This window comes from Nocardia sp. NPDC058633 (assembly GCF_042717045.1).
GTDB lineage: Bacteria > Actinomycetota > Actinomycetes > Mycobacteriales > Mycobacteriaceae > Nocardia.
Genome location: NZ_JBHXRA010000017.1, coordinates 57672 through 113624 on the forward strand (window position 1 = coordinate 57672; position 55953 = coordinate 113624).

The 55953-nt window shown below is 68.2% G+C and carries 53 protein-coding genes and 2 tRNA genes (2 of these 55 running past the window's edge); 21 read left to right on the forward strand and 34 right to left on the reverse strand.

Annotation, left to right across the window (positions count from 1 at the left end; genetic code table 11):
• From obgE to ACFWUR_RS22450, 8 genes are all read right to left on the reverse strand, one after another.
• A protein-coding gene (gene obgE, locus ACFWUR_RS22415; RefSeq protein ID WP_378909308.1) for a GTPase ObgE crosses the window boundary here: on the reverse strand, nucleotides 1–1009 show its 5' portion. 455 nt of this gene lie to the left of the window's left edge; the window shows 1009 of its 1464 coding nt (coding positions 1–1009); its start codon is at nucleotides 1007–1009; the stop codon falls past the left edge of the window.
• A gap of 121 nt (nucleotides 1010–1130) precedes the next feature.
• Nucleotides 1131–1397 carry a 50S ribosomal protein L27 gene (gene rpmA / locus ACFWUR_RS22420; RefSeq protein ID WP_056821498.1) on the reverse strand — a complete coding sequence of 89 codons (267 nt, stop codon included), beginning with the start codon at nucleotides 1395–1397 and terminating at the stop codon, nucleotides 1131–1133.
• Nucleotides 1398–1421: 24 nt separating this feature from the next.
• On the reverse strand, nucleotides 1422–1733 hold the full coding sequence (gene rplU / locus ACFWUR_RS22425; protein WP_067456085.1) for a 50S ribosomal protein L21: 312 nt from the start codon (nucleotides 1731–1733) through the stop codon (nucleotides 1422–1424).
• A 261-nt stretch (nucleotides 1734–1994) separates the two neighbouring features.
• Nucleotides 1995–5207, reverse strand: a complete 3213-nt coding sequence (locus ACFWUR_RS22430) for a translation initiation factor IF-2 N-terminal domain-containing protein (protein ID WP_378909309.1) — start codon at nucleotides 5205–5207, stop codon at nucleotides 1995–1997.
• A 530-nt stretch (nucleotides 5208–5737) separates the two neighbouring features.
• Nucleotides 5738–6154, reverse strand: a complete 417-nt coding sequence (ndk, locus tag ACFWUR_RS22435) for a nucleoside-diphosphate kinase (protein ID WP_266298471.1) — start codon at nucleotides 6152–6154, stop codon at nucleotides 5738–5740.
• 108 nt (nucleotides 6155–6262) lie between these two features.
• On the reverse strand, nucleotides 6263–6724 hold the full coding sequence (locus ACFWUR_RS22440) for a DUF4233 domain-containing protein (protein WP_378909310.1): 462 nt from the start codon (nucleotides 6722–6724) through the stop codon (nucleotides 6263–6265).
• Nucleotides 6721–8091 carry a bifunctional folylpolyglutamate synthase/dihydrofolate synthase gene (locus ACFWUR_RS22445; protein ID WP_378909448.1) on the reverse strand — a complete coding sequence of 457 codons (1371 nt, stop codon included), beginning with the start codon at nucleotides 8089–8091 and terminating at the stop codon, nucleotides 6721–6723. Before ACFWUR_RS22445 ends, ACFWUR_RS22440 begins: the two co-directional genes overlap by 4 nt.
• 116 nt (nucleotides 8092–8207) lie before the next feature.
• Nucleotides 8208–10886: a valine--tRNA ligase gene (locus ACFWUR_RS22450; RefSeq protein ID WP_378909312.1), complete on the reverse strand. Its 2679-nt coding sequence runs from the start codon at nucleotides 10884–10886 to the stop codon at nucleotides 8208–8210.
• Between the two features lie 329 nt (nucleotides 10887–11215).
• Between ACFWUR_RS22450 and ACFWUR_RS22455 the strand changes: the two genes are divergently transcribed.
• Nucleotides 11216–11878: an AAA family ATPase gene (locus ACFWUR_RS22455; RefSeq protein ID WP_378909313.1), complete on the forward strand. Its 663-nt coding sequence runs from the start codon at nucleotides 11216–11218 to the stop codon at nucleotides 11876–11878.
• A gap of 11 nt (nucleotides 11879–11889) precedes the next feature.
• On the opposite strand, the gene ACFWUR_RS22460 is transcribed toward ACFWUR_RS22455, so the two are convergent.
• On the reverse strand, nucleotides 11890–12837 hold the full coding sequence (locus ACFWUR_RS22460) for a diacylglycerol kinase family protein (protein ID WP_378909314.1): 948 nt from the start codon (nucleotides 12835–12837) through the stop codon (nucleotides 11890–11892).
• Nucleotides 12834–14462, reverse strand: coding sequence for an FAD-binding oxidoreductase (locus ACFWUR_RS22465; RefSeq protein WP_378909316.1), 1629 nt, complete (start codon nucleotides 14460–14462; stop codon nucleotides 12834–12836). Before ACFWUR_RS22465 ends, ACFWUR_RS22460 begins: the two co-directional genes overlap by 4 nt.
• Before the next feature lie 193 nt (nucleotides 14463–14655).
• On the opposite strand from ACFWUR_RS22465, the gene ACFWUR_RS22470 reads away from it, so the two are divergent.
• Together ACFWUR_RS22470 and ACFWUR_RS22475 are read left to right on the forward strand one after the other, a co-directional pair.
• Nucleotides 14656–15273: a TetR/AcrR family transcriptional regulator gene (locus tag ACFWUR_RS22470; protein ID WP_378909317.1), complete on the forward strand. Its 618-nt coding sequence runs from the start codon at nucleotides 14656–14658 to the stop codon at nucleotides 15271–15273.
• Nucleotides 15263–16816, forward strand: a complete 1554-nt coding sequence (locus ACFWUR_RS22475; protein WP_378909319.1) for a glycerol-3-phosphate dehydrogenase/oxidase — start codon at nucleotides 15263–15265, stop codon at nucleotides 16814–16816. The genes ACFWUR_RS22470 and ACFWUR_RS22475 overlap by 11 nt, the downstream gene beginning before the upstream one ends.
• A gap of 55 nt (nucleotides 16817–16871) precedes the next feature.
• Here the strand turns inward: ACFWUR_RS22475 and ACFWUR_RS22480 are convergent, their stop codons facing one another.
• Both ACFWUR_RS22480 and ACFWUR_RS22485 read right to left on the reverse strand, forming a co-directional pair.
• Nucleotides 16872–17537 carry a GNAT family N-acetyltransferase gene (locus tag ACFWUR_RS22480; protein WP_378909320.1) on the reverse strand — a complete coding sequence of 222 codons (666 nt, stop codon included), beginning with the start codon at nucleotides 17535–17537 and terminating at the stop codon, nucleotides 16872–16874.
• The gene (locus ACFWUR_RS22485; protein ID WP_378909321.1) at nucleotides 17534–18190 is read right to left on the reverse strand and encodes a TetR/AcrR family transcriptional regulator; all 657 of its coding nucleotides are present in this window, start codon (nucleotides 18188–18190) and stop codon (nucleotides 17534–17536) included. Before ACFWUR_RS22485 ends, ACFWUR_RS22480 begins: the two co-directional genes overlap by 4 nt.
• A 180-nt stretch (nucleotides 18191–18370) precedes the next feature.
• Between ACFWUR_RS22485 and ACFWUR_RS22490 the strand changes: the two genes are divergently transcribed.
• Nucleotides 18371–19555, forward strand: coding sequence for an FHA domain-containing protein (locus tag ACFWUR_RS22490; protein ID WP_378909322.1), 1185 nt, complete (start codon nucleotides 18371–18373; stop codon nucleotides 19553–19555).
• 79 nt (nucleotides 19556–19634) lie between these two features.
• On the opposite strand, the gene mihF is transcribed toward ACFWUR_RS22490, so the two are convergent.
• On the reverse strand, nucleotides 19635–19949 hold the full coding sequence (gene mihF / locus ACFWUR_RS22495; RefSeq protein WP_019045768.1) for an integration host factor, actinobacterial type: 315 nt from the start codon (nucleotides 19947–19949) through the stop codon (nucleotides 19635–19637).
• Between the two features lie 477 nt (nucleotides 19950–20426).
• Between mihF and ACFWUR_RS22500 the strand changes: the two genes are divergently transcribed.
• Entirely contained in the window at nucleotides 20427–21242 is an 816-nt protein-coding gene (locus ACFWUR_RS22500) for a hypothetical protein (protein ID WP_378909323.1), read from the forward strand.
• Nucleotides 21243–21322: 80 nt separating this feature from the next.
• On the opposite strand, the gene clpX is transcribed toward ACFWUR_RS22500, so the two are convergent.
• From clpX to ACFWUR_RS22525, 5 genes are all read right to left on the reverse strand, one after another.
• The gene (clpX, locus tag ACFWUR_RS22505) at nucleotides 21323–22603 is read right to left on the reverse strand and encodes an ATP-dependent Clp protease ATP-binding subunit ClpX (RefSeq protein WP_378909324.1); all 1281 of its coding nucleotides are present in this window, start codon (nucleotides 22601–22603) and stop codon (nucleotides 21323–21325) included.
• A 242-nt stretch (nucleotides 22604–22845) separates the two neighbouring features.
• Nucleotides 22846–23511, reverse strand: coding sequence for an ATP-dependent Clp protease proteolytic subunit (locus ACFWUR_RS22510; protein ID WP_358072840.1), 666 nt, complete (start codon nucleotides 23509–23511; stop codon nucleotides 22846–22848).
• 43 nt (nucleotides 23512–23554) lie between these two features.
• Nucleotides 23555–24130: an ATP-dependent Clp protease proteolytic subunit gene (locus ACFWUR_RS22515; protein WP_056821854.1), complete on the reverse strand. Its 576-nt coding sequence runs from the start codon at nucleotides 24128–24130 to the stop codon at nucleotides 23555–23557.
• 245 nt (nucleotides 24131–24375) lie between these two features.
• The gene (gene tig / locus ACFWUR_RS22520; RefSeq protein WP_378909325.1) at nucleotides 24376–25740 is read right to left on the reverse strand and encodes a trigger factor; all 1365 of its coding nucleotides are present in this window, start codon (nucleotides 25738–25740) and stop codon (nucleotides 24376–24378) included.
• 160 nt (nucleotides 25741–25900) lie between these two features.
• A complete protein-coding gene (locus tag ACFWUR_RS22525; protein ID WP_378909326.1) occupies nucleotides 25901–26449 on the reverse strand; it encodes an FKBP-type peptidyl-prolyl cis-trans isomerase in 549 nt (182 codons plus the stop codon).
• A gap of 164 nt (nucleotides 26450–26613) precedes the next feature.
• Between ACFWUR_RS22525 and ACFWUR_RS22530 the strand changes: the two genes are divergently transcribed.
• Nucleotides 26614–29082, forward strand: coding sequence for a phosphoketolase (locus ACFWUR_RS22530; protein WP_378909328.1), 2469 nt, complete (start codon nucleotides 26614–26616; stop codon nucleotides 29080–29082).
• A 44-nt stretch (nucleotides 29083–29126) separates the two neighbouring features.
• Nucleotides 29127–29927: a metallophosphoesterase gene (locus tag ACFWUR_RS22535; RefSeq protein ID WP_378909329.1), complete on the forward strand. Its 801-nt coding sequence runs from the start codon at nucleotides 29127–29129 to the stop codon at nucleotides 29925–29927.
• Here the strand turns inward: ACFWUR_RS22535 and ACFWUR_RS22540 are convergent.
• Nucleotides 29924–30328, reverse strand: a complete 405-nt coding sequence (locus ACFWUR_RS22540) for a DUF1801 domain-containing protein (RefSeq protein ID WP_378909331.1) — start codon at nucleotides 30326–30328, stop codon at nucleotides 29924–29926. The two genes, ACFWUR_RS22535 and ACFWUR_RS22540, sit on opposite strands and share 4 nt — an antisense overlap.
• A 226-nt stretch (nucleotides 30329–30554) precedes the next feature.
• Between ACFWUR_RS22540 and ACFWUR_RS22545 the strand changes: the two genes are divergently transcribed.
• Entirely contained in the window at nucleotides 30555–30914 is a 360-nt protein-coding gene (locus ACFWUR_RS22545) for a hypothetical protein (protein WP_378909333.1), read from the forward strand.
• A 6-nt stretch (nucleotides 30915–30920) separates the two neighbouring features.
• On the opposite strand, the gene fabG is transcribed toward ACFWUR_RS22545, so the two are convergent.
• The 3 genes from fabG to ACFWUR_RS22560 form a co-directional block, all read right to left on the reverse strand.
• Nucleotides 30921–31679, reverse strand: coding sequence for a 3-oxoacyl-ACP reductase FabG (gene fabG / locus ACFWUR_RS22550; RefSeq protein ID WP_378909334.1), 759 nt, complete (start codon nucleotides 31677–31679; stop codon nucleotides 30921–30923).
• Nucleotides 31680–31714: 35 nt separating this feature from the next.
• Nucleotides 31715–31791, reverse strand: a tRNA-Pro gene (locus ACFWUR_RS22555).
• 42 nt (nucleotides 31792–31833) lie between these two features.
• Nucleotides 31834–31904: transfer RNA gene (locus tag ACFWUR_RS22560), tRNA-Gly, on the reverse strand.
• Between the two features lie 683 nt (nucleotides 31905–32587).
• On the opposite strand from ACFWUR_RS22560, the gene ACFWUR_RS22565 reads away from it, so the two are divergent.
• Nucleotides 32588–33544 carry a diguanylate cyclase domain-containing protein gene (locus ACFWUR_RS22565; protein ID WP_378909335.1) on the forward strand — a complete coding sequence of 319 codons (957 nt, stop codon included), beginning with the start codon at nucleotides 32588–32590 and terminating at the stop codon, nucleotides 33542–33544.
• Nucleotides 33545–33589: 45 nt separating this feature from the next.
• Here ACFWUR_RS22565 and ACFWUR_RS22570 read toward each other — a convergent pair whose 3' ends face one another.
• The gene (locus ACFWUR_RS22570; protein ID WP_378909337.1) at nucleotides 33590–34393 is read right to left on the reverse strand and encodes an Fpg/Nei family DNA glycosylase; all 804 of its coding nucleotides are present in this window, start codon (nucleotides 34391–34393) and stop codon (nucleotides 33590–33592) included.
• Nucleotides 34394–34397: 4 nt separating this feature from the next.
• A complete protein-coding gene (locus tag ACFWUR_RS22575) occupies nucleotides 34398–34871 on the reverse strand; it encodes a ribose-5-phosphate isomerase (RefSeq protein ID WP_378909338.1) in 474 nt (157 codons plus the stop codon).
• 36 nt (nucleotides 34872–34907) lie between these two features.
• On the opposite strand from ACFWUR_RS22575, the gene ACFWUR_RS22580 reads away from it, so the two are divergent.
• Nucleotides 34908–36110 (forward strand): M48 family metallopeptidase, encoded by a 1203-nt coding sequence (locus tag ACFWUR_RS22580; RefSeq protein ID WP_378909340.1) that lies wholly within the window; start codon nucleotides 34908–34910, stop codon nucleotides 36108–36110.
• Nucleotides 36111–36149: 39 nt separating this feature from the next.
• On the opposite strand, the gene ACFWUR_RS22585 is transcribed toward ACFWUR_RS22580, so the two are convergent.
• Nucleotides 36150–36794 (reverse strand): DsbA family protein, encoded by a 645-nt coding sequence (locus tag ACFWUR_RS22585; RefSeq protein ID WP_378909341.1) that lies wholly within the window; start codon nucleotides 36792–36794, stop codon nucleotides 36150–36152.
• A gap of 150 nt (nucleotides 36795–36944) precedes the next feature.
• Here ACFWUR_RS22585 and ACFWUR_RS22590 point away from each other — a divergent pair, with 150 nt between their 5' ends.
• From ACFWUR_RS22590 to ACFWUR_RS22610, 5 genes are all read left to right on the forward strand, one after another.
• Nucleotides 36945–38165, forward strand: coding sequence for an NAD(P)/FAD-dependent oxidoreductase (locus tag ACFWUR_RS22590; protein ID WP_378909343.1), 1221 nt, complete (start codon nucleotides 36945–36947; stop codon nucleotides 38163–38165).
• 94 nt (nucleotides 38166–38259) lie between these two features.
• Nucleotides 38260–38658 carry a YciI family protein gene (locus ACFWUR_RS22595; protein ID WP_378909344.1) on the forward strand — a complete coding sequence of 133 codons (399 nt, stop codon included), beginning with the start codon at nucleotides 38260–38262 and terminating at the stop codon, nucleotides 38656–38658.
• Nucleotides 38655–39875 (forward strand): RNA polymerase sigma factor, encoded by a 1221-nt coding sequence (locus ACFWUR_RS22600; protein WP_378909346.1) that lies wholly within the window; start codon nucleotides 38655–38657, stop codon nucleotides 39873–39875. Before ACFWUR_RS22595 ends, ACFWUR_RS22600 begins: the two co-directional genes overlap by 4 nt.
• 97 nt (nucleotides 39876–39972) lie before the next feature.
• On the forward strand, nucleotides 39973–40449 hold the full coding sequence (locus tag ACFWUR_RS22605; protein ID WP_378909348.1) for an NUDIX domain-containing protein: 477 nt from the start codon (nucleotides 39973–39975) through the stop codon (nucleotides 40447–40449).
• A 20-nt stretch (nucleotides 40450–40469) separates the two neighbouring features.
• Nucleotides 40470–40901 (forward strand): nitroreductase family deazaflavin-dependent oxidoreductase, encoded by a 432-nt coding sequence (locus ACFWUR_RS22610; RefSeq protein ID WP_378909349.1) that lies wholly within the window; start codon nucleotides 40470–40472, stop codon nucleotides 40899–40901.
• A 14-nt stretch (nucleotides 40902–40915) separates the two neighbouring features.
• Here ACFWUR_RS22610 and ACFWUR_RS22615 read toward each other — a convergent pair whose 3' ends face one another.
• Nucleotides 40916–41863, reverse strand: coding sequence for an AraC family transcriptional regulator (locus tag ACFWUR_RS22615; protein WP_378909351.1), 948 nt, complete (start codon nucleotides 41861–41863; stop codon nucleotides 40916–40918).
• Nucleotides 41864–41986: 123 nt separating this feature from the next.
• Between ACFWUR_RS22615 and ACFWUR_RS22620 the strand changes: the two genes are divergently transcribed.
• Nucleotides 41987–42727, forward strand: coding sequence for an NAD(P)H oxidoreductase (locus tag ACFWUR_RS22620; RefSeq protein ID WP_378909353.1), 741 nt, complete (start codon nucleotides 41987–41989; stop codon nucleotides 42725–42727).
• Between the two features lie 93 nt (nucleotides 42728–42820).
• Here the strand turns inward: ACFWUR_RS22620 and ACFWUR_RS22625 are convergent, their stop codons facing one another.
• Nucleotides 42821–43639: an NAD(P)-dependent oxidoreductase gene (locus ACFWUR_RS22625; RefSeq protein WP_378909354.1), complete on the reverse strand. Its 819-nt coding sequence runs from the start codon at nucleotides 43637–43639 to the stop codon at nucleotides 42821–42823.
• A 126-nt stretch (nucleotides 43640–43765) separates the two neighbouring features.
• Here ACFWUR_RS22625 and ACFWUR_RS22630 point away from each other — a divergent pair, with 126 nt between their 5' ends.
• Nucleotides 43766–44122 carry a winged helix-turn-helix transcriptional regulator gene (locus tag ACFWUR_RS22630; protein ID WP_378909356.1) on the forward strand — a complete coding sequence of 119 codons (357 nt, stop codon included), beginning with the start codon at nucleotides 43766–43768 and terminating at the stop codon, nucleotides 44120–44122.
• Between the two features lie 228 nt (nucleotides 44123–44350).
• On the opposite strand, the gene ACFWUR_RS22635 is transcribed toward ACFWUR_RS22630, so the two are convergent.
• Nucleotides 44351–45214: a phosphoribosylaminoimidazolesuccinocarboxamide synthase gene (locus ACFWUR_RS22635; protein ID WP_378909358.1), complete on the reverse strand. Its 864-nt coding sequence runs from the start codon at nucleotides 45212–45214 to the stop codon at nucleotides 44351–44353.
• Nucleotides 45215–45448: 234 nt separating this feature from the next.
• On the opposite strand from ACFWUR_RS22635, the gene pepN reads away from it, so the two are divergent.
• The 3 genes from pepN (at nucleotide 45449) to ACFWUR_RS22650 (ending at nucleotide 49463) form a co-directional block, all read left to right on the forward strand.
• Nucleotides 45449–48040, forward strand: coding sequence for an aminopeptidase N (gene pepN / locus ACFWUR_RS22640; RefSeq protein ID WP_378909359.1), 2592 nt, complete (start codon nucleotides 45449–45451; stop codon nucleotides 48038–48040).
• A 110-nt stretch (nucleotides 48041–48150) separates the two neighbouring features.
• Nucleotides 48151–48756, forward strand: a complete 606-nt coding sequence (locus tag ACFWUR_RS22645; protein WP_378909361.1) for a ClpP family protease — start codon at nucleotides 48151–48153, stop codon at nucleotides 48754–48756.
• A gap of 116 nt (nucleotides 48757–48872) precedes the next feature.
• Nucleotides 48873–49463 carry an ATP-dependent Clp protease proteolytic subunit gene (locus ACFWUR_RS22650; protein WP_358068770.1) on the forward strand — a complete coding sequence of 197 codons (591 nt, stop codon included), beginning with the start codon at nucleotides 48873–48875 and terminating at the stop codon, nucleotides 49461–49463.
• Between the two features lie 89 nt (nucleotides 49464–49552).
• Here the strand turns inward: ACFWUR_RS22650 and ACFWUR_RS22655 are convergent, their stop codons facing one another.
• The 3 genes from ACFWUR_RS22655 to ACFWUR_RS22665 form a co-directional block, all read right to left on the reverse strand.
• Complete coding sequence (locus ACFWUR_RS22655; RefSeq protein WP_378909362.1) at nucleotides 49553–50386, reverse strand: SDR family oxidoreductase; 834 nt, start codon at nucleotides 50384–50386, stop codon at nucleotides 49553–49555.
• 34 nt (nucleotides 50387–50420) lie between these two features.
• The gene (locus ACFWUR_RS22660; RefSeq protein ID WP_378909364.1) at nucleotides 50421–51896 is read right to left on the reverse strand and encodes a flavin-containing monooxygenase; all 1476 of its coding nucleotides are present in this window, start codon (nucleotides 51894–51896) and stop codon (nucleotides 50421–50423) included.
• 187 nt (nucleotides 51897–52083) lie between these two features.
• Entirely contained in the window at nucleotides 52084–53052 is a 969-nt protein-coding gene (locus tag ACFWUR_RS22665) for a patatin-like phospholipase family protein (RefSeq protein ID WP_378909366.1), read from the reverse strand.
• Between the two features lie 60 nt (nucleotides 53053–53112).
• Between ACFWUR_RS22665 and ACFWUR_RS22670 the strand changes: the two genes are divergently transcribed.
• Nucleotides 53113–53727 carry a TetR/AcrR family transcriptional regulator gene (locus ACFWUR_RS22670; RefSeq protein ID WP_378909368.1) on the forward strand — a complete coding sequence of 205 codons (615 nt, stop codon included), beginning with the start codon at nucleotides 53113–53115 and terminating at the stop codon, nucleotides 53725–53727.
• A gap of 67 nt (nucleotides 53728–53794) precedes the next feature.
• Here ACFWUR_RS22670 and ACFWUR_RS22675 read toward each other — a convergent pair whose 3' ends face one another.
• From ACFWUR_RS22675 to ACFWUR_RS22685, 3 genes are all read right to left on the reverse strand, one after another.
• Nucleotides 53795–54196 carry a helix-turn-helix domain-containing protein gene (locus ACFWUR_RS22675; RefSeq protein ID WP_378909369.1) on the reverse strand — a complete coding sequence of 134 codons (402 nt, stop codon included), beginning with the start codon at nucleotides 54194–54196 and terminating at the stop codon, nucleotides 53795–53797.
• Between the two features lie 108 nt (nucleotides 54197–54304).
• A complete protein-coding gene (locus ACFWUR_RS22680) occupies nucleotides 54305–55504 on the reverse strand; it encodes an alpha/beta hydrolase family protein (RefSeq protein ID WP_378909371.1) in 1200 nt (399 codons plus the stop codon).
• Between the two features lie 241 nt (nucleotides 55505–55745).
• A protein-coding gene (locus ACFWUR_RS22685) for a DUF5130 domain-containing protein (RefSeq protein WP_378909373.1) crosses the window boundary here: on the reverse strand, nucleotides 55746–55953 show its final stretch. It continues 257 nt past the right edge of the window; 208 of the gene's 465 nt are visible here — the last part of the coding sequence; its start codon lies beyond the right edge, outside the window; it ends in the stop codon at nucleotides 55746–55748.

Here is a 55953-nt window from a genome sequence, read left to right on the forward strand (position 1 = left end):
CGGCCAGCGCGAAGGTCAAGGGACGCAGGCCCGCACGGCTCACCGCGGAGATCTCGAACACCGGCCAGCCGCGTTCGGCGAACTCCGCCGACACCATCTCGGCCAGTTCGGCCGCGTCGGGCACGTCGGTCTTGTTGAGGATCACCACGCGCGGCCGGTCGGCCAGGTCACCCAGGCTGGCGTCACCCGACAGGGCCGGCTTGTAGGCGGCGAGTTCGGCTTCGAGGGCATCGACGTCGGACACCGGGTCGCGGCCGGGTTCCAGGGTCGCGCAGTCGACGACATGGGCGAGCACCGCACAGCGTTCCAGGTGGCGCAGGAAGTCCAGGCCGAGACCACGGCCTTCGCTGGCACCGGGAATCAGGCCGGGCACATCGGCGACGGTGAACGTGGTGTCACCGGAGAGCACGACGCCGAGGTTCGGGACGAGCGTGGTGAACGGGTAGTCGGCGATCTTCGGCTTGGCGGCCGAGAGCACCGAGACCAGCGACGACTTACCCGCCGAGGGGAATCCGACCAGGCCGACATCGGCGACCGACTTCAGTTCGAGAACGAGATCGAGCTCTTCGCCCTCTTCGCCGAGCAGCGCGAAACCGGGCGCTTTGCGCGCCTTCGATGCCAGCGAGGCATTGCCGAGACCACCACGACCACCGCGGGCGATGATGAACCGGTTGCCCACGCCGACGAGGTCGACGACGACCTTGCCGTCGCCGTCGACGACAACCGTGCCGTCGGGCACCGAGAGCACCAGATCGGCGCCGTTCTTGCCTTCGCGATTACTCCCCTCGCCCGGCTTGCCGTTGCCCGCCTTGGCGTTGGGGTGGAAATGGAAATCGAGCAGGGTGTGGACGTTGGCGTCGACCTCGAGGATCACGTCGCCGCCGTTGCCGCCGTTGCCACCGTCGGGGCCACCGAGCGGCTTGAACTTCTCACGATGCACCGAGGCGCAACCGTGTCCACCTCTACCGGCACGAACATGCAGCACGACGCGGTCGATGAATTTGGACATGGGTTGATCCTCCTCCTTCTGACTTGTCGTTTGCGGTAAGGGTGGGACGAACACGACAGAGCGGGCCAGGGAATCAACCCTGACCCGCTCTGGTGTCTGTGGGGAGCGTAGCTCCAGGCGGTCAGGCCTGGACCGGCTCCGGTACGACGATGTTGACGGTCTTGCGGCCACGCTTGGTGCCGAACTCGACCGCGCCCGCCTCGAGGGCGAACAGCGTGTCGTCGCCACCACGGCCGACGTTCACGCCCGGGTGGAAGTGAGTGCCACGCTGGCGGACCAGGATCTCGCCCGCGCTGACCTTCTGGCCGCCGAAACGCTTCACGCCGAGGCGCTGGGCGTTCGAATCGCGGCCGTTCCGGGAGCTGGATGCGCCCTTCTTATGTGCCATTGCTTCGTCTCCTCGGGAAAATTCTTACTTGATGCCGGTGACCTTGATGACCGTCAGCGGCTGACGGTGACCCTGGCGCTTGTGGTAGCCGGTCTTGTTCTTGAACTTGTGGATCCGAATCTTCGGGCCCTTGGTCTGGTCGATGACCTCAGCGGCCACGGAGATCTTGGCCAGCTTGTCGGCGTCGGTGGTCAGATCGGTGCCGTCGACGACGAGAACCGGGGTCAGCGCCACGGCGGTGCCGACCGCGCCCTCGATCTTCTCGACCTTCACCAGGTCACCGACCGCGACCTTGTACTGCTTTCCGCCGGTCTTGACGATTGCGTACGCTGCCATCGGTCGGCTTCCTCCACTCACATTGGTCCTGCACATGTCCACGCCGCAGCTGCGACGCGTATTCCTGGGCTCATCCCCGCACGAGCGGGGGAAGAACGTTTGCTGCCTGCGGAATCACCCGGCCTGTTCGGCCAGATGCTCAATCACTGGGCAGCGACCGACCTAGGTTACCAGAGCACTATCCACTCCCCCAATTCGGCCGGTCAGGGCCCGAATCGAGGGCTTGCGTGCGCGGAGTGATCCGCGCACGCAAGCGTCGAGCTACTGCGATTCGGCAGCCGGGGCGCCCGCGGGACGACCCACAGCGCGACGGCGCGGCTTGCGTTCCGGGACCACGACGGGCTCGGCGGCGAAGTCCACGACCGCCGCGGCGGGCGGCTGTTCGTTCGCCGACAGGACGAACACGGCTCCCGCGCTGTCGGGTGCGGGCGCGGCCGTCGACCGGGCGACGCGACGCCTGCGAGGTGCCCGCGGTGCGGGTTCCTCGGCGACCGGAGCCGATTCGGGCTGTGGCGTCTCGACGACCGCGGCCGGTTCGGGCTGTGCCGTCTCGACGACCACGGCCGGTTCGGGCTGCGGGGTCTCGACGACCGGGGTCTCGGCGGCGGCGTCGGCGGGCGCCGAGATCACCGCTTCCTCCTCGACCTCGGCGGCCTCGGGTTCCGCCTCGCCGGGGATGACCCCGGTGAGCGGACCCTCGGTGCTCTGCTCGGTATTCGCGGCAGCGGCACCGCGACCGGACCGACGCGACCGCGAACGCGAGCGCGACCTGGTCGGCTCGGCGGGCGCCTCCTCGACGGCCTCGGTGGGCTCGTCGCCGTGCTCGTCGTCGTGATGACCTGCCATCGCGAGCACGACCGGGTGGGCCCGCTTGACCGCGATGTCCTCCTCGGCGGGTTCGGCGGTCGGTGCGGTGCCGTTGGTCGCCGGTGCGGCGGGGGCGGCGGCCGGCTTGTCGCGATCCTTGCCGCGACGACGGCGCGAACCGCTCTCCTTGGCACGCGGCTCCTCGACCCCCGACCCGGAATCCACCGGGTAGTTGTGCACGAGGATGCCTCGACCGTGGCAGTGCTCACAGGTGGTGGAGAACGCCTCGACCAGGCCGGTGCCCAGCTTCTTGCGGGTCATCTGGACCAGGCCCAGTGAGGTGACTTCCGATACCTGGTGCCGGGTCCGGTCGCGTCCGAGCGCTTCGGTGAGGCGGCGCAGCACCAAGTCACGGTTGGATTCGAGGACCATGTCGATGAAGTCGACGACGATCATGCCGCCGATGTCGCGCAGCCGCATCTGGCGCACGATCTCCTCGGCCGCTTCCAGGTTGTTCTTGGTAACGGTCTCTTCGAGGTTCGACGAGCCCGAGCCGGTGAACTTGCCGGTGTTGACGTCGACGACGGTCATCGCCTCGGTGCGGTCGATCACCAGGGTGCCGCCCGAGGGCAACCACACCTTGCGATCGAGGGCCTTGGCCAGCTGCTCGTCGATGCGGTAGGCGTCGAACACGTCGACGCCGTTGTTCTCGTGCCGGTCGACCCGAGGGAGCAGGTCGGGCGCGACGGTGCGGACGTAGGTCTCGACGGTGCTCCACGCGCGGTCACCTTCGATGACCAGCTTGGCGAAGTCCTCGTTGAACAGGTCACGGATGACCTTGACCAGCATGTCGGGCTCTTCGTAGAGCGCCTTCGGTGCGTTGGTCTCCTTGGCGGCGGCCTCTTCGATGGTGCGCCAGGCAGCCTGCAGCCGCTCGACGTCACGAGCCAGTTCGGGCTCGCTCACACCTTCGGACGCGGTCCGGATGATCACGCCCGCGTCGGACGGGACGATCTCGCGCAGGATCTCCTTGAGCCGCTTGCGCTCGGTATCGGGCAGCTTGCGGCTGATCCCGGTGGAGGTGCCACCCGGCACGTACACCAGGAAGCGACCGGCCAGGGAGATCTGGGTGGTCAGGCGGGCGCCCTTGTGACCCACCGGGTCCTTGGACACCTGCACCAGCACCTGGTCGCCGGGCTTGAGCGCCTGCTCGATCTTGCGCTCGCGGCCACCGAGACCGGCGGCTTCCCAGTTCACCTCACCGGCGTAGAGCACACCGTTGCGGCCGCGGCCGATGTCGATGAACGCCGCTTCCATGCTGGGCAGCACGTTCTGGACCTTGCCGAGGTAGACATTGCCCACCATCGACGCCTGACCGGAGCTGGTCACGAAGTGCTCGACGAGGATGTTGTCCTCCAGCACCGCAACCTGGGTGGTGGTCTGGTGACCCGGCGCGTGTTCGGCGGGGTCGAACGCCTTCTCGCGCACGACCATCACCCGGTCGACCGCCTCGCGGCGGGCCAGGAACTCCGACTCGGTCAGGATCGGCGGGCGGCGACGCCCGGCCTCCCGACCGTCACGGCGACGCTGGCGCTTGGCTTCCAGGCGGGTGGAGCCGGAGATGCCCTGCACTTCGTCGGGGTTGTTCGCGCTGGACCGTTCGCGACGCTTGTTGCGGGGTTCGCGCTCGTGCACGACGGTGTTCGGCGGATCGTCTTCGGTCGCTGCCTCGGCATCGGCGGACTCACCGCCCACCTTGCGACGACGGCGACGACGACGGCGACGGCTCGCGCCGTCGGAGGATCCGTCCTCGTCGTCGGTCTCGGCGTCGGTGTCTTCGGCCTGCTCGGCCTCGGCGGCGACCTGCTCGGCCGGCTGCTCGGCCTCGTCGGTGTCGTCCTCGTCGGCGTCGGCGTCGTTGTCCTCGCCGTCGGCGGACTGCTCGCCACGGCCACGACCACGGCCACGGCGGCCACGGCGGCGGCGGCGCGGCTGGCCGTCGGCGTCGTTGTCACCGGACTGATCGCCCGACTCGTCCTCGACCTCGGCGTCGGGCTCCTCGGCCTTCGGCGCGACGGGCTCCTCGACCGGAGGTGCGACGGGCTCCTCGGTCCGCTTGGGGGTCCGCTCGGCGCGACGGCGCTTACGGGCTTCCTCCGCGGCGGTGGCGTCGGGCGGGAGGAACAGCGGCATGCCCACCGAGGCGGGCGCCTCGAAAGTCACCGGCTCCGCCTGCGCGGGGGTTTCGGACACCCGGTGGGTGAACAGATCGGTGTGCGCGTCCTCGCGCATCGCGGCGAACACCTCGTCGGTGCGCGCGACGTGGGGCGCGGAGAACAGCGACGCGGGCGCCGCTGCGGTGTCGGCCGGCTGCTCGGCGACAGGGGTGGATGCGGCGCGTTTCTTCGCGCGCGTGGGGGCGGGTGCGGGCGGCGCGGGTTCGCCGGGTTCGGCGTCAGCGGCGGCGATCGCGTCGCGCACCGTTTCGGCGACCGCGCGATCGACGTTGGACTGAACGCTGCGCGCCTCGGCGCCCAATTCGGCCAGTTTGGCCAGGATGCGTTTGCTGGTCACTCCCAACCGTTTGGCCAGTGCATGAACTCGAATTCGCTCCGGCAATTGATCGGCATCCTGTTGTGTTGTGTCCAGCGGCTCTTTTTCGGCCACGAAGTCTCCTCGGGCCCCCGGGCGCGTCCTTCCCCGGTACGGGAGTGACGCGGCCGACGCGGGGGCATCGTCCGTGCACCTCGTACCCGATGGTACGAGGGTCATCTGGTCTCGCCCCGCGTGTCCGGTCGCACCTTGATCGTTCATCTGGCGGGCCCGGTCACACGGCGCCTGGCTGTACGGCGTGGCACCGCGCTTTCGAGCGCTCATCCAGCGTGCCGGTGCGGGCGACCCCAGCAACAGGGCCGTCCGTGGCAGCGATGATCGGCATCAACCGCGGTGTCATCCGGTCATGTTCGCCGCCGCGTCGCGTACCTGCGCGACAGGTCGGCGTCGAACACATCCGTAATCAGTATCCCATACGGTTCGCGCGGGGATCGCCATCGGAGCGACTCACGCGAAATCCACCCCGCTCGCGGGCGTCGTATTCGCCGGCGGATCCGACGAACGAGGGTGACCCGGCCGGGCGGGGTTCGATACCGCCTGACCGGGTGTCCTTCTACCGTTACCGCGCTGAGAACCTGGGCGGGTCAGGCGGGAAATTCGGGGAACCAGAGGGCGATCTCGCGCTTGGCGGACTCGGGCGAGTCGGATCCGTGGACCAGGTTGAACTGGGTCTCCAGGCCGAAGTCGCCGCGGATGGTGCCGGGCACGGCCTTCTCCACCGGGTCGGTGCCACCGGCGAGCTGACGGAACGCCGCGATCGCGCGCGGGCCCTCGAGCACGGCCGCGACGACCGGGCCGGAGGTGATGAATTCGATGAGCGAACCGAAGAAAGGTCGCTCGGCGTGTTCGGCGTAGTGCTCGGCCGCGAGTTCCGCGGACACGTTCTTCAGCTCCAGCGCCTGGAAGGTGAGGCCCTTGCGCTCGATACGCGCGAGGATCTCGCCGGTGAGGCCTCGGGAGACACCGTCCGGCTTGATGAGTACCAACGTCTGCTCAGTCACGGGGTAACCCTAGCGTCGGCCGTGTCGGCACGCCGATCGGGCCCTCGAGCTGTTCGGGCTTCGAACGCATTCTTCGGAGGGGAGGAGACCTGCGTCCCCCGGCAACCGTCAGGACTTCGAACGTATCCGCTGGCTGGGGAGTAGACCCGCATCCATGCGGCGCTGGACGTCCGAGCGCAGGACGAGGATGAACGCCCACACCGCGATGAAGACCACGGCGATGATACCGATCGACAGGTGGATGAACGTGCCGGCGAGCAACAGCACCTGAAGGCCCAGGTTGAACGGGATCGCCCACGGCTTACGCTGCACGCCCGCGCCCAGGATCATCAGCACCGAGAGCACCACGAGATAGGTGCCGGAGAACCACGTGACACCGCCGCCGACATCGGCGACCACCGGCAGCGCCAGCAGCACCACGATCGCCTCAAGCACCAACGTGCCGGCCATGACCCCGCGCAGACCCTTCCACGGGTCGGTGGCAGGAGGCGGAACCTCGCTCGTGCTGGAACCATCCGGCGTGCCCGGGCGATCTGCGTGATCACTCTCGTCCGGTCGCTGACCGCTCATGCCGGGCCCTTTCCGAACAGTGCGCGCGCGGCGCCCGCGGTGACGACCGACCCGGTGACGATCACGCCGGCGCCGGAGATCACGTCGCCTTCGTCGCCGGCCTGCTCGGCCAGCGCGATCGCCGACTCCAGCGCGTCGGGCAGCGTTTCGGCGGTGATCACTCGCTCGTCGCCGAACCGCTGCACAGCCAGGTCGGCGAGTGCGTCGACGTCCATGGCCCGGGGTGAGCCGTTGCTGGTGACGACGATTTCGTCGAAGACCGGTTCTAGCGCGTCGAGAATCCCGGCCGCGTCCTTGTCGGCGAGCACCGCGACCACGCCGACCAGCTTGCGGAAGTCGAACTCGCCGGTGAGCGTCTTGGCCAGCGCCTGCGCGCCCGCCGGATTGTGGGCAGCGTCGACGAAGATGGTGGGCGCGTTGCGCATCCGTTCCATCCGCCCCGGACTGGCGACGCTCGCGAAACCGGTGCGTACGGCCTCGATATCGAGCTGACGATCCGCTCCGGCACCGAAGAACGCCTCGACCGCGGCCAGCGCCAGCGACGCGTTGCGGGCCTGGTGCTCACCGTGCAACGGCAGGAAGATCTCGCCGTAGACACCGCCGAGCCCCTGCAGCGTGAGCAGCTGTCCGCCGACGGCGACGGCCCGTTCCAGCAGCCGGAACTCCGCGCCCTCGCGGGCCACCGCGGCGTCCTCGGCGACGGCCCGGCGCAGCAGCACGTCCATCACCTCGGGCTCCTGTTGGGCGATCACGGCGACGGTGTCGGTCGGGATCAGCGCCTCGGGGGCGCGCTTGATGATTCCGGCCTTCTCCTTGGCGATCGACTCGAGGTCGGGGCCGAGGTATTCGGTGTGGTCGAGGCCGATCGGGGTGATCACCGCGACCTGTGCGTGGATCACATTGGTGGCGTCCCAGGTGCCGCCCATCCCGGTTTCCACCACGGCCACGTCGACCGGCGCTTCGGCGAACGCGGCGTAGGCCATGCCGGTGAGCACCTCGAACTTGCTCATCGCCGGGCCCTCGGTCTCGGCGGAGCGCTGATCGATCATGCCGATATAGGGCGCGAGCTCGTGATAGGTCGCCACGTAGTCGGCGGGGCTGATCGGCGCGTTGTCGATGCTGATCCGCTCGGTCGCCAGCTGCAGGTGCGGGCTGGTGATCCGGCCGGTGCGCCGGTGCAGCGCGGTGAGCAGCGCGTCGATCATCCTGGTCACCGAGGTCTTGCCGTTGGTGCCCGCCACGTGGATCGCCGGATAGTTGTTCTGCGGGTTGCCCAGCAGATCCATCAGGGTGGCGATCCTGGTGAGCGAGGGTTCGATCTTGGTTTCGGGCCAACGCTTGTCGAGTTCGGCCTCCACCAGCGCCATTTCGGCGAGGTCGACCGGCGAGGGCCCGGTGTCGAGTCGGGCCTCCTGATAGCCGGTACCGCCGAAGTCGCCGCTTTCGGCATCGTCGGGGTCGACATCGCCGGGGCCCAGATCGCTCATTTGGCGCTCAGCTCCGCCAGTCGCGCGCCGATGCGCGTGACTTCGGCCGTGGCCACATCCCGACGAGCAGTGATCTTGTCGACGACCGGCTGCGGCGCCTTGGCGAGGAAGGCCTCGTTGCCGAGCTTGGCCGTGGTGGTGTCGAGGTCCTTCTGCGCGGCCGCGAGATCCTTCTCCAGCCTGCGACGCTCGGCATCGAGGTCGATCGCGCCGGAGGTGTCGAGCTGCACGGTAACGGTGCCGCCGGACAGGCGCACCTCCACCTCGGCGGTGGTGGCGAAGTCCGCGCCCGGTTCGGTGAGACGGGCCAGGTTGGCCACCGAGTCGGCGAATCCACCGAGCCCGGCCTCGTCGATCCCGACGAGCGTGGCCTTCACCTTCTGCTTGTCGGCCAGCCCCTGATCGCCGCGGAAGCGGCGGATCTCGGTGATCAACCGCTGCGTATCGGCCACGCGCTGGGCGGCGAGCTCGTCGGTGGCGATGCCGCTGGCCTGCGGCCACGGGGCGATCACCACCGATTCGCCGCCGGTGAGCGCCTTCCACAGGGTCTCGGTGACGAACGGGATCACCGGGTGCAGCAGGCGAAGCACCGCGTCGAGCACGCTGCCGAGCACCACCGCGGTGCTCTCGGCGCGCGCGTCGGACTCGGCGAACTGTACCTTGGACAGCTCCAGGTACCAGTCGCAGAGTTCGTCCCACGCGAAGTGGTAGAGCGCCTCGCAGGCCTTGCCGAACTCGTAGGCGTCGAACGCGGTGTCGACCTCGGCGCGGACCGCGTCGAGCCGGTCGACGATCCAGCGGTCGGCGTCGGTGAGGGTCTCGCGCGGGGGCAGCTCGCCGGTACGGGCGCCGTTCATCAGCGCGAACTTGGTGGCGTTGAACAACTTGGTGACGAAGCTGCGCGAGGCCAGCGCGTGCGCGTCGCCGACGGACAGGTCGCCGCCGGGCTGGGCGCCGCGGGCCAGGGTGAAGCGCAGCGCGTCGGCGCCGTAGGAGTTGATCCAGTCGAGGGGATCGATGCCGTTGCCGCGCGACTTCGACATCTTCTTGCCGTGCTGGTCGCGGATCAGGCCGTGCAGGAACACGTCTTCGAACGGGACCTGCTTCTGGGCGCCCTTACCGGCCGTGAGCGCCGGATCGTCGCTGACGTACATGCCGAACATCATCATCCGGGCCACCCAGAAGAACAGGATGTCGTAACCGGTGACGAGCACGCTGGTCGGATAGAACTTCGACAGCTCAGGGGTGGAGTCGGGCCAGCCCATCGTGGAGAACGGCCACAGACCCGAGGAGAACCAGGTGTCGAGCACGTCGGGGTCCTGCACCCAGCCTTCGGGCGCTTCCTCGCCGGGGCCGAGGCACACGATCTCGCCTTCGGGGCCGTACCAGATCGGGATGCGGTGGCCCCACCACAGCTGACGCGAGATGCACCAGTCGTGCATGTTGTCGACCCAGTCGAACCAGCGCGGTTCCTGGCTGGCCGGGTGGATCTTCACGTCGCCTTCGCGCACCGCGTCGCCCGCGGCCTTGGCGAGGGTGTCGACCTTGACCCACCACTGCATCGACAGGCGCGGCTCGATCGGCTCGCCGGAGCGCTCCGAGTGACCGACCTGGTGCTTGTAGGGGAACTTGCGCCCGACGATACGGCCCTCGGACTCGAGGCGTTCGCGGATCTTGACGCGGGCTTCGAACCGGTCCATGCCGTCGAATTCGGTGCCGCTGTCGGCGATCCGGCCCGCCTTGTCCATGATCGTCGGCATCGGCAGGCCGTGGCGCAGGCCGAGCTCGAAGTCGTTGGGGTCGTGCGCGGGGGTGATCTTCACTGCGCCGGAACCGAATTCGGGGTCGACGTAGTCGTCGGCGACGATCGGGATCTGGCGGCCGGTGATCGGGTGGTAGAGCGTGGTGCCGATCAGGGCCTTGTAGCGCTCGTCATCGGGGTGGACCGCGACGGCGGTGTCACCGAGCATCGTCTCCACGCGGGTGGTGGCCACGATGACGTGTGGTTCGTCGTCGTCCAGCGAGCCGAACCGCATGCTCACGAGCTCGCCGTCGACCTCCTTGTGGTCCACCTCGAGGTCGGAGATACCGGTCTGCAGCACCGGCGACCAGTTCACCAGGCGCTCGGCGCGGTAGATCAGCCCCGTGTCGTAGAGCCGCTTGAAGATCGTCTGCACCGCACGCGAGAGGCCCTCGTCCATGGTGAAGCGGTCGCGGCTCCAGTCGACGCCGTCACCGAGGCGACGCATCTGCCCCTGGATCTGCCCGCCGGACTCGCGCTTCCAGTCCCACACCTTGTCGATGAACAGCTCGCGACCGAACTCTTCCTTGGTCTTGCCGTCGGCGGCCAGCTGCTTCTCCACGACCGTCTGCGTGGCGATACCGGCGTGGTCCATGCCCGGCAGCCACAGCACCTCGTAGCCCTGCATCCGCTTGCGGCGGGTGAGCAGGTCCATGATCGTGTGGTCGAGCGCGTGGCCCATGTGCAGGGTGCCGGTGACGTTCGGCGGCGGCAACACGATCGAGTACGGCGGCTTGCCCGAGGCGGCGTCGGCGCGGAAGTACCCGGCGTTTACCCAGCCCTCGTACAGGTCGGCCTCTACCTCGCCGGGGTTCCAGCTCTTGGGCAGGGCATCGGCACGATTACGCGAGTTGTCAGGGGCTGCGCTGGTCACGTCCCAATCCTAAGGGGAGGCGCCAACCAGCTTTTTCCCGCCTACCCCAGCACAAAAAAAGACGGAATCTTCGGTGGATGAGGGACACCGAAGACTCCGTCTACACCAGTGATCCTACCGGCGATCGATCCCACTCAGCAGAATCCATATGGAATTCTCAGCTTCGCCCCTGTGCTGGTCGGCAATGCCTGTGACGCGCCACGACGACACGCGGAAACCCTTGTCCCCCAAGCCTCGAACGTGAATATCCGGGCGACCCCCGATTGCCGTTTTGTCCGCTTTACCGGACCCTGGAGAGGGTGACGCCCCCGCTCGATACCTTATCCCCCGTGCCGCCATCGGCTCCGAAGATCATCACCCCGATCGCCCTGGTGGACCTACGCGCGAGCGAGGTCGAAGAACTGCGCTATCCGAGCACCACGGTGCTGGTCTTCGCCGGTGTCCCCGGCGCGGGAAAGTCCACCGCGCTGCACCGCTTCTTCGGCGCGGGCCCCGACGCCGAACATCCGGTGCGGACCGCCTCCGGTGCCCTGATACTCGACTCCAACCACACGCGCAATCGGCTGCGCCACCGCTTGGGCTGGGCGCCGTACTGCCTGTGGCGCCCCCTGGTCCACGTCGCGCACTACCGCGCGATCCGCGACGCGCTCCGCGACAACAACGGCCCGGTGGCCGTCCACGACTGCGCGACGATGCGCTGGAGTCGGCGCCTGATCAGCCGCTGGGCCGCGCGGTGGCACCGCGAACTGCACATGGTGCTCATCGATGTGCCCGCGGAGCAGGCCAGATCCGGTCAGATCAGCCGTGGCAGGAGGGTCAACAGCCTCGCCTTCACCGCGCACTGCCGCCGCTGGGAGGCGATGATGGACTCCCTCGGAGCCCGCGACACCACCCAGTCGCCGAACCCAGAGCCGTTGTCATCGACCTCGGTGGTGATCATCGACCGTCCGACGCTGCACGCGGTGTCGCGCATCGCCTTCGACGCGGCCTGATCGACGGGCGCTCACGGCACGAGCACGCTCAACGCGCCCGGCATCGCCTGCACCGTCACCGGCAACATCCCCGCGGGCTCACCATCGGCGGTCGCGTACCCACCCTCGGCGCTCACGGTGATCCGCCGGGCCCGATATCGCTTCGTGGCGGGATGATCGATCCGCTTGCCCGACGACAACGCGGGCAACAGCCGCGCCATCTCCAGCCGCGACACCGCACCGACCACCGTGATGTCGAGATACCCGTCGTCGGCGAGCGCCTCGGGGCACACCAGCATCCCGCCGCCGTAGGTACGGGTGTTGCCGATCGGCGCCATCACCGCGTCGGTCAGGATCACCACGTGCGAGTCGGGCGGATTGTCGAGCACACCCGGCGCGAGTCCGGACAGTTCGATCCGGAACGGCAGGGTGTAGCCCCGCATGAGCTCCACGACCGCGGCCGCGGTGTAGCGCAGGGGCCCGCGCGGATATCGCATCTTGTTGGCGCGCAGGGTCACTCGCGCGTCGAAACCGGTACCGACCACGGTCGCGAACCAGATGGGCCCGGCGTCGGGCGATTCGATACGCCCCAGATCGATGGTGCGGGTTCGTCCGCCCAGCACGATCTCGACCGCGGCCCGCGCGTCACCGGTCGGTATGCCGAATTCACGCGCCAGGTCGTTGCCGGTACCCGCGGGCACCAGCCCGAGCGGGACCCCGCTGTGCGCGACAGCCGCCAAGAGCACGTTCATCAGCCCGTCGCCGCCGACGCAGATCACCGCGTCCGGAGCATCGGCGCCCGCGAGGGCCGTCCTGACCCGCGTCACCGACTCGTCCGCACTCGGCGCCCGCACCTCGACCACGTCGACCCCACGGGAGCGCAGTTCCGTCAGTACCGTCTCGGCGACACCGTCGCCGCGGCCCGACCCGGAATGCGGGTTCGTGACAACCACTACCCGCCGCACCGAATGTTCGTTCACGGCACCAGCTTCCCAGGGTTGAGCACCCCGGTGGGGTCGAGTTCGCGCTTCACCGCACGCAATACCCGAACCCCCAGGTCACCGATCTCGGCATCCATCCACCGACGATGGTCGGCGCCGACGGCGTGGTGGTGGGTGATGGTCGCACCGGCGGCGACCATCGCCTCGCTCGCGGCGGATTTGGCGATGCGCCACTGCTTGATCGGATCGTCGAGCTGTTTGGCGACGACGGTGAAGTACAGCGACGCCCCGGTCGGATAGGTGTGCGAGATGTGGCACATGACCAGCGCGGGGGTGCCCTGCGCGGCGAGCGCCTCCATCAACGCGCCGGTGACCTTCTCTTTGAGATTCGCCAGATTCGCCCAGCTGGTGGCGGTTTCGAGCGTCTCGCACAGCACTCCGACATCGAGCAGCGCGTCTCGCAGGTAGGGCGCGGCGAACCGGCCGTGCTCCCACTGCCGCGCGGGCGCCTCGCCGAGCGCGGTGCCGCCCGCGGCGAGCAGCAGCGCACTCGCCTCGCCCGATCGCGCGGCGACATGCGCCGCGCTGCCCTCGAAGGTGGTGATGGCCAGACAGCCCGACACCGGGTTGCCACCGATATCGGCGGAGCGGGCCAGGTTCAACCCTGTTTCGGCCTCGTCGGACAACCGCATCACCGTCGGCGCCGCCCCGGCCTGCACCACACTGCGCAGCGCGGCGGCACCGGTGGCGAAATCGGGGAACGACCAGGCTTGGTAGCCCACGGTTTCCGGCACGGGATGCACCCGCACCGTGACCGAGGTGATGACACCGAACGCGCCTTCCGACCCGACGAACAATTCGCGCAGGTCGGGTCCGGCCGCCGACGCGGGCGCTCGACCGAGGTCGAGGGTGCCCTGCGGGGTGGCGACCACCAGGCGTTCGACCATGTCGTCGAACCTGCCGTAGCCGGCCGATGCCTGACCCGACGACCTGGTCGCGGCGAAGCCGCCGATGCTGGCGAATTCGAAACTCTGCGGAAAGTGCCCGAGCGAGAGCCCGTGCGCGCCGAGCAGTTCCTCGGCCTGCGGGCCGGTGAGTCCGGCGCCGAGGGTGGCGGTGCCGCTGGCCGGATCGACCGCGGTGAGGGTGTCGAGCCTGCGCAGGTCGAGCGCGATCACGGTGTCGAATTGCCCACGCACCGGCTCGACGCCACCGACCACGCTGGTTCCGCCACCGAACGGGACGACCGCGATGCTGTGCGCGGCGCAGTACTCCAGCATCGCGAGGACCTGCGGATGGTCGGCGGGGAACACGACGGCGTCCGGGGCGTTCTGCGGGGTGGTCGCGCGGCGGCGCAGCAGGTCGGGGGTGCTCTTGCCGCCCGCGTGTCGGAGCCGGTCGACATCGGCGGTCGTGAGATGTTCGTCACCGACGATCTCGGCCAGGCCGGTCCGATCGGCGGCCGTGAGGGTGGTGGGGACCAGCGGCACATCGCTCTCGTCGCGGCGCATGGCCGGCTCGCCCGAGATCCCGAACACCTGCGTGAGCAGGCCACGGATGTGTGCCGACAGCGGCTGATGACCGGCGGCGACGCCCCAGGCGTCCCACACCATGCTCGGCGCCACGGTGGCAGACCCGGATTGTTCGCGTTGCGTCTCGACCATGCGTTACATAATGACATATAATGTCAAGCAGTAACCCACGACATGTCCCAGAGTCGACATCCCCCCGCTGTCGGATGTCACTACCGGTCGTTCGCGGCGGCAACCCCGCTGGTCCGCTCGATACCCTTGGGCGGTTCCAGCTCGACCGTGGCGCCGTGACCCGGCGCCACCGACACACCGGCGGTGAAGCACGATGATCGACCTAGCGACCCACGCTGACCAGCTTTCGCCCACCGACGTGGCGATTCTCGATGCCACGCGGGCCTGCGTCGTCGATTTCGGTGTTCGCCGAACCACGCTCACCGAGGTGGCGCGGCGGGCCGGGGTGAGTAGGCCGACGGTCTATCGCCGCTGGCCCGACACCGGGTCGCTGATCGCCGAGCTACTGGTCCGTGAACTGCGCACGATCGTCGCCTCGACCATGCCCGACACCGGCCTCGGCCGGGATCGGCTGGTCCACGGCATCGTGGCGGGGGCGGCGGCGATTCGGGCGAACGCGGTGTTCGCCAAGATCTTCCGCACCGACACCGACCTGATGCTCACCTATGTGTTCGGCCGGTTGGGCCGCAATCAGCGCACGCTGATCGCACTGTTCGCGTCCATGATCCGGCTCGGCCACCAAGACGGGTCGATCCGGGCGGGCGAGGCCGAGCACATGGCCACCATGCTGCTGCTCATCACCCAGTCGGCGGTGCAGTCGGCGGGCACGGTGGAGTCTTTGCTGGCCGGTGCGGAGTTCGACGCCGAATTGTCCAGGGCTGTCGAGGGTTACCTACTCCCGCTACCCGACAAGGACTGTGATGACTCCTGATTCCCCCTCCGCCGCACTCGACGCCGCGCGACGCACCGCCGACCTCCTCGCGCTGGGTGAGAACCCCCAGGTCGACCTGGTGGTGATCGGCGGCGGCGTGACCGGAACCGGCGTCGCCCTCGACGCGGCCGCGCGCGGTCTGCGCACACTCCTGGTGGAGCGCAACGACTTCGCGTTCGGTACCAGTCGCTGGAGTTCGAAACTGGTACACGGTGGCCTGCGGTATCTGGCGAGTGGGCGGGTCGGGATCGCGCACGAGAGCGCGGTCGAACGCGGCATCCTGTTGCGCACCACCGCACCGCACCTGGTACGCCCGTTGCCCCAGCTCGTTCCGTTGCTGCCCGGCATCAGACCGGGCCAGAGTTCGCTCATCCGTGCGGGTTTCGCCGCCGGCGACGCGCTGCGCATCGCGGCCCGTACCGCCGCCGACACGTTGCCCCGCTCACGCCGGGTCACCGCCGCCGAGGCATTGCGCGCGGCGCCGACCGTGCGACGAGACGGGCTACGCGGCGGATTGCAGGCATGGGACGGTCAGCTGGTCGACGACGCGCGCTTGGTCGTCGCGCTGGCTCGCACGGCGGCCCGGGCAGGCGCGACGATTCTCACCCGAACCGAAGCCGTGGCGGCGACCGGCGATTCGGTCCACCTGCGCGACACCCTGTCCGGCGAGACCCTGACGATCCGGGCGCGCGCGGTCGTGAACGCCACCGGTGTGTGGGCGGGCGAGGTCGACCACAGCATCGAGCTGCGGCCCAGTCGCGGCACCCACCTCGTCTTCGACGCCGCGGCGTTCGGTGGCCTCAGCGCCGCGCTGACGGTGCCGGTGCCGGGCAGCATCAGCCGGTTCGTCTTCGCGATGCCCGCCGCCCACGGTCGCGTTTACCTGGGCCTCACCGACGAGGACGCACCGGGCCCGATCCCCGACGAGCCCCAGCCCACCGAGGCCGAGATCGACTTCCTGCTCGACACCATCAACACCGCCCTGCGGGAACCGTTGACACGCGCCGACATCCGCGGCAAGTTCGCCGGCCTGCGCCCGCTGCTCAAAACCGCCGACGACAGCACCGCCGACATCTCCCGCGAACACGCGGTCCTCACCTCCCCTGACGGCCTGATCACCGTCGTCGGCGGCAAGCTCACCACGTATCGCCGGATGGCCGAGGACGCCGTCGACGCGGCGCTCACCCGGGCAGCGCTCACAGCCGCCCCGTGCCGCACCACCCGCCTGCCCCTCGTCGGCGCGGTCGCCGGCGCGGCCCGCGACCGCATCGACGCCCCACCGGTGCTCATCGAGCGCTACGGCAGCGAGGCAGGCCGGATCGTCTCCGCCTGGCTCGCCGACCCCGCCCTCGCGGAACCGGTCGCCCCGGGAATCGACGTCACCGCAGCCGAGTTCGACTTCGCCATCACCCACGAGGCCGCCCTCACCATCGACGACCTCCTCGACCGCCGCACCCGCATCGGCCTGGTCGACACCGACCGCGAAGCCGCCACTCCCGCCGCCGAAGCCGCCTTCGCCAGGCACGCCGCGATCATCAACTGAGCCAAGCTGCTCCGAGCGCCCGCAAGGCCTGCTCGGCGCAGGCCCCTCGCCGCCGTTACTCGAATCTCCACCTCGCGAGCTCGGCGCGCATGGACGCGCGTGGCCATGCGTCGAGGCCGTTGGCCTGTTCGGTGGCGCGGATCGCGCGCAGGCCCGGCGGTTCGTCGGCCGCGGGAAGGTAGGCGAATCCGAGGCGTTCGTAGTACGGGCCGTTCCACGCGACCTGGGTGAACGTGGTGAGCGTGATCTCGTGGTAGCCGAGGTCCTTCGCCCAACGCACCGCGTGGTCGATCAGCCGCTTGCCGATCCGCGCGCCCGCGTAGGCCGGGTCGACCGAGACCTGGTCGACGTGGGGCTGGCCGTCGACCAGGCCCAGAACCAGGTAGCCGACCGGATGATCGTCGTCGTCGGGCCACACCCACGCACGCCCCTCGACGACGAAGGCCCGCAGGACCTCTCGCGGCGGCGGATCGTCCTCGGCGACGGCGGTCATGCCCACCTCGGCGAACGGCGCACCCGCGCGCCGCTCGATCTCCTGCAGCGCCGCGATCTCGTCCTCGCGCGCGAGGCGGACAGGTCCACCGACCACCGGCCGTCGGATGGGCGGCTGTGCGGTCTGCGCGCCCGCGGCACCACTGTCGGTGGTCGTGCGCGGAGCTGTCGGCTCCGCGCCGGCGGACAGTACCGGGCTGAGATCACCCGGCTGGTCGCGGCCGGTCATCGCGCATCCACCGGGGTGGCGACGATTCCGTTGAGCAGCGCGCGCAGGGCCCACCGGGCGCGGGCGTCACCGTCGCTGCGGTGGGTCTGCCGGTCGAGTGGTATCGGGAAGCGATGGATGGGCGGCTCGGCCGAGCGCCGGGAGATATCGGCGCGGTGGGCCGAGTCCGGGGCGCCGGAATTCTCGGCGGCCTCGGCGGCGATGTGCAGGTAGATCAGGTCGGCGGCCCAGGTGGCGGTCGAGGGGTCGAGGCCGCCTTCGCGCAGGAGGGTCACAAGCTCTTCGATCAGGGTGAGGGCGTGTTCGGTGGTCGGGTACCGCCCGAAGGCGACGAGCGCCAGACCGTCGTGGCGGCCGAGGGCCTCGATCGCGGTCTCGACCAACCGGGTCACCCGGGCGCGCCAGTCGCCCTCGGTGGGCACCGGGACCTGGGACAAAACGTGGTCGAGCATGCCGGTCAGCAGGTCGTCGCGATTGGCGACGTAGACGTACAGCGACGCGGCGCCGGTATCGAGTTCCTTGGCGACCCGGCGCATGGTGAGCGCGGTCGAGCCGTCGGTGTCGAGGATTCGCAGGCCGGTCTCGATGACGAGGTCCCGACTCAAGGGGACTTTCGCCGGTCGGGCCCGGCGACTGACGGGTGCGGCGTTCATGCGCCGATTCTACGCGGGCGACGAACGTCGTTTGGCACGAACGTCGTTCGAAGTTCGCGGTCGGACCTTATCCCGAAGCGCCGGGCCATCTATGCTGACGGCGGAGACCTCGGTCGCGGTCTGCCGCACCGGGGGGTCGGCCGAGGCTGCGGTGAAAGCCAGTCCGACAAGGAGGCGTTGATGCACGCGCATTCGTCCACCGTGGCCATCGTGCCGGGGACCGGGATCGTCGCCAGATTCGGCGATGTCGTCGTCTATCTGGCCGGGGAGACGCCGTCGACCGACCGGTTACTCGGCGCGGTGGAAACCGTCGCCAACAACACGGCAGCGAGCGCACCCGGCGCGGCACTGGCACAGCGGCTGGCGGGCGTGGTCTTCGGCGGCGCTTCCGCCCCACCGCCTTTCGGCGTGCTCGCCCCGACCGCCGACGGCATGTTGATCCTGTTGCGCGGCGCGGTGATCGCCGAGATCTCCGGCGCGGAGGGCAATCGCCGCCTCGCCGGCGACCGGGCCTTCACCTGGGTCGACGAGATCATCCGCGAACCGGTCCGCCGGATCGCGGTCGGCGCCGAGATGGCCGACCCCACCAGTGCCAACCCCCGCACCGACCTCCGCGCGGGCATCGTCACCGGCAACGGCTTCGTGCTCAACATGGGCCGACGCCGCAATCCCCAGCCCCGCCGGGTCGAGTCCATCGACGAACCCGCACCGACCGAGGCCACCGGCTTCCAAGCCCTGCGCGCCCCGACCGCGCAACCCACCGACACCGGCGACGCGCTTCCGGCCACCGCGGGATTCCCGGCACCGGCACCCGACCAACCCGCGACCTCGGGTTTCCAGCCCGACGCGGGCAAACCCGACAGCGAAACGGTGAGCACGGGCTCGCGGCCGTCGACCGGCGACGGTGTCACCGTAAGCACCGGCCCCCGCAACTCCCCCGCCGCCAACGCACCCCGCGCCTGGTCCCAAGCCCTCGATGCCGCACCCCGTGCCGAACCGGTGGCGTTGAACAAAGGCACAGCGCCCCACAGCAGTTCGCGCGGCGCTCTGGTCACAGAAGACGGGCTCAGCTACCCACTGGACCGGCCTTACGTCCTCGGCCGCAACCCCTCGGGGGAAGAATCGGTCCGCGCCTCCGCGGCGACGCCGATACTGATCGAACGCGATCGGCTCGTCTCACGGGTCCATGCCTTCGTCGCCCCCGACCGTGGCAAGGTGTTCGTCCGCGAGGCCCCCGCGACCTCCGGAACCTTCTTCGCCGCCCCCGACAGCGAACGCTGGTCACGCGTGGGCACCCTCCCGATCGAACTGCAACCGGGATGGCGCCTGCGGATCAACGACTTCCTGCTGACCTACTGCGTGTAAATCACCCTACTGCCCAGCACTTCCGGACCATCCCGACGCCCGTGCGTCCCTCTCCACGGGCGTCGGATCGCGAATCGGCTCAGGCCTCGAGGGCGTCGAGCAGTGCCGCGCGCTGCCGAGCACCGAGGCCGCCGATGCGGCGATCCTCGGGAATCTCGGCCTGATCCATCAGCTTGGCAGCCTTGACCGGGCCAACGCCCGGTAGTGCCTTGATCACGGCAGCGACCTTGGTCTTTTTCACCAGGTCGTCGCTGTCGGCTTTCTTGAGCAGATCGGCGACGGTGACCTTGCCCTCCTTCACCTTGCCGATCAGTTCCGAGCGCGCCTTGCGCACGGCAGCCGCTTTGGCCAACGCCTCGGTGCGCTGTTCGGCGGTCATCGTAGGCAGTGCCATGTCTCCTCCGCTTCCACTCGTCACTCGAACATCTGATTGACCGGACCGAGTAAACAGCACGAAATCGGCAGCACCAGTCCGACACACCGCGAGGATACGCCGATGAGTTTTGCGCGCCGAACCCGTCGTTATCTGTGAAGGGCCTCCCGAGACGGACCAAACGGACGAAAGGACACCCATTTCCCGGCCCCGTAACACCACGTTGACCAGCAACGAAACACCATCAGAAGCACTTTTACGGGATCAAGGTTCAACGGCGAACCACGGAGGATCAACGACGCTCCTCGACCCCGGGCGCGACCGCCTCCCGAGTGGTCGTCACCGTCTCCCGTCCTGGCGCACCGACAGCTACACAGTTGTGCGACAGACATTTTCAGCGCCTCCGAGTCGAGTAATTCGGGCCCGCGGGTGTGCTACCCCCGCTCGATGCGCAACAATGACGCGACCCGGCGAACCCTTTTGCTACCTGGAGTTGCGATGCGCGAGGAACACCCGCTCGATCACGAGGTCACCGCACTGCCCGTGCGCGTGGAACGGGCCAGGCGTCGCATCGCCTATCAGTCCGATCCCGCACTGACCGACGCGCTGTCCGAGGACGAGTTGCGCGCCGAGCGCGAACTCGCCGAGAAGATCCGCACCTACGAGCGTGATCAGCGCTGGAAGCAGATCAAGGCCGCCTCCTCGCACGCCGACCGCCTGCGTGACACCACCGCGGAGCTCGAGCGAGCCGAGATGTCGGACCTGATGCTGGCCCGCAAGGCGATCGCCGCGCAGCGCCGCGAGTCCAACCCGCGGGCCCGCCTCGCCTCGCTGTACCAGCACCGCACCTGGTCGCTGCGCGGGTTGGCCGGCGTGGTGATCGTGGGCATGCTGTGGTCGGCGGTGAACGTCCAGCACAACATCGCGCCCGGCGGCCCCAGCGACCCGCTCTACTGGGCCAGCTTCGGCCTGGAGGCGATGATCAGCGTGTGTCTGATCATCATCATGATCGGCACCACCCGGGTGGCCGAGTGGGGCGTGATGGGCAACCGCAACCAGGTGCTGATCGCCGAGCTGTTCCTGCTGACACTGACCATCGCCCTCAACACCTACCCGCACCTGAGTGCGCAGCACTGGTACGACGCCGCTGTGCACGCGGTGGCCCCGGTGATGATCGGTGTGGCACTGCTCATCCACAACGCCGCCAGCGCCCGCTACAGCACCGCGATCGCCCGTGCCAGCGCGGACATCCCCGCCGACGACGGCGACGATCCGCTGGCAGCGCCGAGCCTGGGCGATCTGGCCACCAAGTAGTCGCTCCCTACCCCCCCCAGCACAGCACAGCGAAGGGCCCCTTCGGATCAGATCCGAAGGGGCCCTTTGCCGTTGGTTTGTTACGCCGACTTCTCGCGACGCTCGGGACGCTGCGCCTTGCGCGGCACGATCGTCGGGAGGACGTTGTCGATGACGGTGTCGGCGTTCACGACCACCTTGGCGACGTCGTCGCGGCCCGGGATGTCGTACATCACCGGCAGCAGGACCTCTTCCATGATGGCGCGCAGGCCACGAGCGCCGGTGCCACGCAGGATGGCCTGATCGGCGATCGCTTCCAGGGCATCGGTGGTGAACTCGAGGTCGACGCCGTCCATCTCGAACAGCCGCACGTACTGCTTGACCAGCGCGTTCTTCGGCTCGGAGAGGATGGTGACCAGCGATTCCTTGTCCAGGTTCGTCACCGAGGCGACGACGGGCAAACGGCCGATGAACTCGGGGATCAGGCCGAACTTGATCAGATCCTCGGGCATCACGTCGGCGAAGTGGTCATCGGTGTCGACCTCGGCCTTGGAGCGCACCTCGGCGCCGAAGCCGATGCCGCGGTGGCCGGTGCGGTCGGAGATGATCTTCTCCAGGCCCGCGAAGGCACCCGCCACGATGAACAGCACGTTGGTGGTGTCGATCTGGATGAACTCCTGGTGCGGGTGCTTGCGACCGCCCTGCGGCGGCACACTCGCCTGCGTGCCCTCCAGGATCTTCAGCAGCGCCTGCTGCACACCCTCGCCGGAGACATCGCGGGTGATCGACGGGTTCTCGCTCTTGCGGGCGATCTTGTCGACCTCGTCGATGTAGATGATGCCGGTCTCGGCGCGCTTGACGTCGTAGTCGGCGGCCTGGATCAGCTTCAGCAGGATGTTCTCGACGTCCTCGCCGACATAGCCCGCCTCGGTGAGCGCGGTGGCGTCGGCGATGGCGAAGGGCACGTTCAGCATCTTGGCCAGCGTCTGGGCCAGGTAGGTCTTGCCGCAACCGGTGGGGCCGAGCATCAAGATGTTCGACTTGGCCAGCTCCACGGTCTCACCGCGGCTGTCGCGACCCTTGTCGCCCGCCTGGATGCGCTTGTAGTGGTTGTAGACCGCGACGGCGAGGGTCCGCTTCGCGGTGTCCTGGCCGATCACGTAGTTCTCCAGGAAATCCCGGATCTCCGAAGGCTTGGGCAACTCGTCGAGCTTCACTTCGCTCGACTCGGCCAACTCTTCTTCGATGATCTCGTTACACAGATCGATGCACTCGTCGCAGATATATACCCCGGGGCCCGCGATGAGCTTCTTGACCTGCTTCTGGCTCTTTCCGCAGAATGAGCACTTCAGCAGATCGCCGCCGTCTCCGATGCGCGCCATCTCGTAGGTCCCTACTTCCTTGTCCGAGTGCGACCGTCGTCCCCCGATTGGGCCGGAAATACGTCTCGGTGCCGTCAATCAGAGCAATGGTCCCTGAGTCGACCGTACCTGTTGTGCGCGAATGAGGTCGACAACTCGCGCATGTTTGTCTTCAGTGCTGTGCGGGTCCTCACCATTGTGCGGCACCGCGGGTGGAAAAGCCGGGCCCGCCGCCCAGATCACGGACAGCGGGCCCGGGCGTGTCACTTCTGTCCGCTGAGCTTGCGGTAGTCGAAGACCTGGTCGATGATGCCGTATTCCTTGGCTTCCTCGGCGGTCAGGATCTTGTCCCGGTCGGTGTCCTTGCGGACCTGCTCCTCGGACTTGCCGGTGTGGCGCGAGATGGTGACTTCCATCAGGCGACGCATCCGCTCGATCTCGGCCGCGGCGATCTCGAGGTCCGACACCTGACCCTGCACACCGCCGGAGGACGGCTGGTGGATCAGGATGCGGGCGTTGGGCAGCGCGGCACGCTTGCCGGGGGCACCGGCGGCCAGCAGCACCGCGGCGGCCGAGGCGGCCTGACCCAGGCAGACCGTGACCACGTCGGGGCGCACGTACTGCATGGTGTCGTAGATCGCCATCAGCGCGGTGAACGAACCACCGGGCGAGTTGATGTACATGGTGATGTCGCGGTCGGGGTCCTGGGACTCCAGCACCAGCAGCTGCGCCATGATGTCGTTGGCCGAGACGTCGTCGACCTGGTTGCCCAGGAAGATGATCCGCTCCTCGAACAACTTGTTGTACGGGTCGGAGGTCTTGACGCCGAACGAAGTCTGCTCGGTGAACTGCGGCAGGATGTAGCGCGACTGGGGCAGGCCGGCTGCGGAGCCGCCGTGTCCAGCACGCGGGTCGAAGAGGTTGGCCATCTTTATCTCCAAGCTTGTCTCGAGTGAGGGGGGACGGCGGCGGTTACTTCGCCTGGTTCGCGTGCGCGACCACGTGGTCGATGAAGCCGTATTCGAGGGCTTCCTTCGCCGTGAACCAGCGGTCGCGGTCCGCGTCCTCGGTCACCTGCTCCACCGACTTGCCGGTGTGCAGCGACTGCAGCTCGTTGAGCTCACGCTTGGTGTGGGCGAACTGCTCGGCCATGATCGCGATGTCGGCCGCCGAACCACCGATGCCCGCCGACGGCTGGTGCATCATGATCCGGGTGTGCGGCAGCGCGAAACGCTTGCCCTTGGTGCCCGCGGTGAGCAGGAACTGTCCCATCGATGCGGCCAGACCCATCGCGACGGTCTTGATGTCGCACTCGGCGAACTGCATCGTGTCGTAGATGGCCATGCCCGCGGTGACCGAGCCACCGGGCGAGTTGATGTAGAGCGCGATGTCCTTCGTCGCGTCCTCGGCCGAGAGCAGCAGGATCTGCGCGCAGATCTTGTTCGCGATCTCATCGTCGACCTGGGTGCCCAGGAAGATGATGCGCTCGCGAAGCAGCCGTTCGTACACGGAATCACTGAGGTTGAGTCCAGCGGTAGCGGCTGTCATGACCCCTGCCTGGTTGATCGTCACGGATACCTGCCTTCTCTTCTCACCGATTGCTACGGCCATACGAATACGGTTCGTCGTCACAAACACTAACGAAGCAGGGCGGCACCGAACTCCCGGTACCGCCCTTCTTCGCTCAGAGCGCAATCCCGCTACGCTCGATTTCACTCTGCGCGAGGCGCGCTGCGCGGCTGGTTCGCTCGCTGCGCTTCCTCACGTGCGCAATCAAATCACGCCGTCGAAACTTACTCGGCAGCGGCTTCGACCTGCTCGGCCTCAGCGGAATCCGCCGGGTCACCGAACATTTCGGTGGTGTCGACCACGTTGCCGTCGGAATCGGTGACCTTCACCTGACCGACAACCCCGGCCAGCGCCTTGCCGCGTCGCACGTCGGCGAAGACCGCGCCGAGCTGACCGGCCTGCTGCACCTGCTGGATGAACTGCTCCGGCGACATGCCGTAACGCTGTGCCTGGAACAGGATTCGCTCGGTCAGCTCCTGCTGGCCGACCTGGGTGTTCTCGGCCTCGGCGATGGCGTCGAGCAGCAGCTGGGTCTTCACCGACTTCTCGGCGGCTTCCTGGGTGTCCTTGTCGAACTCCTCGCGGGAGGAGCCCTGCGCCTCGAGCGCCTCGGCCAGCTTGGCCTCGTCGTGGTCGAAACCGTGCACGGCGTCGTGGACCACGGCGTCGACCTCGGCCTTGACGACGGCCTCGGGCAGCGGGACCTCGACGGTCTCGAGCAGGGTGTCGAGCACCTTGTCACGGATCGAACCGGCCTGCTCGACCTTCTTGACGCGCTCGACGCGACCCTTCAGGTCTTCCTTGAGCTCGTCGATGGTGTCGAACTCGCTGGCCAGCTGGGCGAACTCGTCGTCGGCCTCGGGCAGCTCGCGCTCCTTCACCGACTGCACTGCGACGGTGATCAACGCTTCCTTGCCCGCGTGGTCACCCGCCACCAGGGTGGAGGTGAACTCGGCGGACTCGCCGGCCTTCAGGCCGATGACGGCCTCGTCGAGACCCTCGATCAGCTGACCCGAACCGACCTCGTGCGACAGGCCGGTGGTGGCCGCCTCGGGGACGTCTTCACCGTCGACGGTGGCCGACAGGTCGATCGACACGAAGTCGCCATCGGCCACGGCGCGCTCGACACCGGTGAGGGTGCCGAAGCGCTGACGCAGCGAGGTGAGCTGCTCCTCGATGTCGTCGTCGCCGATGGTGAAGGAATCGACACTCACCTCGATGCCCGAGTAATCGGGCAGGGCGATCTCGGGGCGCACATCGACCTCGGCGGTGAACGCCAGCTCTTCGCCGTCTTCGATCTTGGTGATCTCGATCTCGGGCTGGCCGATGACCTTGACCGCGGCGGTCTCGACGGCCTCGGCGTACTTGTTCGGCAGCGCGTCGTTGACGACCTGCTCGAGCACGGCGCCACGGCCGACCCGGGTCTCGATCAGCTTGGCCGGAGCCTTGCCGGGACGGAAGCCGGGGATCTTGACCTGCTGGGCCAGCGCCTTGTACGCCTTGTCGAAGTCGGGCTTCAGCTCCTCGAAGGGCACCTCGACGTTGATCCGGACCCGGGTCGGGCTCAGCTGCTCGACGGTGCTCTTCACGGACATACTCCTTGGTTCGTAGTTCATGGTGGTGTCCCCACAGGGGGCGACGCGCCATCGTCAGGCACGGCTAAGCCAGGTGCGGCGCATAAAGCGCATCCCGACCAGGGTAGTTGACCGCCTGCGCGGTCGCGCAATCGGCGGTTGGTTGAGGGTGGCGCTAGCGGCCGACCTGCACGGCATCGGTCACGAAGACCAGCGTCTCGTTCGGTGCCACCCCGTTGCCGCCTTCGCCGTAGCCCAGGTTCGGCGGCACGATCAGCAGCCTGCGCGAGCCCTGCTGCACACCGGTCAGACCGTCGTCCCAGCCCTGGATGACCTGGCCCGCGCCGAGGGTCAGCCCGAACGGCTTGCCGCGCTCGAAGGAGCTGTCGAGTACCTGCTTGTCGGACCAGGTGACCAGCTCGTAGTTCATGGTCAGCGGCTGCCCGGCCACCGCGCCCGGGCCACTACCGGTCACCAGGTCTTTGACGATCAAACTCTTGGGCGGATCGCAGCTGTCGGGGATGGTGATCTCGGGCGCTTCACCGAAACCGCCGCTGACCTTCACGTCCTCGGCGATGCATTCACGCCCGGTGCTCGTGGAGGTCCCGCCGGTCGCGCTCGAGCTCGGCGCACTGGTCGAATCCGCGTCGGAGCCGCAGCCCGCTGTGGTGATCGCGGCGGCCGCGACGAGTCCGATACCGATGATCCTGCCGAGAGAATGCATGGCCCGCACAGTAATCGACCGTCGTCGCGGGGCCTCGAACCGGCACGACGGTAGGCTCGGCGGTGCGTTCTCCATCGGGTGTCGCCGGTCCTCGATCGGTGCCCGTGCAGGTCCCCGCGGCGCGGACGGCGCCGTGAACTCACCGACTACGAGGAGAGTCCGCGATGACCGAGAAAACCCCGGGCGACACCGCGGCGGACAACGTGGGAGGCGGCCAGGGCGAGACCCTCGCCCCCGAGCCCTACGTTCTCTCCGACGCGCCCGGCCCACTCTCGCGCGCCGAGCTCGTCGCGATCGACACGTGGTGGCGGGCGTCGAACTATCTCGCGGTCGGCCAGATCTACCTGATGAGCAATCCCTTGCTGCGCACCCCGCTGGTCCCCGACGACATCAAGCCGCGTCTGCTGGGCCACTTCGGCACCGTTCCCGGGCTGAATCTGGTGTGGGCCCACGCCAATCGGGTGATCCGCGATCGCGGACTGAACGCGGTGTTCGTCGCGGGCCCCGGGCACGGCGGACCCGGCCCCAACGCCTGCGCTTGGCTCGAGAACGCCTACGCCGAGCTCGAGCCGGACATCCCACGCGACATCGACGGTATGCGCAGATTCTTCCACCGCTTCTCCTTCCCCGGCGGGGTGCCGAGCCACTGTGCGCCGGAGACGCCCGGGTCGTTCCACGAGGGCGGCGAGCTCGGCTACAGCCTGCTGCACGCCTACGGCGCCGCCCTGGACAACCCCGATCTCGTCGTGTTCTGCGTCATCGGCGACGGCGAGGCCGAGACAGGTCCCCTGGCGGGCAGCTGGCACGCGAACAAGTTCCTCAACGCGGGTCGCGACGGCGCGGTGGTGCCGATCCTCGCCCTCAACGAGTACAAGATCGCCAATCCGACGATCCTGGCTCGCATCCCCGAGCAGGAACTGGTCGAACTGCTGCGCGGCTACGGCTACGAGCCGCTGATCGTCTCCGGCAACGATCCCGCGCCGGTTCACCAAGCGATGGCCACCGCGATGGACACCTGCATGGACCGGATCGCACAGTTCCAGCGAGCCGCCCGCGAAGACGGTGACGCCGAGCGTCCCCGCTGGCCGATGATCGTGATGCACACCCCGAAGGGCTGGACCTGTCCCCCGGTGGTCGACGGCGAACGGGTCGAGGGCACCTTCCGTGCCCATCAGGTGCCGCTCCCCGCCGCGCGCACAGACCCCGAGCACCGGCGCGTGCTGGAACTGTGGTTGCGGTCGTATCGACCGGAGGAATTGTTCGAACCCGACGGGTCGCCGGTCTCGGCTCTGCTCGAGCAGGTGCCCGCCCAGCCGATGAGCCTGAATCCGGTCGCCAACGGCGGCCTGCTGATTCGCGATCTGGATCTGCCCGACTGGCGGGAATACTGCGTGGACGTCGCGGTGCCCGGCGCGGGTCAGCACGAGGCCACCAGGGTGCTCGGCAGCTGGCTGCGCGATGTGACCGCCCGTAATCCGCGCAACTTCCTCACCTTCGCCCCCGACGAACTGGCCAGCAACCGATTGCAGGACATTCTCGAGGTGACCGGTCGCGACTGGCAGGAAGAGGTCGGGCGCTGGGATGTCGATCTGTCGACGGTCGGTCGCGCGGTCGAAGTGCTCTCCGAGCACATGTGCGAAGGCTTGCTCGAGGGATACCTGTTGACCGGCCGCCACGGCGTCTTCACCTGCTACGAGGCGTTCATCCACATCGTCGACGCCATGTTCAACCAGCACGCCAAATGGCTCGATGCCAGCTCGGCGGTGCCGTGGCGGCGCGAGATCCCCAGCCTGAACTATCTGCTCACCTCGCACGTGTGGCGTCAGGACCACAACGGATTCACCCATCAGGATCCCGGGTTCCTCGATGTGGTGGCGAACAAGAGCCCCGACATCGTGCGCGTCTATCTGCCGCCGGATGCCAACACCCTGCTCTGCACCTACGACCACTGCCTGCGCTCGCGCCACTACGCCAATGTCGTGGTGGCGGGTAAACAGCCCAGCCCGGACTGGCTCACGGCCGAGGAGGCGGGGCTGCACTGCACCCGGGGGTTGGGCATCTGGGAGTGGGCGTGTCACAACGACGACCCCGGAACGACGCCCGATGTGGTGCTGGGATGCGCGGGTGATGTGCCGACCCTGGAGACGCTGGCGGCGGTTGCGATTCTGCGAGATCGGTTGCCGGACTTGCGGATTCGGTTCATCAATGTCGTCGACCTGATGCGCATGCTGCCCGCGGACGCACACCCGCACGGCCTGCCCGATGCCGAGTTCGACGCCCTGTTCACGACCGACCGCCCGGTGATCTTCGCCTTCCACGGGTATCCGTGGCTGGTGCACCGACTCACCTACCGGCGCACCGGTCACGCCAATCTGCACGTGCGCGGCTACAAGGAGAAGGGCACCACGACCACCCCCTTCGACATGGTGATGCTCAACGACCTCGACCGCTTCCACCTGGTGCTCGATGTGATCGACCGCGTTCCCGGGCTGCGCGCGCGGGCGGCGGGCCTGCGCCAGGAGATCGTCGATGCCCGGTTGATCGCGCGCCGCTGGACCCGCGACAAGGGCGAGGACATTCCGGTCGTCGCACAGTGGGCCTGGCCCGACTCCGCGATCCCCACCGCGAAGTAACCCGGTTGCCACACGGGCAGGCACTGCACGACGATAGACGGGATATGACCGAACACCGCCGCATCGACCTACTCCCCCGTGATCGCCGCGATCTGACCGGACCCTTCGACGTGATCGGCGACGTGCACGGCTGCCGTGGTGAACTCGAAACGCTGCTCGGCGAACTCGGCTACGAGATCCACCGCGACGAGTCCGGTCGCCCGTCCGGCGCCGCCCACCCCGACGATCGCACCGCGGTCTTCGTCGGCGACCTCGTCGACCGCGGCCCCGACACCCCCGGTGTGCTGCGCCTGGTGATGGGCATGGTGGCGGCGAACACCGCTCTGTGCGTCGCCGGCAACCACGACCACAAACTGATGCGCGCCCTCGACGGCCGCACTGTGCGCATCGCGCACGGCCTCGAACAGTCGCTGTCCCAGCTGGCCGACGAAGACCTCGAATTCCGCACCGCCGCATACACTTTCCTGCGCGATCTACCCAGCCACTACCTGCTGGACCGTGGCAACCTCGTCGTGGCCCACGCGGGTCTGCCGGAGAGCTTGCACGGCAGCACCTCCGGCCGAGCCCGGTCCTTCGCCCTCTACGGCGCCCCCACCGGTGAGCTGGACGAACACGGCTACCCCATCCGCTACGACTGGGCCCAGGACTACCGCGGCACTCCCACCGTCCTCTACGGCCACACACCGGTCGCCACCCTCACCTGGGTCAACAACACCCTGTGTCTCGACACCGGCGCCGTTTTCGGCGGCACGCTCTCCGCACTGCGCTACCCCGAGATGACCACGATCTCGGTCCCCGCCGAACAGGTCTGGAGCGAACGCGCGGGGATCACCCCGGCCGTCTAGCCCTCGCCGCGCTCCTTCTGGAGCTTGCGCCAACCACCCGCCCGATTGTCGGCGATGATCTGTTTCAGCATCGTCGACAACGCTCGTTCGTTGAGGGTCTGCCCCTCGTAGACGGCGACGGTACGGGCGGTTTTATTGTCGTGACCACCGGTGATGATGCGGTCGGGATCGGGGACGATGGCACCGTCGTAGAGGAAGATGTTGACGTGGGTCTTGGCGGCGAGCAGCGCACAGATGTTGCCGTCGAGCACGAAGTACGGCTGGATTCGACGTTTGACCGTTTCGGTGACCGCCGAATCGGCGGCGTGGACGAGCTCGCGCACCTGGCGGCAGATCTGCTGCTGCCAGACCGGTAGCGCGTCGATGTAGGCGTCGACTCGCGGATCGGCGACATAGGTCATCGACCGATCCTGACACATCGGATGCCGCCGGCGACACAGACGCGACCAGCGGCTTTTCACCGCAGCCGGACTTCCTCGCGCCCACCGACACCCGTGGGTCAGCAGCGACGGTGCGTGGATCGTCGCCCAATCGTCAACGACGACCCTGGACGTGACAGGGCAATTCCCACCTGGGTGGGCCTACCATCAGCACTGGACGACCCGACTCATCGACGAGGAGAGGTTCATGCGCCGCACATTTCTCGTACTGTCCGTACTCGCTCCACTCATGGTCACCGGTGTCGCGAGCGCGGATCCGGTGCCGCGCGAAACTGGGACACTGACGGCATGGACCTTCACCGGTCGAGAGCCGATTCCGGTGAATCGGGCCGATATCGAGGTGACGCCCTGTGATGCGACGCAAGTGGTCGCCGCCCTGGTCAGCGGACCGGACGGACGGGCGTCGGTGACGCTGCCGGTGGGCTGTTACGAGGCGAAGGTGGTGACTGTGCCGGGCGGCTGCGGGTTGGCCGTCACCGAGCCGGTGCGGGTCACCGTGGCCGCGGGCACCGAGGCGCGGGCCGACTTCCGGTTCGGTTGCGCCTGAGGCGACTCAGTCCTTCGGGCCGCCTGCTACATAGATGACCTGACCCGATACGAAGCCTGCGCCCTCGCTCGCGAAGAACGAGGCGGTGTTGGCGATGTCGGCGGGCGTGCCCACCCGGTTGACCGGGATCTGCGCGGCGGCAGCCGCTTTGAACGCCTCGAATTCGACACCGACGCGGGCGGCCGTCGCGGCGGTCATCTCGGTTTCGATGAAGCCGGGAGCGATCGCGTTGGCGGTGACGCCGAATTTGCCGAGTTCGAAGGCGAGGGTCTTGGTGAAGCCCTGCATGCCCGCTTTGGCGGCGGAGTAGTTGGCCTGACCGCGGTTGCCCAGCGCCGAGGTGCTCGACAGGTTGACGATGCGACCGAATTTCGCCTCGACCATGTACTTCTGCACGGCGCGGGTCATCAGGAAGGCGCCGCGCAGGTGCACGTTCATGACGGTGTCCCAGTCGTCCACCGACATCTTGAACAGCAGGTTGTCGCGCAGCACGCCCGCGTTGTTGACGAGCACGGTCGGCGCGCCGAGCTCGGTGGCGATCCGCTCCACCGCGGCGGCGACGGCCGCTTCGTCGGCCACATCGGCACCGACGGCGAGAGCCTCGCCCCCGGCGGCCTCGATGGCGGTGACGGTGCCCGCGCAGGCGGCTTCGTCGAGATCGAGCACGGCGACGGCATATCCGTCGGAGGCGAGCTTGCCGGCGACAGCAGCGCCGATCCCACGGGCGGCTCCGGTGACGATCGCGACCTTACGTTGCGTAGACATCCGTCTCCTCTGAGCCTGAGCTGGGCGAATGGTGATGGTCGGGGTGACAGGATTTGAACCTGCGACCCTCCGCTCCCAAAGCGGATGCGCTACCAAGCTGCGCTACACCCCGATACCTCACCGGCGAGAACACCGTCGAGGCGATACATGTTTGAGCGGGTGACGGGAATCGAACCCGCACCATCAGCTTGGAAGGCTGAGGTTCTACCATTGAACTACACCCGCAGGCATACGACATCGATGGGATCGCCACGATGTCGTGTGCGCCACGACTGTACCGAATCCCGCGCGAAAAATGCCAATCCGGCCCTCGGCCTGCCCGGTTGGCGCGCCTCGGCCGCCGGTGTGCCCACTGTCTCGCGCGACCGATCGCCGCCCCGCCCGATTAGGGCCTAATGACCCTATCCCCGAAACGCCCTCCCGACGACGATGGTTGGTGCGCCTATGGGGACCGGCGCCTGCTCCACCGGGGGTTTAAATAGGAGGATTTTCCTCAAAAACCTGGCACGTGGGCGGCGAGTAGGCCACCATGAGAGTGCGCGTGACGGCTACTGCCACATCGTCACAACTCGCACCCACCCCAGGAGGGACCCATGGCGACGCAACGTCCACCACCCAGCGGAGGGCTCTACGCTGCACGTTTCGGGCGCTCGAAATTCTTTTCGGGAAATGTGTAACGCCGGAGGCGCTGTAGCGATGTCATACCCGATCGCCATTCGCGAGAGACCAGAGAACGCGTTGCAGAACGTGACTTTTCAGTCTCGGGTGGCTTGCTAGGATCCTTTTTGCCGGACGGGGGTATCTGGAAAGGGGGCGGTGAGCGTGTACCGAACTCGGTGGACCCAACCGCGTAGCAGTGCGAATGATCGAGGTGGCAAGACCGTCGCCACCTATCGCCGGTGATGTCGATGACTGTTCACATCGAGCCACCGGTCGCCGCGATGGCCCGCGCCTGGGCCCGCGCGGTGTGCGCCGAACCGGGCTCTTCCACGGCGCCGCACCAGTTGGAGCCGGTGCTCGTCGACATCGTCGAGCGGCTGCTGCACCTGGCCCGGACCGAACCGTTCCCGGTACCACAGGCGCGCAAGCTCGGCGCGCGGTTGGCCGAGGCACCCTTCGAACGCACCAGAATGCTGGCCCACGCCAGTCGCTGGCTGCTCGGCTTCCCCTCCGGGGTCCCGGGTTCACTGGTGGCGACCCGTTGGCCGCTGGTGGCCAGCCAGGCCATCGACAGCTACGCACAAGCACTACAGGAACGCGCTCTGGCGCAACAGGAACAGAACATCTCGGCGAAAGTGTCGCTGCGCGTACAGGAGATCGCCGCGCTGCAGCACCGCTTGCGCCACGAGGCGACCCACGACGCCCTCACCGACCTGGCGAACCGCACGCTGCTGCAAGAACGGGTGCGCGTGTTCGCCGCCGACCCGAGCCGCGGCGTCGGTGTACTGGTAGTGGACCTGGACCGCTTCAAGCAGATCAACGACGGCTACGGACACGCGATCGGCGACGAGGTACTGGTCGAACTGGCCAACCGCTTGCGTGAGGTGTGCCCGCCCGACACGGTGATCTGCCGGTACGGCGGCGACGAGTTCGTGGTGGCGGCCAACCCGCGCCGCGACACACTCGGCGAGCTGGCACACCGTGTGGTCGCCGCACTGCGCGACCCGGTGTGGTCGAGCGCGGGCCCCGTGCCGGTTTCGGCCAGCGTGGGCACCGCTTTCTGCCCACCGGGAAAGACGTGCGATTTCACCGACCTGTTGCGTCGCGCCGACCGCGCGATGTACTCGGCGAAATCGGCGGGCGGGCGGCGTTTCGCGCTCGCTGAATCGGGCGACCCCGAACTGGGAACGGCGGTCGCCGGCTGAGTCGGATCGCGAAGCCTGCACTTCGCGGTCCGGCTCAGCCGACTTCTATGCGGGCTGACAGGCGGGGCACCAGAAGAGGTTTCGGCCTTCCATGACCTTGTGCGCGACGGGGGTGGCGCAGACCCGGCACGGTTCGCCCTGGCGGCGGTAGACGTAGGTGCGGGGGCGGTCTTTGTTGTACGACGGTGCGCCGCTGTCGTGTTCGGGGCGGACCACGTGCATGCGACCGGTGGCGACGCCGATCGGCATGAGGTCGACCAGGTCGGCCCAGAGGGCGTCCCATTCTCCGACGGTGATCGAGGTGCCGGGACGGAACGGTGAGATGCCGTGGCGGAACAGGACTTCCGCGCGATAGACGTTGCCGACGCCGGCGATCAGGGCCTGATCCATCAGCAACGCCCCGATCGCCCTGCGGGAGCGCCGGATTCGCGCGCCCGCTCGTTCGTGGTCGGCGTCGGCGCGTAAGGGGTCGGCGCCCAGCCGCGCGGTGAGCGCGTCCACTTCGGGCGGCATCAACACTTCGCAGGCCGTGGGTCCGCGCAGATCCGTGCCGAAATCCGTTGCGGCGCCGAGCATGCGCATCCGCACCTGCCCGACCGGCGTCGCCATCGGCAACTCGACCTCACTGAAGGTGCCGTACAGCCCGAGATGCACATGCACCGTCAGCCCGGACGCGTAGTGATGCAGCAGATGCTTGCCGTAGGCCTCGGCCCGCTCGAACACCTGCCCGTCCACGAGGGCCGCGCCGTCGGTGAACCGCCCCTGCGGACTCGAAACCCGCACCACCCCACCGGAGAACCGCTGCTGGTGCAGATCGGCGATCCGATGGAGGGTGTGTCCTTCCGGCACTACCTCAGTACGCGGGAATCTCGGGCGCGATGCCGGTCTTCTCGTACTCGGCCAGGATGTCGATGCGACGCTGGTGGCGCGCCTCCTCCGACCACGACGCCGCGAGGAACGCGTCGACGATGGCGAGAGCGTCGGCGGTGGAGTGCATGCGGCCGCCGATGCCGATCAGGTTGGCATTGTTGTGTTCGCGGGCCAGCACGGCGGTTTCGACGCTCCAGGCCAGGGCGCAGCGGGCGCCGGCGACCTTGTTGGCGGCGATCTGCTCGCCGTTGCCGCTGCCACCGAAGACCAGGCCGAGCGAGCCCGGGTCGGCCACGGTGCGACGGGCCGCCTCGATGCAGAAGCCGGGGTAGTCGTCGAGAGCGTCGTATTCGAGGGCGCCACAGTCGACGACCTCCACTCCGGCCTCCTGCAGATGAGCCTTGACGTGATTCTTCAGTTCGAAACCGGCATGGTCGGCACCCAGGTAAACGCGCATGGCTGCGATTGTCGCAGGCCCGCTTAGAGTCGTTTCATGCACCCGCACGAACCGCATTCCCCGCATTCGGCAGGTCCCCCGCCGGAGCACACCGGCCGACACCCGGACCGAGCACCGTCGCCGGACTCCGACACCGCACCACCCTCGCCCTGGGCCCAGCCTGATCCGCGGACGGGCGGTTTTCCCGCGCAGGACAGTCCACCGCAGCCTCCGGCAGGCCCGTATCCGCCGGTCGTTCCTGGCCGGTTCGCCCCCGGCCACTACCCACCGAGCGGTCCGCCCGTCCCCCCGCAGCACCGACCGCGTGGCCTGCTGCCGTGGGACCGTCCCGCCCGGCATCCGTGGGAGATCCCTTTGCTGATCGTGGTCATCATGATCACCACGGTCGCGTTCCTGCTGGCGCTGCTGCTCATCGCGGTCGAACTGTTCGCCGATCCTGTCGTCGACGAGAGCGGAGTGGAACAGACCGGTTCCCTCGCCACCAGTCCGTATGTGCTGCTGCTGTTGTTCGCGCCGGTGCTGCTGTGGGCCGGTCGTGGTCTGAACTACGCGTCCCAGCGCGTGAACGGCGTGAAGATGTCGCCCACCCAGTTCCCGGAGGGATACCGGTTGGTGCAGGAGGCGGCGGCGCGATTCGGCATGCGCAAGGCGCCGGACGCCTATGTGATCCTGGGCAACGGCCAGATCAACGCGTTCGCGGCCGGGCACGGGTTCCGCCGGTTCGTCGTGGTCTACAGCGATCTGTTCGAAATCGGCGGCGCCGCGCGCGAACCCGACGGCCTCGCCTTCATCATCGGCCATGAAGTCGGCCATATCGCCGCGGGCCACGTGTCGTACTGGCGCCAGCTCGGCATGTTCGTCGCGCCGTGGCTGCCGCTGCTCGGGGCGTCGCTGATCCGCGCCCAGGAGTACACCGCCGACAATCACGGTTTCTGCTTCCGCCCGCACGGCGCGGCCACCGCGATGGCGACGCTCGCCGCGGGTAAGTACCTCAACACCGATGTCGGTGTCGACGAGATGGCCGATCGGGCCGCGCTCGACCGGGGCGGTTTCATCTGGCTGGTCAACGCCATGGCCAGCCACCCGGTGCTCACCTGGCGGATGTGGGCGCTGCGTGATCGCAGCAAGCCGGGCCCGATGTTCTGGCGTCCGAGCGCACCGCAACCCGGCATGATCCCGCCACCGGGCGGCTATCCGCTGAACGCGACCCCGCCCGCGCTGCCGCCGAAGACGGTCTGACAGTTCGGGGGTGCCGATGCCGGCGCCCCCGAACTGCGATCAGTCGAAGACCGGTTCCTCGGTGCGGGTGCGCTTGAGTTCGAAGAAGTGCGGGTAGGAAGCCAGCGCGACCACGCCGTCCCATACCCGGCCCGCGTCTTCACCGCGCGGGATGCGCGAGAGCACCGGTCCGAAGAACGCGGACCCGTTCACGTGGATGGTCGGCGTGCCGACATCGGTACCGACCTTGTCCATGCCCGCGTGATGGCTGGCCCGCAGCGCCTCGTCGTATGCGGTGCTGGTGGCGGCGTCGGCGAGTTCCGCGGGCAGGTCCAGCTCCGCCAGCGAGTCGGCGACGATCGCGTCGAACGTTTCCTGCAGCGTCTCGCGCTCGTACTCGGCCCTGCGGTCGTGGATTCGGGCGCCCATCGCGGTATAGAGCGGCGACAGGATCTCGTCACCGTACTTCTGGCCGGCGGCGGTGACGACCCGGACCGGACCCCACGCGGCGGCCATCATGTCGACATAGTGCGGCGGCAGATCGTCGTTGCCCTCGTTGAGCACCGACAGACTCATCACGTGGAATCGCGCCTCGATATCGCGCACCTTCTCGACTTCCAGGATCCACCGGGAGGTGATCCAGCACCATGGGCACAGCGGGTCGAACCAGAAATCGGCGACATCCTTGGCTGCCTGCTCGCTCACGATGAAATCCTTTCGAGTCGTCTGCGACGGGTCGGTCGGCCCCGTCGACTGGTGCAACCTCGGCACCGCCGGAATCGTTCCCCCGGGTGAGAACGCGCACTAGGCTCGGGGTGCGAGGAGTCCGGGTCGTCCGCGAGAAGGAGTCCGTTCATGAGCTCGAATCAGCATTTCGTCGTCATCGGTGGGGGTCTCGGCGGTGCGAAAATCGCCGAAGCGTTGCGTGCCAACGATTTCGACGGCCGCGTCACCCTGCTGGCCGCCGAGGAGGAGCTGCCCTACGAGCGCCCGCCACTGTCCAAACAGCATCTGGCCGGCACCCAGCAACTGCCCGACTTCACCGTCGACCCGGCGGCTTGGTATCGCGATCACCACATCGACCTGCGGTTGGGCACCACCGCCACCGCCTTCGATCCGATCGCCAAGACGGTGACGCTGCCCGACGGCTCCACCCTGGACTACGACAAGCTCGCCCTGGCCACCGGTTCCCGCGCGCGCACGCTCGACATTCCCGGCGCCGACGCCCCGAACGTCTACACCTTGCGCACCATCGGTGATTCGAACGCGCTGCTGCAGATATTGGGTGAGGATCGCCGCCTGGTGATCATCGGGGCCGGGTGGATCGGCCTCGAGGTCGCCGCGCAGGCCCGCGCCCAGGGTGTCGAGGTGACGGTGATCGAGACCGCCGACCTGCCACTGGTCACCGTGCTCGGCCCCGAGATGGGCGCGTTCTACGCCGAGCTGCATCGCGCGCACGGCGTCGACCTGCGCACCAACACTTCCGTCGACGCGATCCTCACCGACGAGGGTGAGGCCACCGGCGTGCGACTCGGCGACGGCACCGTTGTCCCGGCGCAGGCGGTGCTGGTCGCGGTGGGCGCACAACCCAATATCGAGGCGGCGACGGCGGCCGGGCTGTCGGTCGACGGTGGTGTGCTGGTGGACGCGGCGCTGCGCACCAGCCACCCCGATGTGGTCGCGGTGGGCGACATCGCCGAGCAGCAGCATCCGCTGCTGGGCCGGCCGATCCGCGTGGAGCACTGGGCGACCGCGCTGAATCAGCCCGCCGTCGCCGCGAAGACGATGCTGGGCAAGGACGCCGTCTACGACCGTCTTCCGTACTTCTTCAGCGATCAGTACGACGTCGGTATGGAGTACACCGGCTACGTCGGGCGCGACGACGACGTGCGATTGGTGGTGCGTGGCGACCTCGACCAGCGCGAGTTCGTCGCGTTCTGGATCGACGAGCACAACACGCTGCGTGCGGGGATGAACGTCAACGTCTGGGATGTGACCGATCGGATCAGAGAGCTGATCGGATCGGCCGAGCCCGTTGATCCCGACCGGCTCGCGGACAGCGGCATTCCATTGTGATCCAGTTCACATCCGCAGGTGTGTCGAAGACTGCCGGTCGGCTCCGACCCTCTGTCGAACGCGCCACCAGGGCGCAGCAATCAGGAGCCGAACCATGAAATTCATGCTGCTCAAGACCTTTTCCGGGGCTGCCCACTGCGACATCCCGCTGCCGGAGTGGGCACCCGAGGACATCGCCGCCCACATCGATTTCCAGCGGGCGCTGGGCGCCCAACTGGCGGCCGCGGGTGAACTCGTCGACGCACAGGGCCTTGCCGCGCCCGATCAGGCGGTGATCGTGTGCTCCGACGGGCGCTCGACACCGGTGGTGACGGACGGCCCGTTTTCGGAGACCAAGGAGTTCTTGGCCGGTTTCTGGGTGGTCGATGTCGATTCCGCAGAGCGCGCGGTCGAGATCGCCGCGCAGGCGTCGGCGGCGCCCGGCCCCGGCGGCAAGCCGATCGGTGAATACATCGAGGTGCGCCAGATCATGAGCGCGCCCGACCCGGCGTGACCGAGACTCTGACGCCGCGCATCGAGGACCTGCTGCGTGAACTCGCGCCGCAGGTCCTCGGTGTGTTGGTACGACGCTTCGGCGATTTCGACCTCGCCGAGGATTCGGTGCAGGACGCGCTGCTAGCCGCATCCACCCAGTGGAATCACGAAGGGCTGCCTGCGAATCCGCGTGGCTGGCTGATCCAGGTTGCGCAGCGACGGATGGCCGACGCGGTGCGGGCCGAGGTGGCGCGGCGACGCAGGGAGACGACGGTTTTCGTGCGAGAGGTGCCCATCGAGGCCGTCGGCCGCGACGACACCCTCGACATGTATTTCCTGTGCTGTCATCCCGACTTGCCGCCTGCCGGGGCCGTCGCCCTGACACTGCGGGCGGTCGGTGGCCTGACCACCGCCGAGATCGCCGCAGCTTTCCTGGTGCCGGAAGCAACGATGGGACAACGCATCTCGCGGGCGAAGAAGCGCCTGGCCGAGTCGGATCGGCCGTTCGCCGACGGCGCGCACGACAGCACACGAGTGAGCGCGGTGCTGCAGGTGCTGTACGTGATCTTCACCGAGGGGCACACCAGCAGTTCCGGGGCGGGTTTGCGTCGCGGGGATCTGTCGGCCGAAGCGATCCGGCTCACGCGCGTCCTGCGCACACTGCTGCCCGAAAACACCGAGGTCACCGGCCTACTCGCGCTGATGCTGCTCACCGATTCCCGCCGCGCCGCCCGCTGCGGACCGCACGGCGAATTGATACCCCTGCCCGAACAGGACCGCTCGCGCTGGGACCGCCCCCAGATCACCGAGGGGCTGCGTCTGCTCACCGCCACCCTGCCTGCCGGACTGACGGGGCCCTACCAGATACAGGCCGCCATCGCAGGCCTGCACGCCGAGGCTCGACGCCCGCACGACACCGACTGGTCACGAATCCTGCAGCTCTACAACTTGATCGAACGTCTGACTCCCAACCCGATGATCACCCTCAACCGTGCGGTAGCGACCGCGATGGTGCACGGTCCGGCAGCGGGGCTGGCCGTCGCCGACAGTGTCGCCGAGCCGCTGTCGCGCTCTCACCGTCTCGCCGCGGTTCGTGGGCACCTGCACGAAATGGCCGGCGAACAGGCTGCGGCCGTGCGCGAGTATCAGCGCGCCGCGAGGCAGACCGCGAGCGTGCCGGAACGCGACTACCTGCTGCTTCGGGCAGCCGGGCTGCGTGGGGGCCGCGCGATGTGACGGGGCGTGCAGCCGAGCGCGCACCACTCGACCGATTCGCGGCGCGACCCATCGGCACTGCGGCGATGCGCTGTCGCCGCCTGGCAGACTCGCCGAGATGACGGATGTTTTCAGCGCGGGTGTGCTGGTTTACCGCCATCGGGAGGCCGGGATCGAGGTGCTGCTCGGGCACATGGGCGGGCCGTTCTGGGCGAAGAAGGACGCCTCGGCGTGGTCGATTCCCAAGGGCGAGTACCTGTCCGAGGAAGAGTCCGCGCGCGATGCCGCCCGGCGGGAGTTCACCGAGGAACTGGGCTTGCCGGCCCCCGAGGGTGAGTGGATCGACCTCGGCGAGGTCGTTTACCGCAGCGGGGCCAAGCGCAAATACCTCACCGCGTGGGCGGTCGAGGGCGATCTCGATCCGGCCGACGTGGTGCCGGGCACGTTCGAGATGGAGTGGCCGCCACGGTCGGGGCGGCTCGCGAAATTTCCCGAGGTCGACCGCGTGGACTGGTTCGACCTCACCACGGCGGCGGGCAAACTCGGCAAAAGCCAGCGTCCCTTCCTCACTCGCTTCACCGACCGCCTGCCCTGAGATCAGGGTAGATTCCCACTATGCCCAGCGATCTGCAGCTGAAGATCATGAACACCCTCCACCGCGCGCTGCTCACTGTGAGCGGTGGCCACCTCGGCAACTCGGTCTTCGGGATGCCGTCGCTGCAACTCACGACGATCGGCCGCAAATCCGGCACGCCGCGCAAGGTCATGCTGACCGCACCGATCATCGACGGCGACACCATCGTCATCGTCGCCTCCCGCGGCGGCGATCCCACCCACCCCGCCTGGTTCCTGAATCTGCGCGACAATCCGAACGTCGAGGTGTCGTTGCGTAACGGCCCCGAGCGCCCGATGACGGCCCAGGTCGCCACCCCCGACGAACGCGCGGAGCTGTGGCCGCGAGTCGTCGCCGCCTACAAGGGGTACGCCGATTACCAGACCAATACCAGCCGCGAGATCCCGCTGGTCCTGCTCACCCCCAGGACCTGACACACGGGCGCGTCTCACACCCGCGCCGCACGGAACTCGCTCGGGCTGGTGCCGCGCAACCGCTTGAACGCCGCACTGAAACCGAAGGCATCGGAATAGCCCACGGTCGTTGCCACCTGCGCGACGCTGCGCGCGGGATCGGCGAGCAGCTCCTCGGCCTCGGCCATGCGCCATTCGGTGAGATAGGCCAGCGGCGGTTCGCCCATCACCTCGGTGAACCGTCGGGCGAACAGGGCGCGCGAGACCGCTGCCTCGGTGGCCAGACTCGCCACGGTCCAATGGTCGAACGGCCTGTCGTGGATGGCCGACAGCGCCGGGCCGACCACCGGATCGGCCATCCCCCGGTACCACGCGGGCGCGCAGTGTTGCTGTTCGGCCAGCCAGCTGCGCAGCGTGCACACCAGCGACCAATCCAGCAGCCGGTCCATCAGTGCCTGCGAGCCCGCGCTCAGCCGGACGGCGTCGGCGGCGGATCGTTCCAGCCACCCACACATTTCGGCGTCTTCGTGCACCACCATCACCGGCGGCAGCGCCCGCAGCAGTCGCTCGTGGCGGCGCCCCGAGGCCCGGTAGGCGCCGACGAGCAGCGAAGTCTCCTCGGGCGCCCCGGTCGGCATGGGCGTCTCGATCAGTTCCGGTGTCGCACAACTGATGTCGGCGGGTCCGAAACCTTCCGGCACGAAACAGGACAGCTCGTAGCGGCTGTGCGGCCGGTCGAGCGCGGCGGCGGTGTCGGCCAGATGGAACGGCTCACCGGCCTGCACCAGCGCGGTGTCGCCGGCGACCAGGCACGAGCGTGATCCGTCGGCGAGCACGAGCGTGCCGCCGCCGCGCAACACAGTCAGCATGATCAGCGGCGCGCGGTCGGCGAAGCGAATCGTCCACGGCGGGTTCAGGACGGTATGGGCCACGATCGACCCCTCGGCACGAATGCCACTCAGCAATGAACTCAACGGATCCACTCCACCAGCGTAGACGAATTCCTATCGACTGGAGATGATCACCCATAGATCGTCCACACGATTCGCGGTTGACTCGAGGGACCGGGCCGAACAGCCCGCACCGTGATCGAACAGGAGCTCCCCGTGCCGCAGTCCGCCGCCACCACGACCGACACCGCCGAACTCACCACCGCAGGATCCAGCGTCGCCGACTCCCTCACCCCGGGCCCGACCGCGCTCGTGGTCCTGGGTCACCACCGCTCCGACTCGCTGTCGGCTCATGTCGCCGAGCGTGCCGTCTCCCGCCTCACCGCCGCCGGGTACACGATCGATTACCTCGATCTGCATGCCGAGGACTTCGATCCACGGATGACGGTGGCCGACCAACCCGAGTGGGGCAATCGCGACAAGGTCTACTCCCCCACAGCCGAGGCGCACATGCGACGGTTGCTCGCCGCCGACGTCGTCGTCGTGGTGTTCCCCGTTTACTGGCAGAGCGTGCCCGCCACCCTCAAGGGCTGGATCGACCGTGTCTGGAACTACGGCTTCGCCTACGGCCGCAGCAAGCCCCGCCTGGCAGGTAAGCGAATCCTGTGGCTCGGCCTGGCGGGGGCGACCGCCGAGGACGAGATCGTCCCCGGCATGCAACAACTCCTGGAAGCCCAGCTCAACGAGGGCCTCGCCTACTACGCCGGCTTCGCGGACTCACAGGTCGGCCTACTCCCCGATGCCGAGGAGCAGCCGCAGAGTCTCGATGCCGAAGGCAATCTCGTGATCGGCGAGGCGATCAGCGGCGACGCCCGCACCACCCACTACGCCGCCTTCGACGCGAAAGCCGAGGGGTTCGTCGACGCGTTGCTCGCCGCGAGCCGGGTCGCCGTCTGAAACGAGGAGTTCGGCCGACCGGGCATCTGCTCCGGTCGACCGAACGCGGTGTCAGGCGGGCTCGTGAACTGCCCGTTGTGGGGCGCGGATGGTTCAGAGCCCGGTGAGTGCGCGGCGCAGTGCGCCGTAGAGCTCTGTGGGCGTGCCGGATTCGACCGCTGACTTGTCGATCAGGTCGATGGCGGCGGCCGTGAACTCGTTGCTCTGGGTGGGGACGAAATCGGCAGGGGTGTCGATACCAGGTGCCTGCGCGGCAAGGGTCGTCGCCATGGCCTGGAGGAACGGCGCCATCAGCTCAGCCAGGCGCGCCGCGGAGCCGCCGGTGGTGCGCACCATCGCACCACCCTGCGCGAACGCGGCGAACATGGCGTACATACCGCCGAGGATCGCCACGTCGTACATGGCCGAGGCACCGAGGTCCTCACCGACGAATTCGGCGCGACCGAACGACTCGAGCACCGCACGGTACCGGTCGAACGCGGCGGCCGCACCGCTGTACAACACGAAAGCCGCGGGCCCCCCGATCATTTCGGGCACCGCCATGATCCCGCCGTCGATCAACGTCACCTCGTTGACGGCGGCCCAGCGACCCAGCGAGCGCGCCTGCTCCGGCGTGGTGGTGGTCAGGTTCACCACCACCCGTCCGCGCACGTGTGCGGCGGCAGGCTCGAGGTGTTCGCGCACCGCGGCGTCGTCGAGCACACACAGAATCACCAGGTCCGCCGCCGCCATCGCCTCGGCGGGGCCGGCCGCCACTTTCGCACCGTCGGCAACCAGCGCTTCGGCCCGCTCCCTCGTGCGGTTCCACACCGTCACCTGATGGCCGCCCGCCAGCAGCGCTTTCGCCAGAGCGGTGCCCATCGCGCCGAGGCCGATCACCGAAACCGTTTGTGCCGCAGTCTGGTCGACCATTGTTCTCCTTGTTCCGAAGCTCATCGCTGCCGATCAGCAACGCCCTTCCAGAATGGCCGGATGCACTACACTCGACAAGTACCGACTATGAAGTGCAATACCCACCTAAAGGTAAGTAAGGCAGCCATGAAGCAGCGAGAACGCCCGTACTCCTGCGGTATCGATGCCGCGCTCGACGTTGTCGGCGGCAAGTGGAAAGCGCTGATCCTGTGGGCTCTGTCCACCGGCACCCAACGCTTCGGCAACCTGAAACGCCTGGTCCCCGGCGTGACGGAGAAGATGCTGATCCAGCAGCTGCGCGAGCTCGAACACGACGGCATCATCAGCCGCGAGGTCTACGCGCAGGTACCTCCGAAGGTCGAGTACTCACTCACCGAGCGCGGAGTGTCGCTCAACACAGCGCTGACCGCGCTCGGCGCCTGGGGCAACGAGAACATGGTTCATATCTGCACAGTCAAAGGCGTGAACGCACCCGTGCACTGACGCAACACTCCTTCATATCTGCACAGTCAAAGGCGTGAACGCACCCGTGCACTGACGCAACACTCCTTCATATCTGCACAGTCAAAGGCGTGGACGCACCCGTGCACTGACGCGACATTCCTTCATATCTGCGCGGTCAAGGGTGTGAACGTGCCGGCGCACCGACCTTCTACTCGCGCAGGGCGAAGGTGTTGCGGCACCCAGGTGTCGACGGGGCGCCGCCTCGGGTCAAGCCTGGATTCCCACCCATTTCTGGCCGGTGATGCGCTCGTAAGCCTCTTCGTACTTGCGGCGCGTGCCTTCGACGACATCGGCGGGGATCTCGGGGCCCGGGTATTCCTTGTTCCAGCCGGTCGAGGTCGACCAGTCGCGCACGAACTGCTTGTCGAAGGAGCGCTGGGCGCGGCCCGGCTCCCACTCGTCGGCGGGCCAGAAGCGCGAGGAGTCCGAGGTCAGCACTTCGTCACCGAGGGTGAGAACATCACCGTTCCAACCGAATTCGACCTTGGTGTCGGCGACGATCACGCCCGCCTTCGCCGCGTGCTCGGCCCCACGCGAGTAGATCTCGAGGGTCAGGTCGCGCAGCTTCTCCGCGACCTCGCGGCCCTCCTGGTTCACCACATCGGCGAAACTGATCGCCTCGTCGTGCCCCTCGGACGCCTTCGTCGACGGCGTGAAGATCGGCTCGGGCAGCTTGTCGCCGTCGCGCAGCCCCGCGGGCAGCGCGATCCCCGACACGGTCCCCGACCGCTGGTACTCCTTGAGCCCCGACCCGGTCAGGTACCCGCGCGCGATGCACTCGACCGCCAGCATCTTCAACGGCTTCACCCGAATCCCACGCCCGGCGAACTCCGCGGGCACATCGGTCGCCGAGACCACGTGATTCGGGATCCCGGTGAAGTACTCGAACCACCAGTTCGACAGCTGCGTCAGCAACGCGCCCTTGTCCGGAATCGGCGTCGGCAGCACCACGTCGTAGACCGAGACCCGGTCCGACGCGACGAGCAGCAGGGTGTCGCCGTCGGAGTAGAGGTCGCGAACTTTCCCGGCGTGCACATGCTTCAACGTCGAGCCTCCGAATCCTGGGTCCATACAGACTGAGTACGTACGAACTGTACAGACGGCCTCGAACGCCGAATCACGCCTGGTCATCGTGACGCGGAGCCGCCCGCTGTCACCGTGACGCTCGCCACCACCCGGGGGTCATCGCACTATGCCGACCGTTGTGGCGGCGTGGGCCGCAAACTCGTGAGCGGGCGCCGACGCCAGGTGGCATTGTGGACGCCGAACTACCGTGCCGTGCTCGTCGAGGAACAAAGGAGATCAATGTCCGCCCCGAATCTCACCCGCGACCAGGCGGTCGAACGCGCGGCCGTGGTGGCCGTGCAGAACTACCGGATCGAACTCGACCTCACCGATCAGCCGCGCGGTGCCGGGTCCGAGGTGTCGGACACGTTCGGGTCGAAGACCACTGTCACGTTCACCGCCACCCCCGGCGCGAGCACGTTCATCGATCTGGTCGCGCCTCGGGTGCGCTCGGCGGTGCTCAACGGGGTCACCCTCGATGTGAGTTCCTTCGACGAGTCGATCGGGATCGCGTTGCCGGAGCTGGCCGAGAGCAACGAACTGGTCGTCGAGGCCGAGTGCGAGTACTCCCATACCGGTGAGGGCCTGCACCGGTTCGTCGATCCGACCGACGACAAGGTGTACCTGTACTCGCAGTTCGAGACCGCCGATGCCAAGCGCATGTTCGCCTGCTTCGATCAGCCCGATCTCAAGGCCACCTTCGACATCGTCGCCACCGCGCCCGAGGACTGGGCGGTGATCTCCAACGGTGCCGATATCGAGCAGCACAAGGTCGGCGCGGTCGTACGCCACACCTTCGCCACCACCCCGCGGATGAGCACCTACCTGGTCGCCTTGATCGCGGGCCCGTACGCCAAGTGGACCGACACCTTCACCGACGCGAGCGGCGAGATCCCGCTGGGGCTGTACTGCCGCGCCTCGCTGGCCGCGCACATGGACGCCGAACGGCTGTTCACCGAGACCAAGCAGGGTTTCGAGTTCTACCACAACAACTTCGGCGTGCCGTACGCGTTCGGCAAGTACGACCAGCTGTTCGTTCCGGAGTTCAACGCGGGCGCGATGGAGAACGCGGGGGCGGTGACCTACCTCGAGGACTACGTGTTCCGGTCCAAGGTGACCCGCGCGTCCTACGAGCGTCGCGCCGAGACCGTGCTGCACGAGATGGCGCACATGTGGTTCGGCGACCTGGTCACCATGAAGTGGTGGGACGACCTGTGGTTGAACGAGTCGTTCGCGACCTTCGCCTCGGTGCTGTGCCAAGCCGAGGCCACCGAATACACCAGTGCCTGGACCACTTTCGCGAATGTGGAGAAGTCCTGGGCCTACCGCCAGGACCAGCTGCCCTCGACCCACCCGATCGCCGCCGACATCCCCGACCTGCACGCCGTGGAGGTGAACTTCGACGGAATCACCTACGCCAAGGGCGCTTCGGTGCTCAAGCAGCTCGTGGCCTACGTGGGCCTACAGCCGTTCCTGGCCGGTCTGCGTGACTACTTCGCCGAACATGCCTACGGCAACGCCACTTTCGACGATCTGCTGGCCGCGCTGGAGAAGGCGTCGGGTCGTGACCTGTCGGACTGGGGCGCGCAGTGGCTCAAGACCACCGGGCTCAATATCCTTCGCCCCGATTTCGTCGTCGCGCCCGACGGCACGTTCTCGAGCTTCGCGGTCGTGCAGGAAGGCGCCACACCGGGTGCGGGCGAGTTCCGCGTGCACCGGATCGCGATCGGCGTCTACGACGATGTCGACGGCAAGCTGGTGCGCACCAACCGTGTCGAACTCGATCTCGACGCCGCCGGGCGCACCGAGGTGCCCGAGCTCGTCGGTGTGGCGCGCGGTGCGCTGGTGCTGGTCAACGACGACGACCTCACCTACTGCTCGCTGCGCCTGGACCCCGATTCCCTCGACGTGGTCGTGCAGCGAGTCGGCGACATCGCCGACTCGCTGCCGCGCACGCTGGCCTGGTCGGCGGCCTGGGAGATGACCCGCCAGGCCGAGATGAAGGCCCGCGATTTCGTCGCGCTCGTGCAGCGCGGGATCGGCTCCGAAACCGAGATCGGGGTGGTGCAGCGACTGCTCATGCAGGCCAACACCGCCATCTCGAGCTACGCCGATCCGGAGTGGGCCGACCAGCAGGGCTGGCCGGGATACGCCGACCGGCTGCTCGAACTCGCTCGCGGTGCGGAGTCGGGTTCGGACCATCAGCTGGCGTTCGTCAACGCGCTCACCGGCGCGAAGCTGGAATCGCGCCACACCGAGGTGCTGGCCCGGTTGCTCGAGGCCGATCCAGCGGCAGCCGGTCTCGCCGGGCTCACCGTCGACACCGACCTGCGCTGGCGCGTCGTCACCGCACTGGCGGCGGCGGGCCGGATCGACGCCGAGGGTATCGACGCCCCGACCATCGACGCCGAACTGCGGGGCGATCAGACCGCGGCCGGCAAGCGCCAGGCGGCCACCGCGGCCACCGCGCGCCCGATCGCCGAGGTCAAGGCCCAAGCCTGGGACACGGTGGTGAGCGACGACTCGGTGCCCAACATCACCGCCCGCGCCATCGTCGGCGGGTTCGCCCCGGCCGGTCAGGGTGCGGTGCTCGCGCCGTATGTGGACAGGTACTTCGCCGAGATCCCCGCGGTATGGGACCGTCGCTCGAGCGAGGTCGCGCAGACCGTGGTGGTCGGCCTGTACCCGCACTGGGCGATCAGCGAGGAAGCGGTCGCCAAGGCCGAAGAGTTCCTCGCCGGCGATCACCCGCCCGCCCTGTACCGCCTGGTCTCCGAGGGCCGGGCAGGTATCGAACGTTCCCTGCGTGCAAGGGAATTCGACGCGAAGTAGGGCCCGCAGGAGGGCGGCGGGAACACTCCCGCCGCCCTCGCTGCTGTGAGCAGATCCGCTGGGGGCAGCAACGGCGGCGAAACAGGGTGGGCGCCGGGCACCGTTGACCTATGGCACACGACGACAAGACTCCGATGTTCAGCTGGCGCGCCCGCGAGCAACTGTTCGGCCGCCGGATCCTCGTCCTCGACGGTCCGCTCGACGACGACAACGGCACGCTGCTCATCACCCAATTACTCACCCTCGCGGCACAATCCCCCGAAGCCGCGATCTCGCTGTGGATCCACTCCCCCGGCGGCTCCGTGCCGTCGATGCTGGCGATCCGCGATGTGATGCGGCTCGTTCCGTGCGAGGTCTCCACACTCGCGCTCGGATTGGCTTGCAGCGCAGGACAATTCCTGCTGTCCTCCGGCGCGCCGGGGAAACGCTACGCCCTCCCGCACGCCCGGGTGCTCATGCATCAAGGGTCGGCGGGAATCGGCGGCAGTGCAGTGGAGGTGGAGGTGCAGGCCGACGATCTGCGCTACACCGTCGACACAGTGCTCGGCCTCATCGCCGCCGACACCGGACAACCCTTCGACCGGGTCTACGAGGACTCCCTGCACGACCGCTGGTTCACCGCACCCCAGGCACTCGAGTACGGGTTCATCGACCACATCGTCGAATCGTTCGATCAGGTCATCCCCCAACGCCACCGCATCGGCATCAGCTCGTGACCGACGTTCTGGGCGACCACTGATCGCCGACCCACGCCCGGTACACGCAGACACGACCGGCTGCCCCACGCGAGGCAGACGAATCAGGACGAAATACCCGGAGAGGCGGGCCAGCCATGACCTACACAATTCCCAACGTCGTATCCCAGCATCGCGGCGGTGGTGAGCGGATCACCGACATCTACTCGCACCTGCTCAGCGAACGCATCGTCTACCTGGGCACCCCCATCGACTCCGGTGTCGCGAACGCGCTCATCGCCCAGCTCCTGCACCTGGAATCCGACAGCCCCGGCCAGGCGATCAGCCTCTACATCAACTGCGAAGGCGGCGACCTGTCCGCCATGCTCGCCGTCTACGACACCATGCGATTCATCAAGGCCCCGGTGCACACCACCTGCGTCGGCCAGGCGATCGCTGTCGGCGCCGTTCTCCTCGCCGGTGGCGCCGCGGGCCACCGCTCGATGCTGCCGCACACGCGAATCGTGTTGCACCAGCCCGCGACTCGAGGCCAGGGCACCATCCCCGACCTGATCCTGCAGGCCGACGAGATCGTCCGCATGCGCGCGGCGATCGAGGCGATCCTGTCCAAGCACACCGGACAGACCCCGGAAACCCTGCGCCGCGACACCGATCGCGACCGGGTCTTCACCGCCGAGACCGCGCTCGAATACGGTCTGGTCGATCAGGTTCTGCACGAACGGGAGTGATCAGACCGCGCTGAGCGTTCACAACTACGCCGAACGGTCGAAATATCTACCGGAACACCGAATAGTGAACGCCCAGCGCGGTCCCGGACTCACTGCTTCTCGATGCGATCCAGGTAGGCGCGGCGAACGCCATCATCCACGCGGGTGATGGCGGCGTCGTCGTGGGCGGCCTTACGGAAGGCCCGCATCACCGACTCGGGCACGAGACCGGACGCGTTCGCCATCATGCCGACATACCCCGGCACCGCGGTCTCGGCCGCCCGGGTCTTGACCGTGCGGACCACCGCGACGGCGATGTCCTCGGGCTCGACGGCGGGCAGGATGCCGTAGTCGATCCCGGAACTGAGTTCGGTGCGCACCGCCGACGGCAGGACCGCGCTCACGCTGACACCGGTGGCGTCCATTTCCAGCCTGGTGGCGGCGGTCAGGCCGACCACCGCGTACTTGCTGGCGTTGTAGACCGCCAGGCCCTTGAGGGGGAACTTGCCGGCGAGCGAGGCCACGTTCACGATGTGGCCGTAGCCGCGCTCGACCATGGCGGGCAGGGCCAGTCGCATGCCGTGGATGACGCCGTAGACGTTGACGTCCATCGTGAGCTGGTCGATGCGGTCGGACTGATCGAGAAACGGGCCGTTCGGCATGACGCCCGCGTTGTTCACCAGCACGTCCAGTGGACCGCGCCACTGAGCGGTCGCCTCGAGAAACGCCGCGTAGGAGGCCTTGTCGGTGACGTCGAGCGCGTGGCCCATCGCGTGGTCGCCGATCTCGGCGGCGGCCTGCACGGCCAGCGCTTCGTCGAGGTCACCGAGCGCGACGTAGGCGCCCGCCTCGACGAACGCTCTGGCCGTGGCGAGTCCGATGCCACGGGCGGCACCGGTGATGGCGATGGTGGCGCCTTCGAGGTCGATCCGTGGGTAGCTCATGCGATGGCCTCTCGTCGGTGATGTGCGCGTGCGCTCATGCGGGCACCGCCACGTCGTGGGTGATGGTGAAGTCGGTCGGGTCGAACGTGCTGACGCGGGTGGTGAGCTCGCCGGTGGACCACGGCCAGCTGAAGCTGTTGCGGCCGTTGGCATCCATGTAATAGCTGTGGCAACCACCCGCGTTGTAGACGGTGCCCGCCAGCGCGGCTTGCACCTGATCGACGTAGCGCGCTTGCACCTCCGACCGCACGTCCAGCGCCGCCCAGCCTTCGCGCCGGGCGGTCTCGATCGCCGAGACGAGGAAGGCGACCTGGGCTTCGAGGATGGCGAACGCCGAGGAGTGGCCGGTGCCCAGGCTGGGGCCGAGCACGGTGAACGCATTGGGAAAACCGGTGGTGACGGTGCCGAGGTAGGCCTCGGGCGAGCCCTGCCAGTGCTCGGCCAGGGAACGGCCGTCGGCGCCGCGGACGATGTCGGCGAGCGGGGTGTCGAGGATGTGGAAGCCGGTACCGAGGATGACGGCGTCGACCTCGGCGGTGGTGCCGTCGGCGCCGACCACGGTGTTGCCACGGAACTCGGCGACCCCGGTGGCGTGCACGTCGACGTTGCGGCGGGTCAACGACTGCAGATAGCTGTTGGAGAACAGGATTCGCTTGCAGCCGAGCAGATAGCCCGGTGTCAGCTTCGCCCGCAGCGCCGGATCACGCACCACCGCACGCAGATACGCCGAACCGACGGTTTGCACGGTCTGCATCAGCGGTCGCGGATGCCGGAAGGCGACCCCCAGACCCTCCATCATCGCGTACTCCACCGAGCGCAAGGCCTTGTGCGCGAAAGGGAATCGGCGCATCACCTTCTTCTCGAAGCCGGGCACGCGGTGATCGAGTTTCGGCAGCACCCACTGCGCGGTGCGCTGGAACAGGTGCAGTTCGGCGACCTCGGGCTGGATCGCGGGCACGAACTGCACCGCGGACGCACCGGATCCCACTACCGCGACCCGTTTGCCGCTCAGGTCGTAGTCGTGGTTCCAGCGCGCGGAATGGAAGACCTCGCCGGGGAATTCGGCCAGACCGGGGATCTGCGGCATCCGGGGTTCGTTCCACGGGCCGGCAGCTGAAACGACGAAACGCGCGGTCAGCGGGCCCTCGCTGGTCTCGAGGCGCCACAGTTGCGCGGCTTCGTCGAACCGCGCACCGACGACCGTGACCCCGAAGCGGGTGTGTTCGGCCAGCCCGTGCTCACGCGCCACCCGGTCGACGTAGTCGAGGATCTCCGGCTGCGTCGCGAACAGTCGCGACCACTCGCTGTTGGGCGCGAAGGAGAACGAGTACAGGCCGGACGGAACGTCGCACGCACAGCCGGGGTAGGTGTTGGCTCGCCAAGTGCCGCCGAAGGTTTCGGCCTTCTCGACGATCACCACATCCTCGACCCCGGCCTCGAGCAACTTGATCGCCGCGCAGATGCCGGAAACTCCCGCTCCGATCACCACGACCTCGTGATGGCGACTCATACGATTTCTCCTTCGAACGAAACGAGCGGCGCGCCGGTAACAGCGCGAGGAATTGCGGAACCGAGGACCCCCGAGCGAGGGACGATCGCAGGGCCACCGGCGGCGTCGACCCTTACGTCCACGCCTCGGGCACTCGCAGCGAGCGCGCCGGCATGACGGCGGCGGGCACTGTGCGCAGCAGATCGGTTCACGCGCGTCGGCCCGCGGAGCCGTCGGCGCGCAGCGCCTCGGCGACTCGGGTCGCCATAACCGCGCGGGCAGCGGCGAGAGTGGCCGGGCGGCGGGCCGAATCCATGAAGTTCGGGCCCATGGCGGCAAGCTCCGCGGGGCCGGGTTCGATGCGGATCACGCGGGTGCCCGCCGAGCGCAGCAAGGCCACTTCGCGGTCGAGGCCGCGGGTCATCTGGGCGCGGAGCAGGCGCTCGACACGGTTCAGGCCGGTGGCCGGGGCGCCACCCTCCGACGTCATCGGAGCGATCACCACCACCTCGTCGAGTTCGAGCGGCATCAGCAGATCGGCCGACACCGACGACACCGAACCACCGTCGACGTAGTACTTCCCGCCGATCCGCACGGGCGGGAACCAACCGGGGATAGCCCAGGACGCGGCGATCGCGTCACCGAGTCCGACCGTGGCCGGGGCGGCTTCATCGCCCTCGGTGGCGCCGAGTGCGATTCGCTGTCCGGTCGCCGCGTCGGCGGCGACCATCCACGTAGCAGGATGGTTCACCCACTCGTCGGCTCCGGCGAGGGCGCGACCGTAGGAGCGCAGCCACGTCGCGTCGCCGCGACCGCACGGGAGCAGGCCCGCCATGGCGGTGTAGGGCGAACCGGTGCGAATGCCCGCGCCGACCAAGCCGAGTGCGGGCAGGGACAGACCGGGGCGCGGGGGGATTCTGCCGGGGTCGACGGCGACATGGTCGGCCAGGATCGGGTCGGCGTCGGGGTCGGCGTCGAGGGCGGCGAGCACGGCGGCCGGAGTGCGGCCGGAGCCGAGGGCCGCGACGAGTTCGGCGCCGGCGGAAGTGCCGATCAGCACGTCGGCGGTCCGGGTGTCCCAGTTCATCGCGCGTTCGACGGCGTCGAGGGCTACGGCGGTCCAGGCGAACCCGAGTAGGCCACCGCAGCCGATCGCCAAGCCACGTCGTGTAGTCATATTTCGAATACTAACGGTATTTGAATTCCAGCGGTAGCCCATTTTGCTAAACTCCTGCGCATGGCCAGGATGACGCGCAAGGAGTCGCACGCACTCACGCGCGAGCGACTGGTCGAGACCGCCAAGCGGCTGTTCCTGGCCGACGGCTACAACGTGACCCCGCTGGAGAAGGTGGCCACCGAGGCCGGATTCTCCAAGGGTGCGGTGTACTCCAACTTCGCGACCAAGCACGAATTGGGCCTGGCCGTGCTCGACGTCGTGCATGTGGAACGCGCGCAGACCCTCGTGGACGCGATGATGCCGCACGACACCACCGCCGAGCGGATCGAAGGTTTCGCGCGGTGGGCCGACGAGAACATCGGCGATGTCGGCTGGACCGCGTTGGAGGTGGAGTTCGCGACGAGCACCCGGCACATGCCCGAGATCCGCACCGAACTCGCCGAGCGCAGACGCACCCTGACAGCGATGCTCGCCACGGTGATCCAGACACAGGCCGACCAGCTCGGCCTCGAGCTCCCGATCGCCGCCGAAGATGCCGCACTGCAACTACTCTCGCTCGGCATCGGCCTGGGCGTGCAGCGCGCGATCGACCCGGAGCTCGCCGTCAGCGCGATCGTCGACCTGCTCCGCAGCCAGATCGCCTCCGCTCGACCGAGCGCGACGATCGACGGCTGATCACCCGGGGCTTCCCCACACCCGACGGAACATCAGGTGATCTCGCGCAGTCGGCGGAACGGTCGACTCAGGCGGCGAGCAGCACGGCGTTCGGCGCCAGGGCGATCGGGGCCGAGTGAGAGGGGGCGATCTGGCGTTGCCCACCCAGCACCACCGCACGCGTCGGCACGAGCGCGTGCCTGCGCATGGACTCGGCCACTTGGGCCACGAGTTCGCCCAGCGAGGTGCCGAGGGCGCCGGCCAAGGCGGCGATCATCTCACTCGACGGCTCCTTGAGACCGCGCTCGACCTCGGAGAGGTACTGCGGCGAGATGCCCGCGCGCCCCGCGGTGTCGACGAGAGTGGAGCGCTGTTCCAGGCGTAGCGCGCGCAGGCGTTCGCCCAACGCTTCACGCCAGAGTGGTTCCGGCCGCGACCGCCGTTCGCCGCGACCGCCTGGAATCACCCGCAACCCGTTGTGCTCGCCCATACCCCGAGCGTAGGGACCCCGATACCGATACACCCGCTTCTTCTGCTCTGGGCGTAACGAGAAGCAAAGCCGAAGGGCCCCGCTCGAGCGGGGCGGCGCTCCACGAACTCAGCGGGTGATCCCGAAGCGGGTGTCCGCCCAGCCGAGCGCGTCGGCGAAGGACGCGGAGACGATGTCGCTGTGGTCGACGTCGTCGTACTTGCGGTAGTCCACCGACTCGCCGCGGGCCTGCTGTTCGGCGACCATCGCATCGGTGGACTGCACCGGGACGGTGAGGTCGGAACGGCCTTGCAGGACCAGGACCGGGACCGTGAATCGCAGGCTGCTCGGGTCGTTGTCGTCGAGGACTCGCAGCAGCCCCGAGACGTCACCGTCGGTGGTGAAGACGTCTTTCGCCGACAGGCCGCCCCACTTGCTCTTGTCGCGCAGGCCGCCGGTGCACTCGGAGTCGGCGACCGGCAGCAGGGACTGCGCGCGGTCGGTGAGGAAACGGGCGGGATCCACATCCGTCACCGTCTGGGCGCCGCGGACCAGCAGCGGCAGGTACACCGACATGTCGCCCGTGCCGAGCTTGCCCAGTGGATTCGACGCCGCCCATTTCGCCATGCGGACCTGTTCGCCGAGGTGCGAGGCGGGTGCCAGCGCGATGGCGCCGAGCAAGGGCGTATTCGGCGTCCACCCCGCGGCGTCGACGGCGGCGAACAGGGCCGCGTGACCGCCTTGCGAGTGCCCCATCGCCACCCAGCGCGAGCCGACCGACTTGTCGATGTGCCTTGCCACCGTGGCGATATCGGCCATCGCACGCTGTTCGGTCTCGCCGATCATGTATCCGTGACTGCCCGGCGTCCCCAGACCTTGGTAGTCGGTCCTGGCGACCGCGTAGCCCTTGGCCACCCAGCGAGCCTGTTCGTCCCGGCTCGGCGAGGAGCCTTCGGAGCGCGAGGCCGCGCAGACGTCGGCGACCCCGGCGCTCCCCGGACCCCAGGAGATGAGCGGCCAGCCACCCGCGGGCGCGACGCCTTCGGGCACCGCGAGCGTTCCCGAGACCGCGACGGGCTTTTCCTGCGCGTCCAGCGACCGGTACAGCGTGAGGTAGTTGCGGGCACCGGGCACGGCCTGCGCGCCGGTGAGCGCCTGGGACCGGATCACCGAACCACGCTGTCCCGGAATCGATTCCGCGCTGGGGTTGTAGAACACGGAAAGAGGTGCGGCCGCGGCGAATTCGACAGGCGGGTTGTCGTCGGCGCAGGCCGACGCCGTCAGCGCCAGGCACGCCGCCGCGAGCACCCGAGTGATACGTGCGTGCAAGTTTCCCCCCGATACGCCGGCCGATGACGCGGCCGATAGACCGCCGACCAGGTTACTCGATGCCACCGAGACCGCTGAGCACCCCACGGTGCCCGGCCGGGCACCGCACCCGGTGCGAGCAAGTCACGAAACCAGCCCGGTGATCCGATCCGCCGCGCCTCGGCGACACCGGGATCCGGCGCTGAAAACACGTCCGGCGCGCTCACCACGAGGTGAACGCGCCGGACTGTGAAATATGAAACTAGCGGCCGATCGCGGCGGCCATCACGCGGGTGGCCGAGATCAGGCCGTCGATCAGGTTGCCCTGCCGGAACGAGGCCAGGGCGGCGGTGACGCCGAGCTGGCAGATGCGGTCGTTGGCACGCTCGGCCACGCCGACACCGGAGCGGACCTCGATCGCACCCTGGTTCGGGGACACGGCGATGAGCACCGAATCGGCCGCCTCGGGG

Coding starts and splice junctions, on each gene's coding strand:
- rpmA (WP_056821498.1), bottom strand. CDS start 1,397: ATGGCACATAAGAAGGGCGCATCCAGCTCCCGGAACGGCCGCGATTCG.
- rplU (WP_067456085.1), bottom strand. CDS start 1,733: ATGGCAGCGTACGCAATCGTCAAGACCGGCGGAAAGCAGTACAAGGTC.
- ACFWUR_RS22440 (WP_378909310.1), bottom strand. CDS start 6,724: ATGAGCGGTCAGCGACCGGACGAGAGTGATCACGCAGATCGCCCGGGC.
- ACFWUR_RS22445 (WP_378909448.1), bottom strand. CDS start 8,091: ATGGCGCTGGTGGAGGCCGAACTCGACAAGCGTTGGCCCGAAACCAAG.
- ACFWUR_RS22465 (WP_378909316.1), bottom strand. CDS start 14,462: ATGGTCGAGACGCAACGCGAACAATCCGGGTCTGCCACCGTGGCGCCG.
- ACFWUR_RS22470 (WP_378909317.1), top strand. CDS start 14,656: ATGATCGACCTAGCGACCCACGCTGACCAGCTTTCGCCCACCGACGTG.
- ACFWUR_RS22475 (WP_378909319.1), top strand. CDS start 15,263: ATGACTCCTGATTCCCCCTCCGCCGCACTCGACGCCGCGCGACGCACC.
- ACFWUR_RS22480 (WP_378909320.1), bottom strand. CDS start 17,537: ATGACCGGCCGCGACCAGCCGGGTGATCTCAGCCCGGTACTGTCCGCC.
- ACFWUR_RS22485 (WP_378909321.1), bottom strand. CDS start 18,190: ATGAACGCCGCACCCGTCAGTCGCCGGGCCCGACCGGCGAAAGTCCCC.
- ACFWUR_RS22490 (WP_378909322.1), top strand. CDS start 18,371: ATGCACGCGCATTCGTCCACCGTGGCCATCGTGCCGGGGACCGGGATC.
- mihF (WP_019045768.1), bottom strand. CDS start 19,949: ATGGCACTGCCTACGATGACCGCCGAACAGCGCACCGAGGCGTTGGCC.
- ACFWUR_RS22500 (WP_378909323.1), top strand. CDS start 20,427: ATGCGCGAGGAACACCCGCTCGATCACGAGGTCACCGCACTGCCCGTG.
- clpX (WP_378909324.1), bottom strand. CDS start 22,603: ATGGCGCGCATCGGAGACGGCGGCGATCTGCTGAAGTGCTCATTCTGC.
- ACFWUR_RS22510 (WP_358072840.1), bottom strand. CDS start 23,511: ATGGCCAACCTCTTCGACCCGCGTGCTGGACACGGCGGCTCCGCAGCC.
- ACFWUR_RS22515 (WP_056821854.1), bottom strand. CDS start 24,130: ATGACAGCCGCTACCGCTGGACTCAACCTCAGTGATTCCGTGTACGAA.
- ACFWUR_RS22525 (WP_378909326.1), bottom strand. CDS start 26,449: ATGCATTCTCTCGGCAGGATCATCGGTATCGGACTCGTCGCGGCCGCC.
- ACFWUR_RS22530 (WP_378909328.1), top strand. CDS start 26,614: ATGACCGAGAAAACCCCGGGCGACACCGCGGCGGACAACGTGGGAGGC.
- ACFWUR_RS22535 (WP_378909329.1), top strand. CDS start 29,127: ATGACCGAACACCGCCGCATCGACCTACTCCCCCGTGATCGCCGCGAT.
- ACFWUR_RS22540 (WP_378909331.1), bottom strand. CDS start 30,328: ATGACCTATGTCGCCGATCCGCGAGTCGACGCCTACATCGACGCGCTA.
- ACFWUR_RS22545 (WP_378909333.1), top strand. CDS start 30,555: ATGCGCCGCACATTTCTCGTACTGTCCGTACTCGCTCCACTCATGGTC.
- fabG (WP_378909334.1), bottom strand. CDS start 31,679: ATGTCTACGCAACGTAAGGTCGCGATCGTCACCGGAGCCGCCCGTGGG.
- ACFWUR_RS22565 (WP_378909335.1), top strand. CDS start 32,588: ATGACTGTTCACATCGAGCCACCGGTCGCCGCGATGGCCCGCGCCTGG.
- ACFWUR_RS22575 (WP_378909338.1), bottom strand. CDS start 34,871: ATGCGCGTTTACCTGGGTGCCGACCATGCCGGTTTCGAACTGAAGAAT.
- ACFWUR_RS22580 (WP_378909340.1), top strand. CDS start 34,908: ATGCACCCGCACGAACCGCATTCCCCGCATTCGGCAGGTCCCCCGCCG.
- ACFWUR_RS22590 (WP_378909343.1), top strand. CDS start 36,945: ATGAGCTCGAATCAGCATTTCGTCGTCATCGGTGGGGGTCTCGGCGGT.
- ACFWUR_RS22595 (WP_378909344.1), top strand. CDS start 38,260: ATGAAATTCATGCTGCTCAAGACCTTTTCCGGGGCTGCCCACTGCGAC.
- ACFWUR_RS22605 (WP_378909348.1), top strand. CDS start 39,973: ATGACGGATGTTTTCAGCGCGGGTGTGCTGGTTTACCGCCATCGGGAG.
- ACFWUR_RS22610 (WP_378909349.1), top strand. CDS start 40,470: ATGCCCAGCGATCTGCAGCTGAAGATCATGAACACCCTCCACCGCGCG.
- ACFWUR_RS22625 (WP_378909354.1), bottom strand. CDS start 43,639: ATGGTCGACCAGACTGCGGCACAAACGGTTTCGGTGATCGGCCTCGGC.
- ACFWUR_RS22630 (WP_378909356.1), top strand. CDS start 43,766: ATGAAGCAGCGAGAACGCCCGTACTCCTGCGGTATCGATGCCGCGCTC.
- ACFWUR_RS22635 (WP_378909358.1), bottom strand. CDS start 45,214: ATGGACCCAGGATTCGGAGGCTCGACGTTGAAGCATGTGCACGCCGGG.
- pepN (WP_378909359.1), top strand. CDS start 45,449: ATGTCCGCCCCGAATCTCACCCGCGACCAGGCGGTCGAACGCGCGGCC.
- ACFWUR_RS22645 (WP_378909361.1), top strand. CDS start 48,151: ATGGCACACGACGACAAGACTCCGATGTTCAGCTGGCGCGCCCGCGAG.
- ACFWUR_RS22650 (WP_358068770.1), top strand. CDS start 48,873: ATGACCTACACAATTCCCAACGTCGTATCCCAGCATCGCGGCGGTGGT.
- ACFWUR_RS22655 (WP_378909362.1), bottom strand. CDS start 50,386: ATGAGCTACCCACGGATCGACCTCGAAGGCGCCACCATCGCCATCACC.
- ACFWUR_RS22660 (WP_378909364.1), bottom strand. CDS start 51,896: ATGAGTCGCCATCACGAGGTCGTGGTGATCGGAGCGGGAGTTTCCGGC.
- ACFWUR_RS22665 (WP_378909366.1), bottom strand. CDS start 53,052: ATGACTACACGACGTGGCTTGGCGATCGGCTGCGGTGGCCTACTCGGG.
- ACFWUR_RS22670 (WP_378909368.1), top strand. CDS start 53,113: ATGGCCAGGATGACGCGCAAGGAGTCGCACGCACTCACGCGCGAGCGA.
- ACFWUR_RS22675 (WP_378909369.1), bottom strand. CDS start 54,196: ATGGGCGAGCACAACGGGTTGCGGGTGATTCCAGGCGGTCGCGGCGAA.